The 48,345-nt window shown below is 72.6% G+C and carries 41 protein-coding genes; 28 read left to right on the top strand and 13 right to left on the bottom strand.

Annotated elements, in window-relative coordinates; translation table 11 throughout:
• Window positions 1–75 precede the first annotated feature (75 nt).
• Window positions 76–561, top strand: coding sequence for a GNAT family N-acetyltransferase (locus Cco03nite_RS32415; protein ID WP_203697263.1), 486 nt, complete (start codon window positions 76–78; stop codon window positions 559–561).
• 480 nt (window positions 562–1,041) lie between these two features.
• On the opposite strand, the gene Cco03nite_RS32420 is transcribed toward Cco03nite_RS32415, so the two are convergent.
• Complete coding sequence (locus tag Cco03nite_RS32420) at window positions 1,042–2,001, bottom strand: hypothetical protein (RefSeq protein ID WP_203697265.1); 960 nt, start codon at window positions 1,999–2,001, stop codon at window positions 1,042–1,044.
• A gap of 159 nt (window positions 2,002–2,160) precedes the next feature.
• On the opposite strand from Cco03nite_RS32420, the gene Cco03nite_RS32425 reads away from it, so the two are divergent.
• The 3 genes from Cco03nite_RS32425 (at window position 2,161) to Cco03nite_RS32435 (ending at window position 4,909) form a co-directional block, all read left to right on the top strand.
• A complete protein-coding gene (locus tag Cco03nite_RS32425; protein ID WP_203697266.1) occupies window positions 2,161–2,898 on the top strand; it encodes a hypothetical protein in 738 nt (245 codons plus the stop codon).
• Window positions 2,899–3,231: 333 nt separating this feature from the next.
• Window positions 3,232–4,422 (top strand): RCC1 domain-containing protein, encoded by a 1,191-nt coding sequence (locus tag Cco03nite_RS32430; protein ID WP_203697268.1) that lies wholly within the window; start codon window positions 3,232–3,234, stop codon window positions 4,420–4,422.
• 28 nt (window positions 4,423–4,450) lie between these two features.
• On the top strand, window positions 4,451–4,909 hold the full coding sequence (locus Cco03nite_RS32435; protein ID WP_203697270.1) for a hypothetical protein: 459 nt from the start codon (window positions 4,451–4,453) through the stop codon (window positions 4,907–4,909).
• 22 nt (window positions 4,910–4,931) lie between these two features.
• Here Cco03nite_RS32435 and Cco03nite_RS32440 read toward each other — a convergent pair whose 3' ends face one another.
• Window positions 4,932–5,426 carry a DUF309 domain-containing protein gene (locus Cco03nite_RS32440; RefSeq protein ID WP_203697272.1) on the bottom strand — a complete coding sequence of 165 codons (495 nt, stop codon included), beginning with the start codon at window positions 5,424–5,426 and terminating at the stop codon, window positions 4,932–4,934.
• Window positions 5,427–5,511: 85 nt separating this feature from the next.
• Here Cco03nite_RS32440 and Cco03nite_RS32445 point away from each other — a divergent pair, with 85 nt between their 5' ends.
• The gene (locus Cco03nite_RS32445) at window positions 5,512–5,835 is read left to right on the top strand and encodes a peptidylprolyl isomerase (protein ID WP_203697274.1); all 324 of its coding nucleotides are present in this window, start codon (window positions 5,512–5,514) and stop codon (window positions 5,833–5,835) included.
• 46 nt (window positions 5,836–5,881) lie between these two features.
• On the opposite strand, the gene Cco03nite_RS32450 is transcribed toward Cco03nite_RS32445, so the two are convergent.
• Both Cco03nite_RS32450 and Cco03nite_RS32455 read right to left on the bottom strand, forming a co-directional pair.
• A complete protein-coding gene (locus tag Cco03nite_RS32450; protein ID WP_203697275.1) occupies window positions 5,882–7,135 on the bottom strand; it encodes an aminotransferase class I/II-fold pyridoxal phosphate-dependent enzyme in 1,254 nt (417 codons plus the stop codon).
• A gap of 43 nt (window positions 7,136–7,178) precedes the next feature.
• Window positions 7,179–10,226 carry a putative bifunctional diguanylate cyclase/phosphodiesterase gene (locus tag Cco03nite_RS32455; protein ID WP_203697277.1) on the bottom strand — a complete coding sequence of 1,016 codons (3,048 nt, stop codon included), beginning with the start codon at window positions 10,224–10,226 and terminating at the stop codon, window positions 7,179–7,181.
• Between the two features lie 258 nt (window positions 10,227–10,484).
• Between Cco03nite_RS32455 and Cco03nite_RS32460 the strand changes: the two genes are divergently transcribed.
• A complete protein-coding gene (locus tag Cco03nite_RS32460; protein WP_239167839.1) occupies window positions 10,485–11,237 on the top strand; it encodes a hypothetical protein in 753 nt (250 codons plus the stop codon).
• A 138-nt stretch (window positions 11,238–11,375) separates the two neighbouring features.
• Here Cco03nite_RS32460 and Cco03nite_RS32465 read toward each other — a convergent pair whose 3' ends face one another.
• Window positions 11,376–12,974: a sodium:solute symporter family protein gene (locus Cco03nite_RS32465; RefSeq protein WP_203697333.1), complete on the bottom strand. Its 1,599-nt coding sequence runs from the start codon at window positions 12,972–12,974 to the stop codon at window positions 11,376–11,378.
• Window positions 12,975–13,027: 53 nt separating this feature from the next.
• Entirely contained in the window at window positions 13,028–13,237 is a 210-nt protein-coding gene (locus Cco03nite_RS42610; protein WP_239167841.1) for a DUF3311 domain-containing protein, read from the bottom strand.
• Window positions 13,238–13,467: 230 nt separating this feature from the next.
• Between Cco03nite_RS42610 and Cco03nite_RS32475 the strand changes: the two genes are divergently transcribed.
• The 7 genes from Cco03nite_RS32475 to Cco03nite_RS32505 all read left to right on the top strand — a co-directional run bounded on the left by Cco03nite_RS32475 (window position 13,468) and on the right by Cco03nite_RS32505 (window position 21,075).
• Window positions 13,468–14,655, top strand: coding sequence for an acyl-CoA dehydrogenase family protein (locus Cco03nite_RS32475; protein WP_239167842.1), 1,188 nt, complete (start codon window positions 13,468–13,470; stop codon window positions 14,653–14,655).
• The gene (locus Cco03nite_RS32480; protein WP_203697281.1) at window positions 14,652–15,755 is read left to right on the top strand and encodes an acyl-CoA dehydrogenase family protein; all 1,104 of its coding nucleotides are present in this window, start codon (window positions 14,652–14,654) and stop codon (window positions 15,753–15,755) included. The genes Cco03nite_RS32475 and Cco03nite_RS32480 overlap by 4 nt, the downstream gene beginning before the upstream one ends.
• A 301-nt stretch (window positions 15,756–16,056) precedes the next feature.
• Entirely contained in the window at window positions 16,057–16,893 is an 837-nt protein-coding gene (locus tag Cco03nite_RS32485; RefSeq protein ID WP_203697283.1) for an ABC transporter ATP-binding protein, read from the top strand.
• Complete coding sequence (locus tag Cco03nite_RS32490; RefSeq protein WP_203697285.1) at window positions 16,890–17,615, top strand: ABC transporter ATP-binding protein; 726 nt, start codon at window positions 16,890–16,892, stop codon at window positions 17,613–17,615. The genes Cco03nite_RS32485 and Cco03nite_RS32490 overlap by 4 nt, the downstream gene beginning before the upstream one ends.
• A 34-nt stretch (window positions 17,616–17,649) precedes the next feature.
• The gene (locus Cco03nite_RS32495; RefSeq protein WP_203697288.1) at window positions 17,650–18,528 is read left to right on the top strand and encodes a branched-chain amino acid ABC transporter permease; all 879 of its coding nucleotides are present in this window, start codon (window positions 17,650–17,652) and stop codon (window positions 18,526–18,528) included.
• Window positions 18,529–18,595: 67 nt separating this feature from the next.
• Window positions 18,596–19,708, top strand: coding sequence for a branched-chain amino acid ABC transporter permease (locus tag Cco03nite_RS32500; RefSeq protein ID WP_203697290.1), 1,113 nt, complete (start codon window positions 18,596–18,598; stop codon window positions 19,706–19,708).
• An 89-nt stretch (window positions 19,709–19,797) separates the two neighbouring features.
• Complete coding sequence (locus Cco03nite_RS32505) at window positions 19,798–21,075, top strand: ABC transporter substrate-binding protein (RefSeq protein ID WP_203697291.1); 1,278 nt, start codon at window positions 19,798–19,800, stop codon at window positions 21,073–21,075.
• A gap of 132 nt (window positions 21,076–21,207) precedes the next feature.
• Here the strand turns inward: Cco03nite_RS32505 and Cco03nite_RS32510 are convergent, their stop codons facing one another.
• Entirely contained in the window at window positions 21,208–22,428 is a 1,221-nt protein-coding gene (locus Cco03nite_RS32510; RefSeq protein WP_203697293.1) for an acetyl-CoA C-acetyltransferase, read from the bottom strand.
• Window positions 22,429–22,677: 249 nt separating this feature from the next.
• Between Cco03nite_RS32510 and Cco03nite_RS32515 the strand changes: the two genes are divergently transcribed.
• The 3 genes from Cco03nite_RS32515 to Cco03nite_RS32525 all read left to right on the top strand — a co-directional run bounded on the left by Cco03nite_RS32515 (window position 22,678) and on the right by Cco03nite_RS32525 (window position 27,078).
• Window positions 22,678–23,391, top strand: a complete 714-nt coding sequence (locus Cco03nite_RS32515; protein ID WP_203697337.1) for an SDR family oxidoreductase — start codon at window positions 22,678–22,680, stop codon at window positions 23,389–23,391.
• Window positions 23,392–23,596: 205 nt separating this feature from the next.
• Window positions 23,597–24,217, top strand: a complete 621-nt coding sequence (locus Cco03nite_RS32520; protein WP_203697295.1) for a TetR/AcrR family transcriptional regulator — start codon at window positions 23,597–23,599, stop codon at window positions 24,215–24,217.
• 71 nt (window positions 24,218–24,288) lie between these two features.
• Complete coding sequence (locus Cco03nite_RS32525) at window positions 24,289–27,078, top strand: helix-turn-helix transcriptional regulator (RefSeq protein WP_239167843.1); 2,790 nt, start codon at window positions 24,289–24,291, stop codon at window positions 27,076–27,078.
• 81 nt (window positions 27,079–27,159) lie between these two features.
• Here the strand turns inward: Cco03nite_RS32525 and Cco03nite_RS32530 are convergent, their stop codons facing one another.
• From Cco03nite_RS32530 to Cco03nite_RS32540, 3 genes are all read right to left on the bottom strand, one after another.
• Window positions 27,160–28,311: a Zn-dependent alcohol dehydrogenase gene (locus Cco03nite_RS32530; protein ID WP_203697299.1), complete on the bottom strand. Its 1,152-nt coding sequence runs from the start codon at window positions 28,309–28,311 to the stop codon at window positions 27,160–27,162.
• Window positions 28,308–29,768: an aldehyde dehydrogenase family protein gene (locus Cco03nite_RS32535; RefSeq protein WP_203697301.1), complete on the bottom strand. Its 1,461-nt coding sequence runs from the start codon at window positions 29,766–29,768 to the stop codon at window positions 28,308–28,310. The genes Cco03nite_RS32530 and Cco03nite_RS32535 overlap by 4 nt, the downstream gene beginning before the upstream one ends.
• A gap of 195 nt (window positions 29,769–29,963) precedes the next feature.
• A complete protein-coding gene (locus Cco03nite_RS32540) occupies window positions 29,964–30,650 on the bottom strand; it encodes a TetR/AcrR family transcriptional regulator (protein WP_203697303.1) in 687 nt (228 codons plus the stop codon).
• Window positions 30,651–30,737: 87 nt separating this feature from the next.
• Here Cco03nite_RS32540 and Cco03nite_RS32545 point away from each other — a divergent pair, with 87 nt between their 5' ends.
• The 10 genes from Cco03nite_RS32545 (at window position 30,738) to Cco03nite_RS32590 (ending at window position 40,095) form a co-directional block, all read left to right on the top strand.
• A complete protein-coding gene (locus Cco03nite_RS32545) occupies window positions 30,738–31,886 on the top strand; it encodes an acyl-CoA dehydrogenase family protein (protein WP_203697305.1) in 1,149 nt (382 codons plus the stop codon).
• Window positions 31,887–31,978: 92 nt separating this feature from the next.
• Window positions 31,979–32,740: a 3-oxoacyl-ACP reductase FabG gene (fabG, locus tag Cco03nite_RS32550; RefSeq protein WP_203697307.1), complete on the top strand. Its 762-nt coding sequence runs from the start codon at window positions 31,979–31,981 to the stop codon at window positions 32,738–32,740.
• Window positions 32,741–32,762: 22 nt separating this feature from the next.
• The gene (locus tag Cco03nite_RS32555; protein ID WP_203697309.1) at window positions 32,763–33,935 is read left to right on the top strand and encodes an acyl-CoA dehydrogenase family protein; all 1,173 of its coding nucleotides are present in this window, start codon (window positions 32,763–32,765) and stop codon (window positions 33,933–33,935) included.
• Window positions 33,932–34,363 carry a MaoC family dehydratase gene (locus Cco03nite_RS32560; RefSeq protein ID WP_203697311.1) on the top strand — a complete coding sequence of 144 codons (432 nt, stop codon included), beginning with the start codon at window positions 33,932–33,934 and terminating at the stop codon, window positions 34,361–34,363. Before Cco03nite_RS32555 ends, Cco03nite_RS32560 begins: the two co-directional genes overlap by 4 nt.
• Window positions 34,360–35,895 carry a long-chain-fatty-acid--CoA ligase gene (locus Cco03nite_RS32565; protein WP_203697313.1) on the top strand — a complete coding sequence of 512 codons (1,536 nt, stop codon included), beginning with the start codon at window positions 34,360–34,362 and terminating at the stop codon, window positions 35,893–35,895. Before Cco03nite_RS32560 ends, Cco03nite_RS32565 begins: the two co-directional genes overlap by 4 nt.
• A 144-nt stretch (window positions 35,896–36,039) precedes the next feature.
• Window positions 36,040–36,567 (top strand): SigE family RNA polymerase sigma factor, encoded by a 528-nt coding sequence (locus tag Cco03nite_RS32570; protein WP_203697315.1) that lies wholly within the window; start codon window positions 36,040–36,042, stop codon window positions 36,565–36,567.
• A 64-nt stretch (window positions 36,568–36,631) separates the two neighbouring features.
• Entirely contained in the window at window positions 36,632–37,870 is a 1,239-nt protein-coding gene (locus tag Cco03nite_RS32575; RefSeq protein WP_203697317.1) for a hypothetical protein, read from the top strand.
• An 85-nt stretch (window positions 37,871–37,955) separates the two neighbouring features.
• Entirely contained in the window at window positions 37,956–38,645 is a 690-nt protein-coding gene (locus tag Cco03nite_RS32580) for an HAD family hydrolase (RefSeq protein WP_203697319.1), read from the top strand.
• Between the two features lie 90 nt (window positions 38,646–38,735).
• The gene (locus Cco03nite_RS32585; RefSeq protein ID WP_203697321.1) at window positions 38,736–39,242 is read left to right on the top strand and encodes a DinB family protein; all 507 of its coding nucleotides are present in this window, start codon (window positions 38,736–38,738) and stop codon (window positions 39,240–39,242) included.
• 70 nt (window positions 39,243–39,312) lie between these two features.
• Complete coding sequence (locus tag Cco03nite_RS32590) at window positions 39,313–40,095, top strand: oxidoreductase (protein WP_203697323.1); 783 nt, start codon at window positions 39,313–39,315, stop codon at window positions 40,093–40,095.
• 110 nt (window positions 40,096–40,205) lie between these two features.
• Here Cco03nite_RS32590 and Cco03nite_RS32595 read toward each other — a convergent pair whose 3' ends face one another.
• Window positions 40,206–41,588, bottom strand: coding sequence for an NAD(P)/FAD-dependent oxidoreductase (locus Cco03nite_RS32595; RefSeq protein WP_203697325.1), 1,383 nt, complete (start codon window positions 41,586–41,588; stop codon window positions 40,206–40,208).
• A 381-nt stretch (window positions 41,589–41,969) separates the two neighbouring features.
• On the opposite strand from Cco03nite_RS32595, the gene Cco03nite_RS32600 reads away from it, so the two are divergent.
• Window positions 41,970–44,156 carry a carbohydrate-binding module family 20 domain-containing protein gene (locus Cco03nite_RS32600; protein ID WP_203697327.1) on the top strand — a complete coding sequence of 729 codons (2,187 nt, stop codon included), beginning with the start codon at window positions 41,970–41,972 and terminating at the stop codon, window positions 44,154–44,156.
• Between the two features lie 200 nt (window positions 44,157–44,356).
• On the opposite strand, the gene Cco03nite_RS32605 is transcribed toward Cco03nite_RS32600, so the two are convergent.
• Together Cco03nite_RS32605 and Cco03nite_RS32610 are read right to left on the bottom strand one after the other, a co-directional pair.
• Window positions 44,357–46,519: a HelD family protein gene (locus Cco03nite_RS32605; protein WP_203697329.1), complete on the bottom strand. Its 2,163-nt coding sequence runs from the start codon at window positions 46,517–46,519 to the stop codon at window positions 44,357–44,359.
• Between the two features lie 114 nt (window positions 46,520–46,633).
• Window positions 46,634–47,338, bottom strand: coding sequence for a DedA family protein (locus Cco03nite_RS32610; RefSeq protein ID WP_239167844.1), 705 nt, complete (start codon window positions 47,336–47,338; stop codon window positions 46,634–46,636).
• 271 nt (window positions 47,339–47,609) lie between these two features.
• Between Cco03nite_RS32610 and Cco03nite_RS32615 the strand changes: the two genes are divergently transcribed.
• The gene (locus tag Cco03nite_RS32615; protein WP_308440672.1) at window positions 47,610–48,245 is read left to right on the top strand and encodes a carbonic anhydrase; all 636 of its coding nucleotides are present in this window, start codon (window positions 47,610–47,612) and stop codon (window positions 48,243–48,245) included.
• The last annotated feature ends 100 nt before the right edge of the window (window positions 48,246–48,345 follow it).

The raw sequence follows: 48,345 nt of genomic DNA on the forward strand, positions 1-48,345 counted from the left end.
CCCGGCGAAGGGCGTACAAGATACGCACGGGTGCCAGGCAAGTCGAATGATCGAGGTAGGCGGTAGGGTCCGGGCATGATCATTCGAGAGGCGAGCGGCCAGGACTGGCCCGCGATCTATCCGTTCTTCACCGAGATCGTCGCGGCGGGGGAGACGTACGCGTTCCCGGAGGGCATGGACGCCGAGCAGGCCCGGCCGTGGTGGATGGAGCAGGCCCCGGGCCGGACCGTGGTGGCCGTGGACGGGGACACCGTGCTCGGATCGGCCAAGATGGGCCCGAACCGGCCGGGCCGGGGCGCGCACATCGCGACCGCCAGCTTCATGGTCGACTCCGCTCACCGGGGCCGCGGCGTGGGCCGGGCGCTCGGCGAGCACGTCCTGGACTGGGCGCGGGCGCAGGGGTACCACGGCATGCAGTTCAACGCGGTGGTGGAGACCAACGGCGCGGCCGTACGGCTGTGGCAGGCGATCGGGTTCGAGATCCTCGCCACCGTGCCCGAGGCGTTCGAGCACCCGAAGCACGGCCGGGTCGGCCTGCACGTCATGTACCAGCGGCTGTAGCCGGACCGCCCACCCGGGCACGATCCGGTGGCGCAGGAAGCGCGAAACGGACGAAACCGCGCGTGCCGGTGCGGTGCCCACGTACGAAATCCGCACTCCAGGGCAAACGCGGAGAGTGGAGCCATGATTACTTTCAGTGAAAAAATCTTGAGTTTGCCCTGGACGACCCCAGGTCAGGCGACGTAGCGTGATCCCCAGTGGCGCGACGCTCGATGAAGGCCCCAGGGGTCCCAGCGGGCCGGCCCGGCCGGAAGACAGGTTCTTCAGGTTGGTGGCGCCGAGCGAAGTGCACAGGGGGATGGGTGGACAGATGCCGTTGGGGGACGGCGTCCACCCGGACAGTGAAAGGCCGGCGGCCGCTAACGGGGGTGAGCGACCGCCGGCCACACTGTCGCCAGACCGAAGGAAGGGCACCTTCACAACGCTAGGCGTTGTAGAAGGTGCCCCTTCTTCACTCTTCCTATGGCGTGAGCTGCGGGTTCAGGCGCCCGGCGAGGGCCGGGGCGCGACCGGGGGCAGCGTGACCTCCGTCGGGAGCCGGGCGGCCGCGGCGAGGCGGCCCGCCCAGTCGGCGCGGATGCGGTCGAGCTGCTCGCGGTGCTCGGCCTCCCAGTCGTCCAGCCGCCACGACAGCACCCGCATCGCCGCCGTGTACGCGGGCATCCGGCACTCGGCGTCGTCGCGGTACAGCGCGGTCAGCTCGGCCTCCGCCCGCACCCACCCCGGCCTGGCCGGGCGACCGTCGATCGGGGCCTCCTCCGGGCGCAGGTCCCAGTTGCGGACCAGGAAGTCGTCCCGGCCGTCCCAGCTGACCCTGTGCCCCCGCCCCGCCATGCACGACGAGTACGGCAGCCCCGCCGCCAGCACCGTCGGGTGCGCCGCGATCCTGTTCAGCAGCCCGGGCAGGTTCACCAGGTCGTAGGCTCCGGCCGGCGGATCGGCGTCGTGGTAGTCGCGGTGCTCGTACCGCTCCCGGCAGGAGTTGCCGGCCGCCACCCAGGCGGTCACGTCGTCGCCCGGTCCCAGGTGCCACTTCTCCGGCGATTCATCGGGCAGCCGGGCGTTGCCCATCGCGTTGCGCACGACCCTGCGGCCGAGGTGGGTGACCGAGTCGAGCACACCCGCCCAGCCGTCGCCGTAGCCGAGGTCGGCGTCGGTGAAGTCCTGGTAGAAGCTGACGTACGGGTGGATCCGCCAGGGCTGGCCGCGCTCGCGCATGCACGCCGCGGTGCCGCCCTCGACCCGGTGGTAGTTGAGCAGCTCGTTCGCGCGCAGCTCGGCCGCCGAGCCGGTGATCCGCATGGTCAGCTCGTCCAGCCGCCGGGCCGTCGCGGCCAGGTCGAACCGCGCCGCCCGGTGCACGGCGTACCCGCCGCCCGCGATCAGCAGCGCCGCGCTGACCACCACGGCGACCAGGCGCTTGCGGGTGAGCCGGACCATCCCGTTCCCTTCGCGACACCGGATGAGACGGGTATGAATGTAGCCGCCGCTACCGGCCGGCGAGGTCCCGTGTGCCACGCAGCGGAGTCTCGCTTCGGCGACGATGTCCGTCGATGGTAGAACCGCAGTCTGTGTTCCGCGCCGGAGTGGGGGATGGTCATGGCCGCGGTGGAGACCGTCACCGAGATCGAGCCGCCCGTCGCGGAAGGCCCGTCCCTGCGCTGGGTGCTGATCGCCGGAGCGCTGCTCGGCACGCCGGCCTTTCTCGGGGACGAGCTGCCCGAGGCCGTTGGGCGTATCGTGCTGACGCTGACCAGCAACGGCTTCGCCTGGGGCGCGGCGGCGTTCGGCACGGGCTACCTGGTCCGCCGGGCCCGCCGCGCCCCTGTCGTCGCGACCGGCCTGCTGCTCGTCGCCACCGCCGTGTACTACCTGCTCATCCTGGTGGTGTCGCGGCGCTGGAGTGGTGGCTACACCGAGGACGGCTCGCCTCACGACCTGTACGGGCTGATCGGCCTGGTTCGTGCGGCGGGCTTCTGGCTGGTGCTCGCCGCCGGCGCGGGGCTGGTCTTCGGCCTGCTCGGCCACGTCGTGCGCAACGCTTCGCCAGGGCGGTCCGCGGCCGCCGCGGGCCTGTCGTACGGCCTGCTGGCCGCGGAAGGCCTGCACGGCCTGGCCACCGCGGCATGGTGGATGATCGACGACCCCTTCGTCCAGGCATACGTCGTCTCGTACGCGGTCCAGGTGCCGCTCGCCCTGGCCGTCGTGACCGTCGCGATGGCCGGCCGCAGCGGGCCCGTCTCCTGGGCGGTCTACACGGCGTCGGCCGTCTGCGCTGCCGGCCTCGGCATCGCCCTCTGGTCCGTCGTCGACTCGATCCGCGTATCCGGCTTCTGACCGGCCCGCCCCCACGCCGACCAACTCCTCGCCCCACCCACCGCTCCCTGACCAGCGCACCGTAGATCTAGAAGAGTTGTTGTCGCTCCAGCGACAACAACTCTTCTAGATCTCGCCTCAGCGAAACCGGCTCCCAAGGTGATCATGGTGCCAGGGTCGGGACACGCCGAAGAACGCGCCCATAAGGTCATGATCAACAGGTGTCGCGCGGCGCCGTGCGCGGCCGATCCGGTGGCTGCCGCGTGTCGTGCTGGGCGGTACCTCGGTCGGCGGTACAAAAGGCACGAATCGCGTTGTGCGGAGTTGGTCCGCGAATGTCCACGGGGGAGTCTCATGCACCTGACGTCTCGGTACCGCAGGGTCATCGGCGGGACGGCGCTCGGCGCGTTGCTGACACTGACCGGTGGTGCGCCGACCGTGGCGGCCCCTGAAGGCAGGGACTCCCCGGTGCTGCGGCCTGCGGTGGCCTGGGGGGACAACGGGGCGGGCCGGCTCGGGGACGGGACCGGGCAGCAGCGCGACACCCCGGTCGCCGTGTCCGGGCTGCTCTCGGTGGCGCAGATCGACGCGGGCACCGCGTACGGGCTCGCGCTGCTGACCAACGGCACCGTGCGGGCCTGGGGCGACAACGCGCGCGGCGCGCTGGGCGACGGCACCGAGACGGACCACGCCACGCCGGGCGTGGTGGCGGGGCTGGCCGGCGTACGGCAGATCGCCGCCGGCGCCGTGCACGCGCTCGCGCTGCTGGCCGACGGCACGGTCGCGGCGTGGGGCGACAACACCAGCGGGCAGCTCGGGCAGGGCGTCTTGGGCGGCGAGCGGCTGCTCCCCGTGCTGGTGCCGGGGCTGCGCAAGGTGCGTGCCGTCGCGGCCCGGGACAGCTACTCGCTGGCGCTGCTGGCCGACGGCACGGTCCTGGCGTGGGGCAACAACAGCGCCGGGGTGCTCGGCAACGGCACCGTCGGCACCGACGACCCCACCCCAGCTCCGGTGGTCGGGCTGAGGAACGTACGCGCGCTCGCCGCGGGCAGCGGCCACGTGCTGGCCCTGCTCCGCGACGGCACGGTGTCGGCATGGGGCGCGAACAACTTCGGCCAGCTCGGCCGGGGCACCGTCAGCGCCGACCCGTCCCCGGTCCCGGCGCCGGTGGCCGGTCTCGCCGGGGTCGAGGCCGTCGCCGCCGGGCTGCTGCACAGCCTGGCACTGCGCAAGGACGGCACCGTACGGTCCTGGGGCGGCAACGAGGACGGCCAGCTCGGCATCGGCTCCTTCGGCGGGGTGCGCGACCGTCCCGTCACCGTGTCCGGGCTGACCCGGGCCCGCGCGGTCGCGGCCGGGTTCAACACCAGTCACGCCCTGTCGCGCGCCGACGACGACATCGTGCTGGCCTGGGGCCGGAACAGCACGGGCCAGCTCGGCGACGGCAGCACCGTGCGCCGCAGCCTTCCGGTCACGGTGCAGACCAGCCTCGACCACGTCGGCACCCTCGCCGCGGGCGACGGATTCGCGCTGGCCGCGGGCTGACCTGCGCCGGGTCGTGCATACTGCCCGGATGCGGTTCACCAAGACGTTCAGCGAGCAGCAGTATGCCCAGGCCCTCGACTCGTGGTCGTGGCTCGGCCTCGACGGCAGGAAGCCGCTGTTCACCTCGCTGTTCGGCGACGTTTTCCTGGCGGGGCAGTACGGCTGCTGGTATCTCGACACCATCGAGGGCGTCCTCACCCGGGTCTGGGCCTCGGCCGACGAGCTGGAGCGCGACCTGTCCACCGAGCAGGGGCAGGACCGCTACCTGCTGGGCGGGCTGGCCGCCCAGGCCGCCGACCGGGGTCTGGAGCTGGGACCCGACCAGGTGTACACGTTCATGCCGCCGCCGGTCATCGGCGGGGGCGTGACCATCGAGTCCGTGGTCGTGGAGAGCTTCACCGTCGCGGTGAACATCGCCGGCCAGATCCACGAGCAGGTCCGCGACCTGCCGCCGGGCACCTCGATCACCGGCATCACGCTCGGCTGACCCGCGCGTCCGGCCGCTTCCGTCACCGCGGGTCGCGCAGGCGGGGGACGAGCGCGTCGGCGCCGAGCCCGGCCAGGCCGTCCTGTTCGATGCGCGCGGCCAGCGCCCGGGACCAGGTCACCAGGCCGGTGGCCGCGACGTCGTGCGGCGGCGCGGCGGCGTACTCCTCGATGCGGTCGGCGGCCCGTCCCAGCAGCCTGGACGCGCCGGTCGCGTTGCCGCGGCGGGCATGGGTGAGGCCCACCGCCAGCTGGGCGAGCCCGCGCCACAGCTCGCGCTCCGGCTCGGGCGCGGCCTTCCACGCGCCTTCCAGCACCTCGTGCGCGTGGAACGCGCGCCCCTCGGCGAGCAGTTCCTGGGCCTGCGCGAGCGCCTCGTCCGGCGGCAGCCGCAGTTCGCCCGGAGTGGTCGGCACGCCCGCCGCGCCTCGGGGCAGCGGTCGGCCCAGCTCGTCACGGGGGCGGGCGTTGCGTGCCCGGCCCGAGCCGTCACGGTCACGATCGGCGGCTGCGCTCATCCGTCCATCCTGCCCCGCGCCGCCGTCTCCGGACACCGGTTCGCGGGGCGGCACGCCTTGCGGTGATCCTTTACGCTCGCCGCTCATGGACACCGACGGCGCGCCGAATCCAGTCGAACCCGCCCGGCCTCGCTCGCCGCGTCTGCTGCTGATCGCGATGTCGGTGCTGCTCGCGGTGGGCGCGGCGGTCGTGGCATGGCAACTGCGGCACCCCGGGCAGGCCGGGCAGCCGGCGGCGCTCCCGTCGGCGGCCCCCGACAGCGCGATGGCGGGCACCTCCACGCCGTTCGGGCTGGTCGTCACCGGTATGGAGATCATCGACAAGGTGGCCGCCGGGGGCGTGTCCGGCACCGAGGGCAGGCCGCGCACCGCCCTGTCCATCCTGTCGGTCACCTTCCGGCCGGCCTGACCGTTGCCGGGCCGCGGCCGATGGATCGCGCGCTCGGCGCAGGTCGTCAGGCGTCGGCGCGGCGCAGGGCGCCGAGCTCGTCCAGCTCGGTCAGCACGCTGTTGAGATGGCCGACCTGCTCGTCGGTATGCAGCGAGGTCAGCTGCACCCGGAAACCGACCTGACCCCGGGGCACCAGCGGGTACGCGGCGAGCGTGACGTACACGCCGCGCCGCCAGAGCAGGCGGGCCACGTCGGCCAGGTCGTGGCCGGGTGACAGCGGCAGCTCGATGACCGGTGTCTGGTCCCGGTTGGGGGTGTGCGCGCCCAGCGACCGCAGGTGCGCGAGCACCCGGGCGGTCAGCCGGTGCAGCGTGTGCCGCAGCTGCTCGCCGCGGGCCTCGTTGACGTCGAACCCGGCCAGCACCGCCGCCAGCGAGTGCACCGGCGACGGTCCGGAGTAGAGGTAGGGCGGCGCGGCCAGCTTCAGCCGCTCCTTCAGCGCGGTCGGCACCGCCACGAACGCCAGCAGCGCCGAGTACGCCTTGGAGAACCCGCCGACGAGCACCACGTCGTCGTACGTCTCCGCGCAGTGCCGCACCACCGCGTTGCCGCGGGTCCCGTACGGCGTGGGCGAGCCGTCGCCGCGTTCGCCGATGACGCCGAAGCCGTGCGCGTCGTCGACGTAGAGCAGCGCGCCCCACTCGCGGCAGATCTTCGCCAGGGCGGGCAGGTCGGGGATGTTGCCGGTCATGCTGTTCACGCCGTCGAGGCAGACCACCCGGGGGTGGGCGGTGTCGGCCGAGCGCAGCAGGCGCACCAGCTCGTCGGGGTCGTCGGCGTGCCAGCGGTGCAGCCGCGCGCCGAGCCCGCGGGCGTACGAGCCGCCGTCGTAGATCGTCTTGTGGGCGCCGGCCTCGACGAACACCGCGCCGCTGCCGGCCAGCGCGGGCAGCACCGACATGTGGATGTGCGTGATCGTGGGGAGCACCAGGGTGTCGGGCGCGCCGAGCAGCTCGGCGAGCCGTTCCTCGATCTGCGGGTAGAGCCGCGGGCTGCCCAGCAGGCGCGACCAGCCCGGATGGGTGCCCCAGCGGCGCACCGCGCGCTCGGCGGCGGTGATGATCTCCTCGTCCAGGTCGAAGCCGAGGTAGTTGCAGGACGCGAAGTCGGTCAGCCAGTCGCCGCCCACCCGGATGCGGCGGCCGTCGACCTCGTCGACGACCGCGTCGTACATCGGGGTCACCGCGCGCAGCCGGTCGAGCTGGTCGACCGACGGCACCTTGTGCGCATCCGGCAGGTGCGGGGACATCTTCGTCATGCCCGCGCCCCGCTTCGCTCGGCTCGGGTCCCGACCTGCTCGCTCATGCGGCCACCTTCTGCTCGGTGATGAGGTTGATGGCCTGCTCGCCGGTGAGCGGGCGGGCGAACAGGAAGCCCTGGCCGTAGCGGCAGCCGATGCGGGAGAGCAGGTCGCGTTCCACGGTGCGCTCGATGCCCTCGGCGATCACCTGCAGGCCGAGCGTGTGCGCCAGCCGCACGATGCCGTCGACGAGCGCGGCCTGCTGCGCCGACGAGGCGATGGTGCTGGTGAACAGCCGGTCGATCTTCACCACGTCCAGCGGCACGTGGCGCAGGTAGCTCAGCGAGGAGTACCCGGTGCCGAAGTCGTCGATGGCCACCCGGATGCCGGTGGTGCGCAGCTCGGTGAGGTCCTCCCAGACCCCGTCGTCGTCGCGCAGCAGCAGGCTCTCGGTGATCTCCAGCATCAGCTGGTGCGGCGGCAGGCCCTCCTCGGCCAGAGTCTCGTGCAGGCTGGCCACGAAGCCCGGGGTGCGGAACTGGCGCGCGGAGACGTTGATGCTGACGTACGGCACCGCGGCCGGCCCGGCCTCGCGCTGCCACCGCGCGGCGGCGGCCACGGCCTGGTGCAGCACCTCGTTGCCGATCCCGACGATCTGCCCGGACTCCTCGGCCACCTCGATGAACTCGCCGGGCAGCAGCCGGCCCCGGGTGGGGTGGTTCCAGCGCACCAGCGCCTCGTACCCGGCGGTGACGCCGGTGCGCAGCTCGACGATGGGCTGGAACTCGACCGTGAACTCCTTCGCGGCGATCGCCCGGTCCAGCTCGGTGCGCAGCTCCAGCCGTTCCACGATCGCCGTGTGCAAATCGGGCTGGTAGCGCCGCCACTGGCCCTTGCCCTCGCCCTTGGCGACGTACAGCGCCAGGTCGGCCTGCCGCAGCAGTTCCGGCGCGCTGCGGGCGTCGGCGCTGGTGGCGATGCCGATGCTGGCGATGCCGGAGACCAGCCGGTCGTCGATGGTGAACGGCTCGGCCAGCGCCTCGACGATCCGGTCGGCGACGTCGTCGATGGTGGCCGCGTCCGGGGCGCCCTCGATCAGGGCGGCGAACTCGTCACCGCCGAGCCGCGCCGCCACGTCGTCGGTGCGCAGTACGGCCGCCAGGCGCTGGCCGACCGCGCGCAGCAGCCGGTCGCCGTGCTCATGGCCGAGGGTGTCGTTGACGACCTTGAAGTCGTCGAGGTCGATGAACAGGACGCCGACGACGCTGCCGTCGGCGTCGGCGCGGGCGATGGCCTGGCCGATGCGCTCGGCGAAGCGCACCCGGTTCGCCAGCCCGGTGAGCGAGTCGTGGTAGGCCAGGTGGGTCAGCTCGGACTCCATCCGGCGCTGGTCGGTGACGTCGCGCAGGGTCACCACCAGGCCGTTGACGGTCGTCTCCTCGCGCAGGTCACGGCAGGAGACCTCGGTCTGCACGGCGGTGCCGTCGGGCCGCAGCACGGTCCAGTCCGCGGTGTCGACCGTCTCGTCCTCCGCCGCCGCCAGCCGGAGCAGGTCCGCGACCAGGGCGTGGTGCGGGCTGTCGACCAGTTCCGAGAGGTTCTTGCCGGGTAGCTCCGTGGTGCCGAAGACCGACGACGCGGAGGGGCTGGCGTACCGGATGCGCCCGCCGTCCGGTTCGAGGATCAGGATCACGTCCGAGGTGTTGTGCACCAGGGTGCGGAAGTACTGCTCGCTGTTGTGCCTGATGATCTCGTTGCTCAGCATGATGCGCTCGATGGCCAGCGCCGCCTGCGAGGCGACCAGCTCCATCGGCAGCTGGAGGTAGCTGAGCGAGTTCTCGTCCGAGGAGATCAGCAGCATGCCGATGTGCGGATCGCCGGTGGGGCGGTCCTCCAGCGCGAGCGGGCAGATCATGGTGATCTCGAAGTCGCCCATCTGGGCCGCGATGTCCGGGGGCAGCGATTTGGTGAAACGCAGCCGGGAGCCCATCGTCGTGTGCGTCGGGTGGAACAGTTCGGGCGCGGTGCCGTCGTTCATCACCATCGCGACGCGGTAGTCGGAGCCGGGCGGCAGCAGCCGCTCCGCCGTGCGCTTGAGGGCCCAGGTGACGCCCTCCACCGTGGTCGCGGACATCAGGGCGGCGTTGCTGGCGCGGATGCCGCTGGTGCGCATGGTGTTGCCGCGATAGCTGTTGACCACGCCGAACAGCCGGATCAGGGCCAGCAGCACCGTGGTCACCACGAACGCGACGATGACCATCGGGTACTTGAGCCGTCCCTGCCCCACGCCCACCACCAGCACCGCGAGCGGGATGAGCACGAAGAGCGTGAGCAGGGCCTGGTGCAGGGTGCGCATCTCGCGCGGTCTGACCACGCGGGGTGTGGTGAGGTCGGCCATCGACGGGTGCAGCGCGGCCGCGCCCCAGCACGCGTAGAAGACGATCCAGCCCAGGTCGACCGGGCCGCCGACGGTCCAGTAGCCGTGCAGCTGGACCAGGCCGTACATGACGTCGGCGGCCAGCAGGCCGACCGCGCCCACGGTCAGCAGCGCCACCGTGGGGCTGAACGGCACCACGGCGATCAGCCGGCCCACCGTGGCCAGGATCAGGATGTCGCCCAGCGGATAGGCCACCGAGACCAGGCGCTGGCTCATGGTCAGGTCCTGGTTGAGGATCTGCGGGCTGATCAGGAAGATCCACGAGAGCAGGCCGAGCCCGGCGGTGACGATCAGGGCGTCCAGCGGCACGGTGCGGTCCCGGCTGGCCGCCCCCGCCTTGGACAGGCCGAGCAGGCCGATGGTGACCGCGGGGTACATCGCCAGGTAGAGCATGTCGGCCGGGGACGGGAACGGGTTCACCTTGCCGAGCACGTCGGTCATGACGTTGTAGAGCGTGTCGCCGGCGGAGAGCAGGAGCAGCCCGGCGATGATCCACAACCAGGGGGACCAGCGGCGGGGGCGGTAGCGGTACAGCCCGTACCCGATGGCGCCGGCGCTGCTGAGGCCGATCGCGCTCCAGAGCAGGATGTGCCAGCCGGGCAGGGCGTAGAACAGCGCCGCCAGGACGGCCATCCAGGCGCCGTACCAGGCCATCACTTTGCGGGCTGACACGCTCCTCCTTCCGGCGGGGCGACATGCGGCCCGAATTAGGTAATTATGACAGCTTTTCGTATACCTTATCGCCTCGCCGCCCTCCGGCGGCCAGAGATATGGCCAGGTCAAACGCCGTCTGCGTAGTTCGTCCCGGCTGCCGAGGGGACGGCTGCCGGGAACGCGAGACCTGGACCACAAAGGGTACAAGTCCGGAACACCGGAAACGCCCTCTCGGTTGAACCCTCCCGTACGCAATCCCAACGAAGGGACCTTCTCGTGGTCAACGTCGACCTGATGGCACGGCACCTGCCCGCACTCAAGCGCGTGTCCTTCCGGGCAGTACTCGCCGCCACCGGCATGGCAGTGCTCACCGGCATCGCCGGTTCGCCCGCCAGCGCCAGTCCCGCGGCTGCCACCGCGCCCGAGGCCAAGGCTGTCGCCAAGGCATTCGCGGCGCCTGCCACCGAGGCCGCCGCCGTGCAGGCCAAGGCCGTCGCTGCGGCTCCCGCCGCGAAGCCGGCGACCAAGGTGCCCGCCGCCAAGAAGGCAGAACAGTCCGCCAAGGCGCCCAGCAGCCAGCAGCTCATGCCGGCTCCGGTCGCGGAATACCAGGAGACTTTCCAGCCCACCGCCGAGCAGAAGCGCAACGCGGAGGTCATCATCGAGACCGGTCAGAAGATGGGCCTGCCGCCGCGCGCGTGGGTGATCGCGGTCGCGACCGCCGCCCAGGAGTCGACCCTGCGCAACCTGGGCGACCTGGGTGACATGAACGACCACGACTCGCTGGGCCTGTTCCAGCAGCGCCCGTCGGCCGGTTGGGGCAGCCCCGCTGAGATCACCGACCCGGTCTACTCCTCGAAGGCCTTCTACAACGGTCTGAAGAACGTCGAGGGCTACGACAAGATGGCGCTGACCGACGCCGCCCAGACGGTGCAGGTCTCGGCCTTCCCGAACCACTACGCCAAGTGGGAGAAGCTGGCCGCGAACCTGGTGCTGGCCAAGTACGGCCAGGGCCCGTACGCCGTCTGACATACCGCAGTACCGCAGTAGCCTCAGGCCGCGCCGTCCCTCGGGACGGCGCGGCCTGGCGCAGCTCAGGGGCTGTTGCTCGTTAAGAAGGGCACCTTCTACATCGCAGAGCGATGTGAAGGTGCCCTTCCTTTCGCTTCAGCGGGCGGCGTGGGCGCCGACGCGGGGGCGGGACGGGCCGTCGAGGAGCGTGTCGGAGTGGCGGGGGGCGGTGGTGCCGGTCGTGGTGGCGTCGGCGTAGTAGTCGGCGGGGTGGGTGGCGTCGACTCCGGCGGGGACGCGTAGGGCGCGGAGCAGGAGGGTGGCGGCGACCACGATGGCGAGGTTGACGGCCAGGGCGATCAGGCCGGTGTAGACGGCGGAGCGGCTGTCGAGGCCGAGCTGGGCGAGCGGGAGGTTGGAGCCGCCGAAGTGGGCCTTGACGATGCGGCCGTCGGGGGCGCGCTGGGGGACCAGGTAGAGCAGGAACAGGCCGGTGGCGAGGCCGCCGAGCAGGCCGGTGGCCAGCGCCCAGCGGTGGAACCAGTTCGTCCACAGGCCGAGCACCACCGCGGGCACCGTCTGCAGCACGATGACGCCGCCGATGAGCTGGAACTCGATGGAGAACTGCGGGTCGAGCAGCAGGATGAAGACCAGCGCGCCGAACTTCGCCAGCAGCGACACCCAGCGGCTGACCCGGGCCTCCTCGCGCGGCGACGCGCCGGGGCGCAGGTACTCGCGGTAGATGGAGCGGGTGAACAGGTTCGCGGCGGCGATCGACATGACCGCGGCCGGGATGAGCGCGGCGACGCCGACTGCGGCGTACGCGATGCCGGCGCACCAGGCCGGGAACACCTCGTGGAACAGCTGCGGCACGACCGTGTTCAGGTCCCCGCCGACGGGGCGCACACCCTGGCCGATCGCGAAGAAGCCGAGCATCGCGACCAGCCCCAGCGCCAGGCAGTAGACGGGCAGCGCGGCGGCGTTGCGCTGCACCGTGGCCCGGTCCCGGGCGGCCAGGATGCCGGTCAGCGCGTGCGGGTACGCGAAGATGGCCAGCGCGGAGCCGAGCACCAGGGTGAGGTAGCCGAGCCAGCCGCCCTCGGGCAGCAGCAGCCCGCTCGCGGGGGAGACGTCGGCGGTGAAGCGCTCGCCGGAGCCGCGGAACGCCGCCGACCAGCCGCCGGACATGGCGACGAGCAGCACGATGGCCAGTACCAGCCAGAGCAGCAGCACGTCCTTGGCGATGGACAGCAGCGCGGGGGCGCGCAGCCCGGACCGGAACGTGCAGAACGACGCGACGAGCACCGCGACGGTCAGCGGCCACTCGCCGGTGACGCCGAGCGTCTTCATCACCGCCTGCAGCGCGACGAGCTGCACCGCGATGTACGGCATGGTGGCCACGATGCCGGTGACCGCGACCAGGGCGGCCAGCCCGCGCGAGCCGAACCGGGCCCGGGTGAACTCGGCCGAGGTGACGAAGCCGTGCGCGTGCGAGACCGACCAGGTGCGGGTGCTGATCAGGTATGCCAGCGGCGCGGTCATGATGGCGAACGGCACCGCGAAGAAGCCGGCCGCGCCGACGCCGTACACCAGGGCGGGCACGGCGATGTACGTGTACGCGGTGTACATGCTGCCGCCGAGCAGGAACCAGGTGACCCAGTTGCCGAACGCGCGCCCGCCGACGCCCCACTCCTCCAGCGAGTGCAGGCTAGGCGGCCGGCGCCAGCGGGCGGCGGCGAAGCCGAGCACCAGCATGGCGCCCAGGAGTACGGCGAAGACGCCGATCTCGACCTGACGTGCCGTCACGGTCACCGCCCCGCCCGGGTCAGCCGGTGCACGAGGGTGGTGACCGCCATGGCCAGCACCGCGCAGCCGATCTGATACCAGTAGAAGAACGGGACGCCCCACAGCTGCGGCTCCAGCCGGTTGTAGAGGCCGACCGGCAGCGGGGCGAGGATCGGGATCAGCAGCAGCCACCGCCATCCCCGCCGTTGCGCACGTACGCCGAGTTCAGGCACCTGACGTCTCCTCTCGCCCCGTCCCGGCGACGATCGGCGGCGCCGGGGAGCACGCTGGGTAATCAGGACACTGTCCGGTCGTAACGCGCCGGAGACATCGGCGAAATCACCGGTCTTGCGGCTCGCGATCATCGCCGGTGGCCGCCCCCTTCCGCGCCGGCCGTCCCGCGCTTATATTGCACTCGCAGTGCATTAAGTTCGCGGCGAAGGGGACCGAGGTGGGAGCGAGCGTGGCGGAGCCGGTGACGGCCGAGAGCCTGCGGGAACGGGTCGACGGCTTCCTGGCCGGGCACGATCCGGCGGGTGACCGGCTGGAGTTCCTGCGCGCCCGGTTCGACGCCGGGCTGGCCTGGGTGCACTACCCGGTCGGGCTGGGCGGACTCGGTGCACCGAGAGTGCTGCAACCGGTGGTGGACCAGCGTTTCGCCGCGGCCGGCGCGCCGGACAACAGCCCGCGTCGCATCGGCATCGGCCTGGGCATGGCCGCCCCGACCATCCTGCGCCACGGCACCGCCGCGCAGCGCGAGCGCTTCCTGCGTCCGCTGTGGACCGCCGAGGAGGTGTGGTGCCAGCTGTTCAGCGAGCCCGGCGCCGGGTCCGATCTGGCCGGCGTCGCCACCCGGGCGGTACGCGACGGCGACGGCTGGCTGGTCGACGGGCAGAAGGTGTGGACGTCCATGGCGCACCAGGCGCGCTGGGGCATCCTGCTCGCCCGCACCGACCCGGCCGCCCCGAAACACGCCGGGCTGACCTACTTCCTGTGCGACATGCACGCCCCCGGCGTCGAGGTGCGCCCGCTGCGGCAGGCCACCGGCGAGGCCGAGTTCAACGAGGTCTTCCTGTCCGGCGTACGCCTGGGCGACGAACTGCGGCTCGGCGCGGTGGGCGAGGGCTGGGCGGTGGCGCGTACCACGCTGATGAACGAGCGGGTCGCCATCGGCGGGGCCGCGCTGCCCCGCGAGGGCGGGATGATCGGCGTGCTGGCCCGCACCTGGCGCCGGCGGCCCGAGCTGCGCAGCCCGGCCCTGCACGACGAGGTGCTGCGGTTGTGGGTACGTGCCGAGGCGCTGCGGCTGACCGGCATCCGGCTGCGCCAGCAGCTGGCCGCGGGCGAGCCCGGCCCGGAGGGCTCGGCGATGAAACTCGCCTTCGCGGCGCTCACCCAGCAGATCTCCGGCACCGAGGTGGAGCTGCTCGGCGCGGAGGGCCTGCGGCACGACCACTGGCGGGCCGACCGCCCCGAGGAGCTGGACCTGATCGGCCGCGGTCCCACCTACCGGTGGCTGCGGGCCAAGGGCAACTCCATCGAGGGCGGCACCTCCGAGGTGCTGCGCAGCATCGTCGCCGAGCGGGTGCTCGGCCTGCCCGCCGAACCCCGCCAGGACACCGGCGTCGCCTGGAAGGACCTGCCCCGATGACCCTCGACCTGCGCTACACCGAAGAGCAGGAGCAGCTGCGTGACTCGGTGCGCGCCATGCTCGCCGACCACGCCGGCTGGGCGCGGGTGCTCGAGGTCGCCGAGAGCCCCGAGCCGGACGACGCCGATCTGTGGCGGCTGCTGTCCGTGGAGACCGGGCTGGCCGCACTCGCCGTGCCCGAGCATCTGGGCGGCGCGGGCGCGACGCTCGCCGAGACCGCGGTGGTGCTGGAGGAACTCGGCCGCGCCGCCGCGCCCGTGCCCTACCTCGGCACCGCCGTCGCCGCGCAGCTCCTGCTGCACCTCGGCGAGAGCGACCTGCTGCGTGAGCTGGCCGGCGGCGGGATCGTCGCACTGGCCCTGCCGTTCGACGTCGGCCCGGCCGGGCAACGGCTGCCGGATGTCGAGGTGTCCACGGCCGCGGACGGCAGTCCGCTGCTCAACGGCACGATCAGCGGCGTCGCCGACGCGTTGCGGGCGACGGTCCTGATCGTGCCCGCCGGCGGGGCGCTGTTCGCGGTCGACGCGGAAGCGCCGGGGCTGCGGCGGACGGCGGTGGTGTCGCTGGACGAGACCCGGCCGCTGTGCGACCTCGCGATGTGGAACGCACCCGCCCGGCTGCTGGCGGCGGGAGACCGGGCCGCGTCGGCGCTGGACTCGGCGCTGGTCGCGGGTGCGGTGCTGCTGGCTTCGGAGCAGCTCGGGCTGGCCCAGTGGTGTCTGGACACGACGGTGGAGCACCTGCGCACCCGGTATCAGTTCGGGCGGCCGGTCGGTTCGTTCCAGGCGCTCAAGCACCGGCTCGCCGACCTGTGGGTGGAGCTGGTCCAGGCGCGAGCGGTGGCGCGGTATGCCGCGGCGGCCGTGGCGCAGGGCGATCCGGACGCGCGGTTGGCGGCGTCGCTGGCCCAGGCGCACAACGGCCCGCTCGCGGTGCGCGCGGCGGAGGAGTGCGTGCAGATGCACGGCGGCATCGGCTTCACCTGGGAGCACCCGGCCCACCTCTATCTGAAACGGGCCAAGAGCGCGTCGGTCGCCTACGGCACGGCCCCCCATCATCGGGCGGCTCTGGCCGCCCTCGCCGACCTCGCGCCGGCCTGACGGTCTGCGGTTTCCAGGAAAGTGCACGAAAGCCCACCGTGATTCCTGCCGTTTCCCCGAAACTGCAGGACGCGGCGCGGAGGTTGCTTCACCGGGCGTGCAAATAAAGATCGACTGGGCGGTGTCCGGAGTGGGCGCCGGGCTTGGCGGTACCCGTGGATCACGTGATTTGAACGGCTTCGCGCAGTGAGGTCACGGGGTCGTAACAAGGGTATTGACGAGCGGTTTCCCAAACCTACACTCCTAGTGTAATAACTTAGCCCTCCCTCATATCGACCCCGACCGACCTGTAGAGGTGACGATGAGACCGCCTTCCGGGCAGACACACGCGGCAGGCCACAGCCTGTTCCTGCGGGGCATCGGGGTGCGCTTCGGCGGGCTGACCGCACTCGACGACGTGTCGCTCGAAGTGGCCCCCGGCCAGGTCGTCGGCGTCATCGGCCCGAACGGGGCGGGCAAGACCACGCTGTTCAACGTGGTCTGCGGGCTGGTCCGGCCGACCTCGGGCACCCTCGAACTCAACGGCGAGCGCCTCACGCCCGCCCCGCATCGGCTGGCTGGGCTCGGCATCGCCCGCACCCTGCAGGGCGTCGGACTGTTCCGCGGGCTGACCGTGCTGGAGAACGTGATGGCGGGCGCGACCTGTACCGCCCGCGCCGGCTTCCTCTCCGGGCTGCTCGGCCTGCCCCGCAGCGACCGCGACGAGCGGCGGCTGCGGGAGGAGGCGATGACGCTGCTGGAGCGCTTCGACGTCGCGGCCTACGCCAAGGCGCTGCCCGGCACCCTGCCGTACGCGGTCGGCAAGCGTGTCGCGCTGGCCCGCGCGCTGGCCGGCCGCCCCCGCCTGCTGCTGCTGGACGAGCCCGCGGGCGGGCTGGGCGCGCAGGACATCGAGGAGCTGGGCGCGCTGATCACCACCCTGCCGGCCGAGGCGGGCTGCTCGGTGATGCTGGTCGAGCACCACATGGACCTCGTCATGGCGGTCTGCGACCGGATCGCGGTGCTCGACTTCGGACGGCTCATCGCCACCGGCACCCCGCAGGAGGTGCGCGACGACCCCGCGGTCGCCGAGGCCTACCTCGGGGCCGAGGCCGACGCGGCCACCCCGACCACCAGCCGCCAGGAGGCTTCGGCATGACCGCTGACGACGTGATCCTGCAGGTGAAGGGCCTGACCGCCGAGTACGGCGCGGCGCCCGTACTGCAGGAGGTCGACCTCACCGTGCGGGCCGGGACCATCGCCGCGGTGCTCGGGGCCAACGGCGCGGGCAAGACCACGCTGCTGCGCACCCTGTCGGGGCTGGTCAAGCCGAGCGGCGGCGAGATCGTCTACAGCGGGCAGCCGCTGCTCGGCGTGCCGGTGGAGCAGCTGGTGCGCCGGGGCATGGCACACGTGCCGGAGGGCCGCGGCGTGGTCGCCGAGCTGACCGTTGATGAGAACCTGCGGCTGGGCGGCCTGTGGCGGCGCGATCGCGGCGACGCGGCGAAGGCGCTGACCGAGGTGTACGAGCTGTTCGAGCCACTGGCGCAGCGCCGCCGCAGTGCCGGGCACCAGCTCTCGGGCGGCGAGCGGCAGATGCTGGCGCTCGGCCGCGCCCTGGTCGCCCGCCCGAAACTGCTGCTGCTCGACGAGCCTTCGCTGGGTCTGGCGCCCCGCGTCATCGCGCAGATCATGGCGCTGCTGCGGCAGCTGCGCGACACCACCGGGCTGACCGTGCTGCTGGTGGAGCAGAACGTCCGCAGCGCGCTGTCGGTCGCCGACGAGGCGGTGGTCATGTCGCTGGGCCGGATCGTCACCGCGACCAGCGCCGACCGGCTGCGCGACGACGAGGAACTGCGTCACGCCTACCTGGGCTTCTGAGCCCGCCCCAACGACCGCAAGAAGGAGGTATCCGTTGGACCGCTTCGTGTTCCTCACGTTCGACGGCCTGTCCAAGGGGGCGGTGCTGGCCGCGTTCGCGCTGGCCCTGGTGCTGATCTGGCGGGCCGCGCGCATCGTCAACTTCGCCCAGGGCGCGATGGCGGTGGCCGCGGCGTACGCCGGTTACAGCGTCACGACGGCGACCGGCTCGTACTGGCTGGGCTTCGCCGCGGCGCTGCTCGGCGGGCTGCTGATCGGCGTGGTCGTCGAGCGGGCGGTGATGCGCTTCGTGGACCACGCCTCGCCGCTGTCCGAGGTGATCGTCGCGCTGGGCCTGGTGCTGGTGCTGCAGGCGGTGCTGGGCATGGTGTACGGCAACGAGTTCCTGCCCGCGGGCACCCCGTTCAGCCGCACCGCGCTGAGCGTCGGCGACGTGCCGCTGCTGTCGCGATACGACCTGTTCGTCTTCGGGGCGGTGCTGCTGGTGCTGGTCGGGCTGGCGCTGCTGTTCACCCGTACCTCCGTCGGCCTGCGCATGCGGGCCTCGGCCTTCGCCCCCGAGGTGTCGCGGCTGCTCGGCGTCAACGTCGGCGGCATGCTGACGCTCGGCTGGGCGCTGGCCTCGGCGGTCGGCGCGCTCGCCGCGCTGCTGGTCATCCCCACGGAGCTGGGCCTGCACCCGCACGCCATGGACCTGGTGTTCGTGTCCGCGTTCACCGCCGCGGTGGTCGGCGGACTCGACAGCCCGCCCGGCGCGGTGGTCGGCGGCCTGACCGTCGGCCTGATCCTCTCGTACGTCAGCGGCTACCTGGGCAGCGACGTCACCCCGATGGCAGTGCTCGTGCTGCTGCTCGCGGTGCTGCTGGTCCGCCCCGGCGGCCTCTTCTCCAGCACCGTGGCGAGGCAGGCATGAGCGAGCGGAGCGAGCGAATCATGTCGGCAGGAACTCGTGCCGCCGACGAGCGCAGTGAGGAGAAGGCATGAGCGAGCAGACTGTGACCCCGGCCGCGCCCGCGACGGCCCCCGCTCCGCGCCGGGCCCTGGCCCTGCCGGGTTTCCTGAGCCGGTCGACGCTGCTGCGCCACCTGCTGCTCACCGTGCTCGCCGGGGTGGTGCTGTACCTGCTCACCCAGCAGCTCGACCCGTTCCGCAACTTCCAGCTGGCCACCGTCGCCGCCTACCTGTGCGCGACGGCGGGGCTGACGTTGCTGGTCGGCATGAACGGGCAGCTGTCGCTGGGGCACGGGGCGCTGATGGCCGTCGGGGCGTACACCGTGGCGCTGACCCAGAACGCGCTCGCCGACCGGGGAATCACCGGCAACCAGGTGCTGCCGCTGTCGCTGGCGCTGGGGGTGCTGGTCACCATGGCCGCCGGTGCGGTCATCGGGCTGGCCGCCGCCCGGCTGCGCGGGCCGTACCTGGCCGGCGTGACCCTGGCCGTGGCGATCGCGGTGCCCGCCGCGACGGTCACCTTCGACGAGGTCTTCAACAGCGAGCAGGGCCTGTCGGTGGCCGTCGAGCCGCCGCCGCTGTCGCTCGGCCGCTACTTCCCGAACGAGCGCTGGCAGGCCTGGGTGGCGCTGTGCGGCGCGCTGCTGACCATGCTGCTGCTGGCCAATCTGGTGCGCAGCCGGGTCGGGCGCAACCTGCGCGCGGTACGCGACGACGAGGTGGCCGCGCGGCTGTCCGGCATCCACGTGGCCCGTACCCAGGTGCTGGCGTTCGTGGTGAGCGCGGCCAGCGCCGGGCTCGGCGGCGGGCTGATGGCGCTGCTGGCGCAGAGCGTCTCGCCGGGCGCGTTCTCGCTGACCCTGTCGCTGTTCCTGCTGATGGCCGTGGTGATCGGCGGCCTGGGCAGCCTGTCGGGCGCGGTGTGGGGAGCGATCCTGCTCGTGGCACTGCCCGACCTCACCCACGACAGCACGCTGCTGGTCTCCCTGTCGCCCGCGGCGGCGCAGCGGCTGGAGGGCAACCTCCCGCTGGCCGTCTTCGGGCTGACCCTGATCGTCGTGATGATCGCCGCCCCGGGCGGTGTGCAGGGCCTGCTGCGCCGGATCGGCGCGAGGGCCCGGCGGCGGGTGCCTGCCCGCTGATCTCACGGCCGCACCACCGTACCAACCGCTCCACCTCTGTTATATCGATAATCATCAATGTAAGCGTGACGGAAGGACCGGTGTCACTGATGAACGCCCTGACCCGACGCGGGCTCTCGCTCGCCACGGCCGCCGTGCTGCTCACGGCTGTCGCAGCCTGCAGTGAGGACGCGAACACCCCGCCGGCCGAAGTGCCCGGCGTGACCGCGAGCGAGATCGTGATCGGCTCGCACATGCCGCTGACCGGTCCCGCCGCGGCCGGATACTCCGAGATCGCCCCGGCGAGCAAGGCGTACTTCGACTACGTCAACGCCAACGGCGGCGTGCACGGCCGCAAGATCACGTACAAGTTCATGGACGACGGCTACAACCCGGCCAACACCCAGACCGTGGTGCGCAAGCTGGTCCTGGAGGACAAGGTCTTCGCCATCCTCAACGGCCTGGGCACCCCGACCCACACCGGCGTGCTGGACTTCCTGAAGACCAACCGGGTGCCGGACCTGTTCGTCGCCTCGGGCAGCCGCAGCTGGAACCAGCCGGACAAGTACCCGGGCACGTTCGGGTTCAACACCGACTACACCGTCGAGGGCAAGATCCTGGCCACCCACATCAAGGCCACCCACGCGGGCAAGAAGGTCTGCTTCATGGGCCAGGACGACGACTTCGGCCGGGACAGCCTGGTCGGCGTCGAGCAGGTGCTCGGCGCGGGCGCCGTGGTCGCCAAGGAGAAGTACGTCACCAGCAACCAGAACGTCGCCCCGCAGATCGGCGCCCTGAAGGCGGCGGGCTGCGAGGTCGTCGTGCTGGCCACCGTGCCGGGCTTCACCGCGCTGTCCATGGGCACCGCCGCCCGACTCGGCTTCAAGCCGTCGTGGGTCGTGTCGAACGTCGGCTCGGACTACCTGACCCTGTCCAAGGTGCTCGGTGAGGGCAAGGTCCTGCTGGAGGGCATGGTCGGCATCTCCAATCTGCCGTCGCCGGTGGACATGAGCGACCCGTGGACCGCCGCCTTCAAGAAGATCCACGACCAGTACAACAGCGGCGCCCCGTTCAACGGCAACACCGTGTACGGCATGTCGGTGGCGTACCTGTTCGTGCAGTCGCTGCAGGCGGCCGGCAAGGACTTGACCCGGGAGGGCCTGCTCGCGGCGATCGAGAAGGGCGGCTTCAAGGGCCCCGGCCTCGCCCCGTTCCGCTACAGCAAGGACAACCACTCCGGCATGGGCGGCGGCAAGCTCACCAAGGTGACCGCCGGCAACCAGGAGTTCTTCGGCCCCGTCTACGAGACCGACTCCGCCGCCGGCCCGGTCAACGAGTACAAGGAAGAACGCCCCGCCCCCGCCCCCAACACCATCCCGGCAGCCTGACCCCCCTTCCGCGTCGATCATGAACTTATGGCACGGCTCGACGGCGTGTCCTTGCCATAACCTCATGATCAACGCCCGGTGAGCACCGGCCCGGCACGCGCGACGCGTGCCGGGCCGGTGGGGTGGGCGGGGTCAGGAGAGGCGTTCGAGGACCATGGCCATGCCCTGGCCGCCGCCTACGCACATGGTCTCCAGGCCGATGGACTTGTCGTGCCAGGCCAGGGAGTTGAGCAGGGTGGTGGTGATGCGGGCGCCGGTCATGCCGAAGGGGTGGCCGACGGCGATCGCGCCGCCGTTGACGTTGAGCTTGTCCCAGTCGATGCCGAGTTCGGCGGCGCTGGGGACGACCTGGGCGGCGAACGCCTCGTTGATCTCGATGAGGTCGACGTCGCGGATGGACATACCGGCACGGGCGAGGGCCTGCTTGGACGCCTCGACCGGGCCGAGGCCCATGATCTCGGGGGACAGGGCGGACAGTCCGGTGGAGACGATCCGGGCCAGCGGGGTGATGCCGAGCTCGGCGGCCCGGGTGTCGGACATGATGACCAGGGCCGCCGCGCCGTCGTTGAGCGGGCAGCAGTTGCCCGCGGTGACGGTGCCGTCGGGGCGGAACACGGGCGCGAGGCCGGCCAGGGCGGAGCGGGTGACCCCGGCGCGCGGGCCGTCGTCGGTGCTGACCACGGTGCCGTCGGGCAGGGTGACCGGGGTGATCTCGCGCGCCCAGAAGCCGTCCTTGATCGCCTGCTCGGCCAGGTTCTGCGAGCGGCAGGCGAACTCGTCCTGCAGCTCGCGGGAGACGCCCTTGAGCTGGGAGACGTTCTCGGCGGTCTGGCCCATCGCGATGTAGACGTCGGGCAGCTCCCCGTCCTCGCGGGGATCGTGCCAGGCCGGTGCGCCGAGGGCGGCCCGGCGTTCGGTACGCGCCAGCGCGGGCGCGTACAGCTCGTTGCGGGTGCCGGGCATGCCGTCGCTGCGGCCGTTGCCGTAGTGCGACACCGACTCGACGCCGACGGAGAGGAACACGTCGCCCTCGCCGGCCCGGATCGCGTGCAGCGCCATCCGGGTCGTCTGCAGCGAGGACGAGCAGTACCGGTTGACGGTGGTCCCGGGCAGGTGGTCGAAGCCCAGCATGGTGGCGACCACCCGGCCGAGGTTGTGGCCCTGGATGCCGGCGGGCTGGCCGCAGCCGAGCACCAGGTCGCCGATCTCGCGGGGGTCCAGGGCGGGCACCTGGCCCAGGGCCGCGCGCACGATGTCGGCGGCCAGGTCGTCGGGGCGTTTCGTGGCCAGCGAGCCCTTGTTGGCGCGGCCGATGGGGGAGCGGGCCGCGGCGACCACCACAGCTTCAGGCACGGTCGGGTCCTTTCGCGAGTACGGCTATCTTTCTGCACTCAAGCTGCATCTTTCGGTACGGCCCTGTCAATGCCGCGCCAGGTGGGGCATGTCACCATGGCCGTGGTCCGTTGACCGTCCGCGTGGCGGTCCCTAATATCAGCACTGCTAGTGCAACTAAGCGTCCTGGATGGAGTCCACGTGACCGCCCTCAACCTCGACGGCGCAGCGGTCGTCGTCACCGGCGCCGGCTCCGGCATCGGCGCCGCGATGGCCCGCCGCTTCACCGCGGCCGGTGCCCGGGTGGTCGTCAACGACCGTGATCCCGCCGCGGCGCAGCGTGTGGCCGCGGAGACCGGCGGGCGGGCCTTCCCCGCCGACGTCACGGACGAGGCGCAGGTAGCCGCGCTGGTGGACTACGCGTGGGAGTCCTTCGGGGCCCTCGATCTGTTCTGCGCCAACGCCGGGGTCGCGCCGCCCGCCGACGGGGCCGGGGCATGGGACCTGGCCTGGCGCGTCAACGTGCAGTCGCACGTGCTGGCCGCGCAGGCGCTGCTGCCGCGCTGGCTGGCCGCCGGAAGCGGCCGCCTGCTGGTGACGGCGTCCGCGGCGGGGCTGCTCACCATGCTCGGCAACGCGCCGTACGCGGTCACCAAGCACGCGGCCGTGGCACACGCGGAGTGGCTGCGGGCCACCTACGCGCATCGCGGGGTCGTCGTGCAGGCGCTGTGCCCGCAGGGTGTGCGCACGCCGATGCTGGAGTCGTCCGGCCCCGGCGGCAGCGTGCTGCTGGACCCGGGCGCGATCAGCGCGGAGGAGTGCGCCGAGGCCGTGGCCGCCGCGCTCGGCGGGGACACCTTCCTGGTGCTGCCGCACGCCGAGGTCGCCGGCTTCTACCAGCGGCGGGCCGCCGACCCGGACCGCTGGCTGCGCGGCATGAACCGGCTGCAGCAAGAGCTCGAACACCGCCTGTCGGCGTCGTGAGGCCGCGGCTGCGGTGCGCTGCGGACATCCGCGCAGCGCGAGCCTGGCCGGGCGTTCGGCGATCCGCCGGGGGCTCGCCTGCCGCCGGTCCGGTGGTGCGGCGCAGACGTGCGGCGGAATCGCCCCCGGGACGGCGCGACTACACTCTGCGTGCACGTTCGGGGAGCACGGCCGGTGGGGCCGTGGCGAGGTTGGCGGGAGTGGCATGAGCAGGACCGGCACCGAGGGCAGGGTCGACGGGCGCACCGCCCGTGCCGAGCGCACCCGGGCCGCCATCGTGGACGCGCACCTCGCGCTCATCACGGAGGGTGACCTGCGGCCGACCGGGGAGCGCATCGCCGAGCGGGCCGGGGTCTCGCTGCGCGCCCTGTGGACCAACTTCTCCGACATGGAGACCCTGTTCGAGGCCAGCGGCGTGCGGGTGCTCGCCCGCCAGGACGCGGCCTACCAGCCCGTGGACCCGTCGCTGCCGCTGCACCGGCGGGTGGAGGAGTACTGCCGCCAGCGGGCCGAGCTGCTGCAGCTGATCGCGCCGATGGCGCGCGCCGCGGCGATGCGCGAGCCGGTCTCGGCGCAGCTGCGCCGCAACCGGCTCAAGCACATCCAGCGGGTACGCGACGAGGTGTCCGTGCTGTTCGCGCCCGAGCTGGAGATGGCCGGCCCGGGACGGGAGCAGCTGCTCGCCGCGCTGATCGCGTCCACCATGTGGCCGGCCTGGTCGATGCTGCTCGACGGGCTCGACCTGGACGTCGACGCGGCCCGCGGCGTCATGGTGCGCACCGTCACCGCGCTGCTGCTCACCGCGATGGCTTCGGGGATGGCATAAGCGGCACGATCCGCGTCTTTCCAAAGCCGTTACTTATAGGTAACACTGTCGGCATGGTAAATGCATCGACAGTGCACATACCAAGGCTGCGCGGCCGTGACCGTGAGCAGCAGGCGATCGCCGAGCTTCAGGCGGGCGCGGCCGGCGGGCTCGGCGCGGCCCTGCTCCTGCACGGCGACCTGGGCGGCGGCAAGACCGCCCTGCTGCGCCATGCGGCGGCCACCGTCCCCGACGGGACCGTGCGCCTGTGGGCCACCGGCTTGGACGAGGAGTCCGACCTGCCGTACGCCGGGCTGCAGAGCCTGCTTCAGCCCGTAGTGGACCGGATCGCGGACCTGCCCGCCCACCAGGCGCGGGCGCTCACCCGCGCGCTGTCCGGCGAGGGCTGCGCCGCGGACGACCGCCTCGCCCTGTCCATGGCGGTGCTCACGCTGCTGGCCGCGCTCGGCCGGGACCACCCCGTGCTGTGCTGCGTCGACGACGCCGACGCGCTGGACCGGTCGTCGCTGGACGCCATCGCCTTCACCGCCCGCCGGATCCACGCGCACCGGGTCACGCTGCTGCTCACCTCCACCGCCGAACTCCCGCTCAACGGCGTGCCCCGCGTCGCGCTGCGCCCGCTGGACCCCGCCTCCGGCCGCGCCATGCTCGCCGACCTCCTGCACGAGTCCGGCCGCGGCGACGACGGCGGTCCGCACCGGACATTCGCCGATTCCGGCATCCGGCCCCGCGTCGGCGACGACGTGCTGGCCGCGCTGGCCGCGCTAGGGGGCGGCAACCCGCGGGCGCTCACCGACCTGGCCGCCTCGCTCAGCGACAGCCAGCTCGCCGGGGAGGCCCCGCTGCCCACCCGGCTGCCCGCGGACAGCGCGCTGCTGCGCACGTACCGGGCGCGGCTCGACCGGCTCGCGCCGGACACCCGCTGGCTGCTCCTGCTCGCCGCGGCCGACGAGGAGACCGACGCGGCGGGCCTGATGCGGGCCGCGCACAGCTCCGGGGTGGACATCGCCGCGCTGACTCCGGCCGAACGCGGCGGCCTGGTCCGGGTCAGCCGGGGCGGCATCGTGTTCCCGCAGCCCATCGCCCGCGCGCTGGCGTACGAGGAAGCTCCCCTGGCCCAGCGCCGCGCCGCGCACCTGCACCTGGCGCAGATCCTCGACGCCGACACCGAACGGCTGCGCCGCGCCGTGCACCTGGCCGCCGCCGCGCACGGCCCCGACGCCGAGCTGGCCGAGGAGCTGGAGGAGGCCGCGGCCGACGGCGGCTACTCGCGCGCCTCCACTGCCCTCGAACACGCCGCGTCGCTGACCACCGAACCCGGGGGAGCGGCCCACCGGCTCGTCACCGCCGCCCGGTACGCCTGGCAGTCCGGCAGCGCCGGCCGGGCCCGCAGCCTGCTGCGCCGTGCCCGCCCCGCGGCCCGGGACCGGGCGGTGTCCGCCGAGAGCGAGGTGCTGTCCGGCGAGATCGAGCTGCGTGCCGGGGCCACCGCGAACGCCGCCGAGTCGCTGCTGACCATCGCCGACCGGCTCGCCGGCACCGAACGCGAGCTGGCCGTGCTGGCGCTGATGCGGGCCGGGGAGGCCGTCTGCTTCTCCGGCGACTACCCCCGCTACGCCGAGGTGGCGAGCCGGGCCGCGGCGCTGCGCCGCCCCGACGACCCGCCGGAGCTGGAGGTGGTGTTCGAGCACATCGCCGGGTTCGGGTACACCTTCGGCGGTCGCCACCACCGCGCGATCGGCCCGCTGCGGCGCGTCGTCGAACTGGGCGAGGTCCTGGACACCGCGGCCCCGCTGACCTGCGCCAGCGCCGCGGCGCTGCTGCTGGCCGACGACGTCGGCGCGCACCGGCTCGCCGCCCGCGCGGTCGAGGTCGCCCGGGACAGCGGCGACGTGTCCGCGCTGCCGCTGGCCCTGGAGATGACCGCGTACGCCGAGTACTGGCTCGGCCGCTACGACGCCGCCGCGGCCACCAGCCTGCACGGGCTGCGCGCCGCGCGGGCCTGCGGGCAGGGCAACTACGCCGGGGACCACCAGGCGATGCTGGCCGTGCTGTGCGCCATCCGGGGCGACCGCGAGCAGGCCCTGCGGCACCTCCGCGAGATCGAGGTCGCGCCCGGCACCGGGCAGGTCAACCGCCCCAAGGCGCTCAGCCAGTGGGCCCTGGCGGTGCTCGACCTGATCGCGGGCCGTCCCGCCGACACGGTCGCCCGCATCGCCGCGATCGCCTGCCCGGTCACCGGCCGCGGCCACATCGTGGTGCAGGCGATGGCCACACCGTGGCTGGTCGAGGCGGCGGTCCGGGCCGACGACCGGGAGCAGGCCGTGGCGGCGCTGGCCGGGTTCGACCTGTGGGCGTCGTCCACGGGTGACCCGGTGCGCCGGGCCCTGTCGGCGCGCTGCCACGCGCTGCTCGCCCCGCGCGGCAGCGCCGAGGCCGAGGAGCACTTCCAGCAGGCGCTCGCCCTGCACCTGGCCGGGGAGGCCGATTTCGAGCAGGCCCGCACCGAGCTGCTGTACGGCCAGGAGCTGCGCCGCGCCCGCCGCCCCCGCGACGCCCGCGAGCACCTGCACCGCGCCCTGGAGACCTTCCTGCAGCTCGACGCCCCCGCCTGGGCCGACCAGGCCCGCGCCGAGCTGCGCGCGGCCGGCGAGGCCGTCGACGCCCCCGCCGTACGCGCCGCCGACGTCCTGACGGCCCAGCAACTCCAGATCGCCCGCCTCGTGTGCGACGGCGCCACGAACCGGGAGGTCGCCGCTCAGCTGTTCCTCAGCCCTCGCACCGTCGACCACCACATGCGCAACATCTTCGCGCGCCTCAACATCCGCTCCCGCATAGAACTCGCCAAAGCCCTGACCTGAGCAAAGAAAGGGCACCTTCTTCAACGCTCCGCGTTGAAGAAGGTGCCCTTATTGACATCGTCCCTGCTTTGAGCAGTGGTTTCAGGGGAGGAGGATGACCGTACGCGCGCCCTCGCCGCGGGACATGCGGGCGAAGGCGTCGGGGGACTCGTCCAGGGTGATCTGGTCGGTGATGAGGGCGGCCGGGTCGAGGCTGCCGTCCAGGACCTGGCGGGCCAGGTCGGGGACGTCGCGGTCGGGATCGGAGTTGCCGTACACCGACGAGCGCAGCGTGCGGGCGGAGTGGAAGATGTCGAGCGCGGCGAGGCTGACCATGTCGTCCTTCGCGCCCATGCCGACCACGGTCACCTGGCCGCCGCGCCGGGTGGCCCGCCACGCGGCCCGGATGGTCGCCGAGCGGCCCACGCACTCGAAGGAGTGGTCGGCCCCGCGGCGCTCGGTCAGGCCGCGGACCTGGGCGCTCAGGTCGTCACCCGATACCAGGAAATGGGTCGCCCCGGCGGACAGCGCGAGGTCGCGTTTGGCGTCGGAGACGTCCACGGCGATCAGCGGGTCGGCTCCGGCGGCGCGGGCGGCCATCACGGTGGACAGGCCGACACCGCCGAGTCCGATCACGACCGCCGATTCGCCGGCCCGGACCGCCGCGGTCCGGTGCACCGCGCCGACGCCGGTCAGCACCGCGCAGCCGAGCAGGGCGGCGGTGGCGAACGGCAGCTCGGCCGGCACCGGGATGACGGCGTGGTCGCCGACGACGACCTCCTCGGCGAGCGCGCCGAGCCCCAGCGTGACGTGCAGCGGCTCGCCGTCGGCGGTCGCGCCCCGGGCGGCCGTCGGCGCGCCGGCGGTCTCGCACAGCCAGGGCTGCCCGTTGCCGCAGAACCAGCACCTGCGGCAGGGCGGGGCCCAGTTCAGCACCACGTGGGCGCCGACGGCGACGCTCGCCTCCGGCCCGGCGGCGGTCACCACGCCTGCCGCCTCATGACCCAGCACCAGGGGGTACGGCGGCGCGAGCGTCCCGTTCACCATCGACAGGTCGGAGTGGCAGACCCCGGCGGCGCGGATGTGCACCCGCACCTCCTTCGGGCCGGGTGCGGGGAGCAGGATCGGCTCGATCTCCAGCGGCGCGCCGGGGCCGCGCCAGAGCAGCGCGCGGACCGGCCGGTCGACGGCGGGCCCGGAGCCGGCCGCGGGGGCGGCGTTCGCGTCGGCAGCCGGCGGTGTCGGAGCGGTCATCGCTGGATCGCCTTCGTCTCGAGGAACTCGTCGAAGCCGTGCCGGCCGAGCTCACGGCCGATGCCGGACTGCTTGAACCCGCCGAACGGGGCCAGCGGATTGAATGCGCCGCCGTTCACGTCGACCGCGCCCGTACGCATCCGCCGCGCCACGGCCAGCGCCCGGTCCTCGTCCCCGGACCAGACCGCGCCGGCCAGGCCGTACCGGGAGTTGTTGGCGATGGCGACGGCCTCGTCGTCGGAGTCGAACGGGATCACCACCAGCACCGGCCCGAAGATCTCCTCCTGCGCGACGACGCTGTCGGGGTCCACGTCGGCCAGCACGGTCGCCGCCACGAAGTGCCCCCGGTCCGGCACGGGCGCGTCGAGCCCGCCCGCGATCAGGCGTGCGCCGCCGGCCAGGCCCTGCTCGATGTAGCCGCGTACCGTCGCACGCTGCGCGGCCGAGGCCAGCGGGCCGAGCCGGGTGCCCTCGTCGAACGGGTCGCCGAGGGTCTGCCCGGCGGCGGCCTCGGCGGCGATCGCCAGGGCCTCGTCGTACCGGGAGCGGTGCACGAGCATGCGGGTCCACGCGGTGCAGGTCTGGCCCGAGTTGAGGAACGCGTTGGCGACGCCGGTCTTCACCGCGCGGCGCAGGTCGGCGTCCTCCAGGATCACGTTGGCGGACTTGCCGCCCAGCTCCAGCGCGACCCGCGCGATCCGGTCGGCGGCCAGGTGCGAGATGCGCGCGCCGACGGCGGTGGAGCCGGTGAACGACACGAGGTCCACGTCGGGGTGTGCCGCGATGGCCGCGCCGACCACCGAGCCGGGGCCGGTGACCAGGTTGGCCACGCCCGGCGGCAGCCCGGCCTCGTCGACCGCGTCGAACAGCAGGTATGCCACCAGCGGCGTCAGGTCGGCGGGCTTGAGCACCACCGTGCAGCCCGCGGCGAGCGCCCCGGCGACCTTCGCCATGATCTGGTGCAGCGGGTAGTTCCACGGGGTGATCGCGCCGACGACACCGACCGGCTCGCCGACGATCAGCGAGTTGCCGACGGTGTGCGTGCTCTCCGGCTGCCCGGCCAGCTCGACGTAGCTCTTCAGCACGGTCAGCGGCAGCCCGGCCTGGACCTTCGTGGCGATCTTCATGGGAGTGCCCAGCTCGCGGGCGACCGTGGTGGCGATGTCGCCCGCGCGGGCGGACAGCGCCGCGTGCAGCCGGTCGAGGTGCGCGGCGCGCTCGGCGGGGGCCAGCGCCGACCACGGGCCGAACACGGCCTTCGCGGCGGCCACGGCGCGGTCCACGTCCACGGCGTCACCGGCGGGCACGTGCGCGATGAGCTGCTCGGTGGTCGGGTCCTCGACGGCGATCACGCCGGTGCCGTGCGGGGCGGTCCAGCTCCCGCCGATGTAGAGCTGGGTGCGGTCCGCGATCGGGGTGGTGCGCCCCGGATGCGTCGCCGCGGCTGCCAGGTCCATGCTGTCCCTTCCCATCAGGCGGCGTCGCCCGCGGCGCGGCACCGGACACCGTCCGCGCGGGGCGGGTGACGGCGTCGTCGTGGGCCGCCGGGCAGGGCCGGTCGGTCCGCACGGACCGTGGACCGCCTCAGGTGCGAGGCGGCCGCGTTCCGGTGGCCGCGTAGCGAGCGGCCGGCACGGGGCCGGGCCGCAAAACTAGCGCTGCAAGTTTCGACTGTAGTACGAGTCGGGCCGCGGCTCCAGAGGCGGGAGCGGGCCGACCGTGGCCTCGTACTCCCGGGCCAGCCCGTCGACCAGCGCGTCCAGGCCGAGCGCGAACGCGCCCTCGTCGACGCTGTGCTGGTGCTCGGCGAGGCGGTGGGCCTGGGACAGGTGCGGGTAGTGGGCGGCGTACAGCTCGGGGTCCTCGACGAAGCCGCGCGCGAACGAGCCGAGTGACGAGCCCGCGACCAGGTATCGCATCACCGCGCCGATGTGCGTGGCGCGGGCCGGCGGCCAGCCCGCCTTGACCAGGCCGCCGTACACGGCGTCGGCCATGTGCAGCGCGGCCGGCCGCCGCCCCGGGCCCTGGGCCAGGTACGGGACGATGTTCGGGTGCGCGGTCAGCGCGTCGCGGTAGGAGTGCCCCCACAGCCGCAGCGCGTCGCGCCAGTCGTGCGTGGTGAAGAACGACACGTCCACGCCCGCGATCACCGCGTCGGCGACCGCGTCCAGGATCGCGTCCTTGGTGGGGAAGTGGTTGTACAGCGACGGCCCGCGTACGCCCAGCTCGGCGGCCAGCCGCCGGGTGGAGAAGGCGGCCAGGCCGTCGGCGTCGATCATCGCGGCGGCGGTCTCCACGATGCGCTGCCGGCTCAACAGGGCCTGGCTGGGCCGGGGCATGTGCGGGTCTCCTTCGCTCGGTGCTGCCGGAAACTCTGCCACAGCGAGGTCTGGACGAGATAAAACTTTCACCGCTAGTTTAAAGCGGTGGACATGACACTGTCGCCGGAACACGCCGCGGTCCGCCGCCTCGCCGCCGAGTTCGTCGATCGCGAGGTCGTGCCGCACGCGGCCGAGTGGGACCGGCGCGAGAGCGTCGAGCGCACCGTGGTCAAGCAGCTCGGCGAGCTGGGCTTCCTCGGCCTGACCGTCGCCGAGGAGCACGGCGGCAGCGGCGGCGACCACCTGGCGTACTGCCTGGTCCTGGAGGAGCTGGGCCGCGGTGACTCGTCGGTGCGCGGGCTGGTGTCGGTGTCGCTGGGGCTGGTCGCGAAGAGCATCGCGCGGCACGGCACCGCCGCGCAGCGGGAGCGGTGGCTGCCCGGCCTGTGCGGCGGGGACCTGCTGGGCTGCTTCGCGCTGACCGAGCCGGGCACCGGGTCCGACGCGGCGTCGCTGACGACGCGGGCGGTCCGCGACGGCGAGGACTGGGTGCTCACTGGCTCGAAGATCTTCATCACCAACGGGACCTGGGCCGATGTCGCGCTGGTCTTCGCCCGTACGGGCGGGGACGGGCCGCGGGGCATCAGCGCGTTCCTGGTGCCGGCGGACACGCCGGGGCTGACCCGGCGGGAGATCCACGGCAAGCTCGGGCTGCGCGGGCAGCCGACGGCGGAGCTCGTGTTCGACGGGGTGCGGGTGCCGGCCGACGCGCTGCTCGGCGAGGAGGGGCGCGGGTTCCATCTCGCCATGTCCACGCTGGACAAGGGGCGGATGTCGGTCGCGGCGGGGTGTGTGGGCATCGCGCAGGGGTGCCTGGACGCGGCCGTCGAGTATGCGAAGACCCGCACCCAGTTCGGCAAGCCGATCGCGGCGTACCAGCTGGTCCAGCAGTTGATCTCGGATGTCGCGGTGGACACCGCGGCGGCCCGGCTGCTGGTGTGGCGGGTCGCCGACCTGATCGACCGCGGGTTGCCGTACGCGACCGAGGCGTCGATGGCGAAGCTGTTCGCCAGCGAGGCGGCCGTGCGCGCCGCGAACAAGGCGCTGCAGGTGTTCGGCGGGTACGGCTACGTCGACGAGTACCCGGTCGGCAAGTACCTGCGCGACGCCCGTGTCACCACCCTCTACGAGGGCACCAGCCAGATCCAGCAGTTGTTGATCGGCCGCGCCCTCACCGGCGTGAACGCGTTCTGAAAGTCCAGCTCAGACAGGTTGAGGCGTTAAGAAGGGCACCTTCCCCTACGTATGGCGATGTGAAGGTGCCCTTCCTTTCCAAGGAGGGGTTTATGAGCAGCAGGTTCGGTGGGCGGGTCGCGATCGTGACCGGCGGGGCACAGGGGATCGGGGCGGCCACGGCGCGGCGGCTGGCCTCGGAGGGGGCGACGGTCGCGGTCGTCGACCTCAGTGCCGAGAGGAGTGAGGCGCTGGCGAAGGAGATCTCGGCGAGTGGGGGCACGGCCGCCGGATACGGGTGCGACGTGACCGACGAGGCGGCGGTGCACGCGATGACCGAGCAGGTGGTGGCGGATCACGGGCGGCTGGACATCCTGGTCAACAACGCGGGGATCACGCGGGACGATCTGCTGTTCAAGATGAGCGCGGCGGACTGGCACGCGGTGCTGAACACGAATCTGACCAGCATGTTCTACTGCTGCCAGGCGGCGCAGAAGCACATGGTGGCGGGGAAGTACGGCAAGATCGTCAATTTGAGCAGCCGGTCGGCGCTGGGGAACCGGGGGCAGGTCAACTACGCGGCGGCGAAGGCGGGCGTGCAGGGGTTGACGGCGACGCTGTCGATCGAGCTGGGGCCGTTCAACATCTGCGTCAACGCGGTCGCGCCGGGGTATGTGGCCACCGCGATGACCGCCGCCACCGCCGAGCGGGTCGGGTCGAACGCTGAGGACCACCAGAAGTGGGCCGCCGAGCACACGCCGCTGCGCCGGGTCGCCCAGCCCGAGGAGATCGCGTCCGTGGTGGCGTTCCTGGCCAGCGACGACGCGTCGTTCGTGACCGGGCAGACCCTGTACGTCAACGGCGGCGCACGCTAACCACCAGCAGAAAGGCACCACAGTGGACTTCTCGCTCGACGACGAGCAGCGGGCGATCCGGGACACCGCGCGGGCGTTCATCCGCAAGGAGGTCGTCCCGCTCGAACACGAGCTGCTGCGCCGTGAACGCGCCGGGCAGCCCGGCATCGAGCGCTCCGAGCTGCGCGAGCTGCAGCTCAAGGCGCGCAAGTTCGGCTTCTGGGGGCTGGCCACGCCGGCCGAGCACGGCGGCATGGACCTGCCCGCGCTCATGCAGTCGCTGATCTGGACCGAGGTCGGGCACACCCTGGTGCCGTTCCGGTTCGGCGGCGAGGCCGACAACATCCTCTTCCACGCCGACAGCGCCCAACAGGACGAGTACCTCAGGCCCACCATCGAGGGCGAGCGCGTCTCCTGCTTCGCCATCACCGAGCCGGGCGCGGGCTCCGACGCCGCGAACATCAAACTCTCCGCCCGCCAGGACGGCGACGACTGGATCCTCAACGGCGAGAAGACGTTCATCACCAACGGCAACGACGCCGACTTCGCCATCGTGGTCGCGGTGACGGACAAGGACAAGGGGGTACGCGGCGGCGGCACTACCGCGTTCCTGGTGGACCGGGAGATGGGCTGGCGGTCGGAGTTCATCGCCACGATGGGCCCCGGCGGTCCGGCGTCACTGGTGTTCGACGACGTGCGGGTGCCGTCGCGCAACATCCTCGGGGAGCTCGGGCAGGGCTTCGAGCTGGGGATGAAGTGGATCGGCAAGGGTCGCTACATCATCCCGTCGCACGCGCTCGGCATCGGCGAGCGGGCCCTGCAGATGGCCGTCGACTACGCCAACACCCGGGTCACCTTCGGCAAGCCGATCGGCGAGAACCAGGCCATCCAGTGGATGATCGCCGACGCGGAGACCGAGCTGGAGGCCGCGCGCTGGCTGGTGCTGCGCGCCGCGTGGACCGTCGACCAGGGCATGGACCCGCGGCACTCGTCGTCGATGGCGAAGCTCTACGGCGCCGGGATGATCAACCGGTTGGTGGACCGGGTCATGCAGATCCACGGCGGCATGGGCTACACCCGCGAGCTGCCGATCGAGCGCTGGTACCGGCAGGTGCGGCTGCTGCGCATCTACGAGGGCACCGACGAGATGCAGCGCCTGATCATCTCGCGGGACCTGCTGCGCGGGTACACGAAGATCGGGGGGCATCTGGCATGAGGGTGTTCGCGTCCGCCCAGGAGTTGGCCGCCGCGGTCGGCCAGTGCATCGGCCCGGGGCCCTGGCAGCGCGTCGACCGGTCGCGGGTGGACGCGTACACCGACGCCACCGGCGGCGTCGACTGCGTCGGCATCGGGGCGGCCACGCCCGGCTGGCTGACCCTGTCGATGCTGCCGCTGCTGGTCCGCGACGTGTACCGGTTCGACAACGTGCGCCTCGGCGTCAACTACGGGGTGAACCGGGTCCGCTTCCCGGCCCCGATCCCGGTCGGGGCGCAGGTGCGCCTCACCGCCCGCATCGCCGAGGTCGAGCCCGTCGACGGCGGCGTGCAACTGGTCGCCCAGCTCACCGTCCGCGCCGACGGCGAGGACAAGCCCTGCTGCGTGGCCGAGACCGTCAGCCGTATCTACTTCGAGGAGGAGCAGTGAGCACGCTTTCCCTGGCCGCCGTCCTGGCCGAGGCCGCGCGCCGCCATCCCGCCAAGACCGCCGTGGTCGACGCGTTCGGCCGGGAGACCTACGCCGACCTGTGGCGGCAGGCCCTCGCCTACGCCGCGGGGCTGCGCGAGCTCGGTGTCCGGCCCGGTGACGCCGTCGCGCTGGTCTGCCCGAACGTCACCGACTTCCCGCGCGCCTACTACGGCATCCTCGCCGCGGGCGGTGTCGTCGTCCCGGTGCACCTGCTGCTCACCCCGGCCGAGGCGGCGTACGTGCTGCGCGACAGCGGGGCGAAGCTCGTCGTCTGCCACAGCGGCATGCTCGCCCTGGGCGCGCCCGCCGCGGCTGAGGCCGCAGTGCCGGTCGTCAGCGTCGGCCCGCGCCCCGACGAGGGCGGCCCGGAACGGCTGGAGCAGGTCAGCTCCCGGGTCCCGGCGCTGCGCTCGTACGAGACCCGCTACCCGAACGACCCGGCGGTGATCTTCTACACCAGCGGGACCACCGGCAAGCCGAAGGGCGCCGTGCTCACCCACCTCAACCTGGTGATGAACGCGACCGTCAACACCTTCGACGCCAACGACGCCAAGCAGTCCGACATCGTCCTCGGCTGCCTGCCGCTGTTCCACACGTTCGGGCAGACCGTCGGCATGAACGGCGCCTTCCGCATCGGGGCCACCCTGGTGCTGCTGGCCCGGTTCACCGGTGAGGCGGCGATCGACCTGATGGTGCGGGAGAAGGTCGACGTCTTCCACGGCGTGCCCACCATGTACATCGGCCTGCTGGAGGCCGCCGCGGGCCGCGCCGAGCTGCCCGCGCTGCGGATCTGCATCTCCGGCGGGGCGTCGCTGCCGGTCGCGGTGCTGGAGCGCTTCAACGCCGCGTTCCGGACCACGGTCTACGAGGGCTACGGGCTGTCGGAGACGTCGCCCAGCGCCACCACCAACCAGCCGCACTTCGGTGTACGCGCCGGCACCGTCGGCCATGCCCTCTGGGGCGTCGAGGTCGAGGTCGCCCGCGCCGAACTCGACGAGCGCGTCGAGCTGCTCGGCCCGGACGAGCTGGGCGAGATCGTCATCCGCGGCCACAACGTGTTCGCCGGCTACCTCGGCAACCCCGCCGCGACCGAGCAGGCCCTGGTCGACGGCTGGTTCCGCACCGGCGACCTGGGCACCAAGGACGCCGAGGGCTTCGTGTCCATCGTGGACCGCAAGAAGGACATCGTCATCCGCGGCGGCTTCAACGTGTACCCCCGCGAGGTCGAAGAGGTCCTGGCCCGGCACCCCGCCGTGGAACTGGTCTCCGTCATCGGCGTGCCCGACGACACCCACGGCGAGGAGATCTGCGCCGTCGTCGTCCTGCGCCCCGACACCGACCCGGTCACCGAGGAAGCCCTCATCACCTGGTCCCGCGACCAGCTCGGCAAGCACAAGTACCCCCGCCAGATCCGCTTCCTCCCCGAACTCCCGATGGGCCCCAGCCACAAGATCCTCAAACGCGAACTCCGCCGCCTCCTCGCCGACTGAGGGCAAAAGGAAGGGCACCTTCTTATCGCTTCGCGATGTAGAAGGTGCCCTTCTTAACTTCTGCCGTAGGTTTTCCAACCCGTGCGCCGTACGCCGCCGTGTAGGTGGGGCGGAAGGTCGGGAAGACGAACGGGGAGGTGACGTGTGACGGACGACGACGGGTTCCGCGAGTTCGTGCACGCGCGGCTCGGCAGGCTGTCGCGCATCGCGTACCTGCTGACCGGCGACCATCACGCGGCCGAGGACCTGCTGCAGAACGCACTGGTCAAGATCGCGTCACGATGGTCGAAGGTGTCGGCGGGCGGCGCGCCGGACGCGTACCTGCGCAAGGTGCTCTACCACGAGCACGTGTCGGCCTGGCGGCGCGGCCGCCACCTGCGCGCCGAGTGGCCGACGGCGGAGCCGCCGGAGGGCGGCGGCGGCCGCGACCTGGCCGCCGACACGGTGCGCCGCCTGCTGCTGGAGCAGGCGCTGGCCAAGCTCACCCGAAAGCAGCGTGCGGTGATCGTGCTGCGCTTCGTCGAGGACCTGTCCGAGGCGGACGCAGCCGCGGCCCTCGGCGTATCCGTGGGCACGGTCAAGAGCCAGACGTCGTACGCCCTCAAGAAGCTGCGCGAACAGGCCCCGGAACTGCACGTGCTGGTCAGGGAGCCGAAGGAGGCATGGGCATGAGCGAGCACAGCGAGCGGATCTGGTGGCCCGGCCATGCCGTCGACGAGCGGAGCGAGGAGAGGGCATGAGCGACCTGAACGAACTGCTGGCCGACATCGGGGACCGCGCACGGATCTACGACGTCACCGAGCGGGCCCTGGTGCTGGGCCGCAGGCGGCGCAACACCCGCCGCCTCGCGGGCGTGGGCGGGATCGCCGCCGTGGTCGCATTGTCGATCACCGGTGCCCTGACGCTGCCCACCCGCCCGGAGTCCGGCCCGGCCGTGCCGCCCTCGCCGACCCCGTCGCCGCCGGCGGTCGCCCTGACCGCTTGCACCGCCGCCGAACTGCCGATGCCGGCGGGCCTGCGCGGGGACGCGTACCACGAGTTCGGCGCCGATCCCAGCGGCCGCTTTCAGGCGACGCGTGCCGCCGACGGCAAGGGCCGCGAGTTCCTGGTCGTCTGGGAGGACGGCAGCCCCAGGGCGGTCAGCGAATGGCCGAAGGGGGCCGTCCGGATCAATGCGGTCAGCTCGACGGGGACCGTGCTGCTGCGGGCCGGGCAGGCGGAGCTGGAGTCGTGGGTCGTGCGTCGTGACGGCACCACGACACGGCTGCTCGGTCCGGGCGCGGTCGGCCTCGGCATCAACTCCGCCGGCGTCATCGTGGGTCAGCTCCGGGGCAACCTGCTGATGACCTGGCCGAACGACACCGCGAAACCGGTGCCGCTGCCCGTGCCTGACGGCATGACCGCGGGCGACCCCGCGGCGATAGCCGACGACGGCACCGTCGTCACACAGCTGTTCGAGGGCCGGTTCGAGCAGACGCCGTTCCGGCGGTCCGGCCCCGGCTGGGCGTACGTCTGGCAGCCCGGCGGCTCGCCGCAGCGGCTCGCGCTGCCCGAGGCCATCGACGGCGTCAAGGTGAAGTCGTCGCGGGTCTTCCAGGTCGCCGACGGCTGGGCCTCGGGTGTGCTGATCACCGGGGAGGGCGAGGACATCCGCCCCTATCCGGCCCGCTGGCGGCTCGGCAGCGGTGAGGTCGAGTGGCTGGCCGTGCCCGATCGGGGGGAGGGCACCGTCAATCCTCAGGGTTGGGCGGTGCTCCGAGCGGCGGACGACACGACGACCCTGGTCCGCGGTGACGTGGCGATCCGGCTGACGGGCCTGCCGGGTCACACGCCACGTCCGTCGAACGTCACGGGGACCGCCCCGCTGATGGTGGGCGTGGTCGGCCCGGATGCCCGCGTCCTGTCCGGGCTCCAGGTGAGCGAGGGCGAGAACCGCGACCTCGTGTATCGGAGACTGCGCTGGACCTGTCACTGACCGGCGCGATCGGGCCGGGCGTCGCCCCTGGTGGGAGCGCCCGGCCCGGTTGACAGGCGCGTCGCGGCTGTGGTCGGGTCGGGGGATGCGACGGCTCGTGCTCTGGGACATCGACCGCACGTTGATCGACGGCGGCAAGGTCGGGCGGGACGTGTTCGTCGCGGCGTACCTGGCGGTGGTGGGCAGCGAGCCGCCGCGGCTGCCGGAGTTCGGCGGGCGTACCGACCACTGGATCTTCACGACGGCGCTGGAGTGGCACGGCCGCGAGGTCAGCGCGGAGATCGTGGCCGAGTTCTTCACGCATCTCGCCGAGCACACCCGGGCGCACCGGCCGCAGCTGGTGGCCCGCGGCGCGGCCCTGGCCGGCGCGGCGCAGGCGCTGGCCGCTCTGGCCGGTGAGACGGGCGTGGTGCAGTCCGTCGTGACCGGCAACATCCGCGCGGCCGCGTACGAGAAGCTGTCCGCGTTCGACCTGCTCGGGCCGATCGACCTGGAGGTCGGCGGTTACGGCAACGACGACGGGGTGCGTGCGGTGCTGGTGCGGCTGGCGCACGAGCGCGCGCAGGCCAAGTACACCGCGGTGCTGCCCGCGCGGCAGGTGGTGGTCATCGGCGACACCCCGCACGACATCGAGGCGGCGCGGGCCAACGGCGCGCTCGCCATCGGCGTGGCGACCGGCTCGTGCACCGCTGACGAGCTGGCCGCGGCGGGCGCGGACGTGGTACTGCCGTCGCTGGCGGACACGGCCGCGGTGTTGCGGGCCGCCCTGGCCTGAGCCGGTCGGCTCGCCGCGGAGCCGCCGTGCCGCTCCGGCGGCGGGCTTATCGGTTCGACAGGGCACCGGCCGGCCAGCATCATCGCAGGCATGACGCGAACCGACGTGCCCGCCACCTGGGACGAACGAGCCACCCTGACCACCTTCCTCGACTACGCCCGCGCGACCGTGCGCGCCAAGTGCGAGGGCATCACCGACTCCGACGCGCGGAGGGCGCCGCTGCCGGATTCCCCGCTGATGACGGTCAAGGGCCTGGTCAGCCACGTGCGCTGGGTGGAGTACTCGTGGTTCCAGGTGGTGCTGCTGGGTGAGGAGGACGCCGGGCCGTGGACCGAGCAGGAGCCGGACCGCGAGTTCACCTACGCCCTCGACGTGCCGATCGAGCAGCTGCTCGCCGAGTACGAGGCGCAGAGCGAGCGCTACCGCGAGCTCGTCGACTCGCTCGACCTGGACACCCTCGCCAAACGCGACCTGCGCCGGGCCGGGCGTCCCGCGACGCTGCGCTGGATCCTGTTCCACCTGGTCGAGGAGATCGCCCGGCACAACGGCCACCTCGACGTGGTACGCGAGCTCGTCGACGGCACCAAGGGCGACTGAGCTGCCCGTTCCCGGGATGGCCGGCCCTCGGCGCGCGTAGCCTGAACCGGAGCGCGTCGGGGGAGGCGTCATGGATCTGCACCTGGGCGGCAAGGTCGCGGTGGTCACCGGGGCCAGCAAGGGCATCGGGCTGGCGGTGGTGAAGTCGCTGGTCGCCGAGGGCGCGAGCGTGGTCGCCGGGGCCCGGGACACCTCCGGCGAGCTGGCCGGGATCGACGGCCCGGTGCGCGCCGTCGACGTCGACCTGACCGACCCGGCCGGCCCGCAGCGCCTGATCGACGAGGCGGTCGCCGCGTACGGCGGGCTGGACGTCCTGGTGAACAACGTGGGCGGGGTGAAGCCCCGGCTGGGCGGCTTCGTCTCGGTCACCGACGAGGACTGGATGTGGTCGCTGACCGTCAACCTGCTGTCCGCGATCCGGACCACCCGGGCGGCGCTGCCGCACCTGCTGGCCCGGGGCGCGGGCAGCATCGTGACGGTGAGCTCGATCAACGCCTTCCTGCCCGATCCCGCGATCATCGACTACACCGCGTCGAAGGCGGCGCTGACGAACTTCTCCAAGGCACTGTCCAAGGAGGTCGGGCCGAAGGGCATCCGGGTGAACACGGTCAGCCCCGGCCCGGTCCGCACGCCGCTGTGGGTGGGCGAAGAAGGTGTCGCCAAGTCGTTCGGCGCGGCGAGCGGGGTGTCGGCGGAGGAGGTGGCCAAGCAGGTCGCCGCGCAGGCGGTGACCGGCCGGTTCACCGAGGCCGAGGAGGTCGCCGACCTGGTGGTGCTGCTGGCCGGCGCGCGGGCGGGCAACGTCACCGGCGCGGACTTCGTCATCGACGGCGGCCTGATCACGACTCTCTGAGCGGCCGGGACCGTGGTCCCGGCCGCCGGGCGGTGCACGTGCCGGCGGCCGGTCGAGCCGTTCGCACCTCGGCTCGGCCGGCCGCCTTCCGCAACCGGATCAGGTGCAGGCTACGCCTGGGGCACCGGCGTCGGCTGCGCGACCAGCGTGGGACGGGACGTGCGGACGCGGCCGGACCACAGCACGCGGGCCAGCACGCCGGGGGAGAACAGCCGCTGCGGCGGGGACATCAGGTTCGCCACGGCCAGGAACGCCAGGCCGACCTCGGGGTGCTTGGCGGCCGCCCGGTGCAGGCGGGCGACGTACGCGTTGAGGAATCGGCCCTTGCGGGTGCGCACGCCCTCGACCTCGGGGTAGCCGAGGTCCGCGCCGACCGCGATGTCCCACGGCACGTCGATGACCTTCGACGCGGCCGCGTAGAAGCGCTTCGGCAGGCCCGCGCCGCCCTGGCGCAGGCAGTCGCGCAGCACCATCGCCTCGGCCGCGGCGACGGTCATGCCCTGGCCGTACGCCGGGTTGAAGCTGCACACCGCGTCGGCGAAGGAGACCAGGCCCTCGGGCAGCCGGGTCAGGTGCTCGTAGCGGCGGCGCACGCTGACCGGCAGCCGCAGCCGCACCGCGGGCCCGGCCGGCTCGCAGGTGCTGAGCAGCTGGTGCAGCTCGTCGCTCGCGAACCGGCGGGCGAACTCCGCGTACGCGTCGGGGTCGGCCGGCAGGGTGCCGCCCTCGCCGACGCCGATCAGCGTCAGCATCCAGCGGTCGCCCTCGACCGGCACCACCACGCCGCCGATCGGCAGCTCGGGCGACGGGCTGATCACGGCCGCGGTGAAGCCGAGCTGACCCGGCGTACGCCGGTAGGCGCGCGAGATGTAGACGGTCTTGGCGTCCACGTGCTCCTCGGCGGGCTTGTCGTAGCCCAGCTCCGCCAGCCAGGTCGGGCCCCGGTTGCCCCGGCCGGTGGCGTCGACCACCAGGTCGGCTTCCAGCCGCAGCTCGGTGTCGCCGCCGACGGGCAGGACGCGCGCGCCGACGACCCGGGTGCGGTCCTCGCTCGCGATCAGGCCGACGGCCTCGTGCCGGGCGAGCAGCTGCACGCCGGGCAGCTCGGTGACCCGGCGGCGCACGTACGCCTCCAGGCCGATGCGGGTCACGCCCAGCCCGGCCAGGCCGGTGTTCTTCGCGGCCAGCCGGTGGCCGTCGTTGATCCAGATGACGTCGCCCTGGACGTCGACGGGGACCGCGCCGGCGGCGGTCATCTCGGCGGCGAAGCCGGGGAAGAGCTCCTCCAGGACCTGGCGGCCGCGGGCGAGCAGGCCGTGCGTGTGGTCGCCCTGCGGCACGCCCTTGCGCCCGGTGACGCCGTCGGTGGGCAGCGCGTCGCGGTCGAAGATGGTGACCTTCGCGTACGACTCGCTCAGCACGCGGGCGGCGAGCAGGCCGCCGATGCTGGCGCCGAGCACGATCGCGTGCCCGGACTTTTCCTTGGCAGACAAGGTTTTCTCCGTCTCGGTGTGAGGTGTGCACACACCGTAAGAAGCGATGACGCAATCATGAAAACGAATATGCCGTCCGGTAGATGACAATGTGTGCCCGCTCACGCGCTCTGCGTGGGTGCTGTCGGGACTCCGACGGCGTACGCCTGGAAGAATCTTTGAAAGATTTTTCAGTGCTGCGGCCGCGATCGATGGCCTCGGCGTGCGCCGATGCGTCCGGTCGATGATCGACGCTGCAAACGGAACCCTCATGATCTCCGATTTGTACGGTAAATCCGGCGCATCGATGCTCTTCACGCCGCGTCAACGCGGGGCTAACATCCGTGAAACCTTGCGCAAGAGTTTCCATCCCCCGACCCTCCCTGACCCAGGAGGAGACTCGTGTCCACCCGCACCCGCCCCCTCGCCGCAGCCCTCGCCTCGGTGCTGCTGGCCGCCGCGCTCACCGCGGTCGCGCTGCTGCGACCCGCCGCCCCCGACCTCGTCCCGGCGAAAGCGGACGCCAACCCGGGCAACCGCGACGTCATCGTGCACCTGTTCCAGTGGCCCTGGGCCTCGATCGCCAACGAGTGCGCCACCGTGCTCGGCCCGAAGGGCTTCGGCGCGGTGCAGGTGTCCCCGCCGCAGGAGCACGTCGTGCTCAGCGGCCAGTCCTACCCGTGGTGGCAGGACTACCAGCCGGTCAGCTACCAGCTCGTCAGCCGCCGCGGCGACCGTGCCGCCTTCGCGAACATGGTCACCACCTGCCACAACGCCGGCGTGAAGATCTACGTCGACGCGGTGGTCAACCACATGGCCGGCGGCGCGTCCACCGGCACCGGCTCGAACGGCTCCACCTACTCGCACTACAGCTACCCCGGCATCTACCAGAACCAGGACTTCCACCACTGCGGGCGCAACGGCAACGACGACATCGTGGCCTGGGGCGACCGGTGGGAGGTGCAGAACTGCGAGCTGGTCGACCTGTCCGACCTGGCCACCGAGACCACCTACGTGCGCGGCAGGCTCACCGCGTACCTCAACGACCTGGTGTCGCTGGGCGTGGACGGGTTCCGGGTCGACGCGGCCAAGCACATGCCGTTCGCCGACCTGCAGGCGATCCTCGGCGGCGTCAGCGGCTCGCCGTACGTCTTCCACGAGGTGATCGAGGACAGCGCGTTCCCGCCGGGGGAGTACGCCGGGATCGGGGACGTGACCGAGTTCCGGTACGGCGACGTCGTCGGCAACGCGTTCCGTGACGCGAACCTGTCCAACCTGAACAACCTCGCCGCGCAGATGGCCCTCGGCTCCGGTGACGCGGTGAACTTCATCGACAACCACGACACGCAGCGCAACGGGCGGGCGCGGCTGACGTACAAGAGCGGGCAGACCCACGCGCTGGCGGCGGCGTTCAGCCTGGTCTACCCGTACGGCACGCCGCAGCTGATGAGCAGTTTCACGTTCAGCAACAACGAGGCCGGGCCGCCCGCCGCCGGCAACGGCGTCACCAACCAGGTGACCTGCGGCTCGGGCTGGGAGTGCGAGCACCGCAAGACCGTGGTCGCGAACCTCGTCGGCTTCCACAACGCCGTCACCGGCACCGGGGTCGCCAACTGGACCTCGCCGTCGTCGTCGCGGATCGCGTTCGGCCGGGGCAACGTCGGGTTCGCCGCGTTCAACCGCGACGGCGCCGCGTGGAGCACCACCTTCAGCACCGGGCTGCCCGCGGGTGTGTACTGCAACGTCGCCACCGGCGACTTCACCGCCGGGACCTGCACCGGCGGCACCGTCACCGTGAACGGCTCCGGCCAGGCCACGGCCACCGTCGCCGCCAACGGCGCGCTGGCGATCTACACCGGGGCGCTGGTCGGCACGGTGCCGTCGGGCACGCCGTCGCCGACGCCCAGCGGCACCGCCTGCACGAGCGTGGCGGTCACCTTCGAGTCCAACACCACCACGACCACCGGCCAGAACGTCTTCATCGCCGGCAGCATCGCCCAGCTCGGCTCCTGGAACACCGCCAACGCGGTCGCCATGTCCGGCACCGCGTACCCGGTCTGGCGGGCCACGGTGAACCTGCCCGCGGGCGCGGCGTTCGAGTACAAGTACATCAAGAAGGACGCCTCGGGCACCGTCACCTGGGAGAGCATCGCCAACCGCAGCCGCACCGTGCCCACCGGCACCTGCGCGGTGACCTGGGCCGAAACCTGGAACGTGGCGGGCGGCACCACCCCGTCGCCCACGGCGTCCCCGTCGGCCTCGCCGAGCCCGTCGCCCACCGGCTCGTCCTGCGCCTCGATCGCCGCCGCGTTCTCCGTCAACGCGACCACGACCTGGGGCCAGAACGTCTACGTCGTCGGCTCCATCCCGGCGCTCGGCAACTGGAACACGGCCAACGCGATCGCCCTGTCCAGCGCGACCTACCCGGTCTGGACCGCCACCATCACCCTGCCGACGAACACGACCTTCGCCTACAAGTACCTCAAGAAGGACGCCGCCGGCACCGTCACCTGGGAAAGCGACCCCAACCGCTCCCGCACCACCCCCACCACCCCCTGCACCGCCTCCTATCCCGACACCTGGCGCTGACAGGGTCGGGGCAAAGGAAGGGCACCTTCTTAACGCTCCGCGTTAAAGAAGGTGCCCTTCTTAACATCCCACCCGCGCTGAGCTGCGACGATGCGCCGCGCAGCCGGTGCGGCAGCCTGACCTGCGGCGCAGGCCGGAAAAGGTTAAGAAGGGCACCTTCTACAACGCGGAGCGTTGTGAAGGTGCCCTTCCTTCGTCCTTCAGCGCCAGGGGCGGGTGGCGAGGGTGGTGAGGCGCTGGGTGGCGCGGGAGAGGGCCACGTACAGGGTGCGGCGGCCGGCGTCGGTGCCGGCGTCGATGAGGCCGGGTTCGACGAGGACGACGGCGTCGTACTCCATGCCCTTGGCGGCCAGCGCGGTGACGACGCGCAGGCGTTCGATGTCCCACTCGGACAGGCGGGCGGTGATGCGGTCGCGGATGCGGGCGTCGGGGGTGATCACACCGACGGTGCCCTCGACCTCGGTGAGCAGCGCCGCGACCGCGTCGCGGACCGCGTCGTCGAGGTTCGCGCGGTCGACGATCCGGTGCACGGGGTCGACGCCGGTGGTGCGTACGGCCTTGGGCAGCGGCAGGTCCGGGGACACCCTGCGGATGACCTCGGCGGCGACCTCGAAGATCTCCGTCGAGTTGCGGTAGTTGGTGGTGAGCTGGTGCGGGTGGCGCCGACGGCTGCCCAGCGCCTCGTCCCGGGCGCGGGCCACCTCGCCCGCGCTGCCGATCCACGCCGACTGCGCGGGATCGCCGACGACGGTCCAGCTCGCCGCGTGGCCGCGCCGGCCGATCATGCGCCACTGCATCGGCGTGACGTCCTGCGCCTCGTCGACGACGACGTGTGCGTAGTCGCGGTAGTCGTTCTCCCGAGGGGCGGCGGCCGACGCGGCGCGCGAGCGCTCGTACGCCGTCGCCACCTCGCGCACCCCGCCCACCGTGTACGCCTCGCGCCGGCGTACCCGCGGCTTGGGCTTCTCGCCGATCAGTTCCCGCAGCTCGTCGAGCAGCGGCACGTCGTCGATGCTGGGGCCCTGCTCGCGCAGCGGTGCCAGCGCCCGCACCAGCGTGCGCTGCTCCTCGTTCGACAGCGAGCCCTCGGCGTACCGGCGCAGCCGCTGCGGGTCGGCCAGCCAGCCCAGCACCTGCTCGGGGCGCACCAGCGGCCACCATGCCTTGAGGAAGGCGCGGAAGCCCTCGTGCTCGGTCAGCTCCTCGTCGAACCGGGCCTGCTCCAGCCGCGGCTGCTTGGCCTTCATCTGCTCCCAGAGCAGGTCCAGCACCGCGCCGAACGCCTTCGCACGGATCTCGTTGCGCCGGTTACCGCGCCCGATCCGCCGCCGGATGTCCTCGCCCTGCCGCCAGTTCAGCTCCAGCCACTCGCCGCGGTAACGCAGGCGCAGGCCGTCGGGGCAGCCGGGCGGGGCGTCCTCGGCGGCACGGCGCAGCACCCGCCGCATGCGCGTCGAGCCCTTGATCGCGCGGACCGCGGCGGTCTCCTCGCGGGTGGCGCTGAACCCGGGCACGAGCTGCCCGAGCGACTTCAGCGTCGCGGTGTCCTCGCCGAGCGAGGGCAGCACGGTCTCGATGTACTCGACGAACACCGGGGACGGGCCGACGATCAGCACGCCGCCACCGGCGAACCGGGCCCGGTCGGAGTACAGCAGGTAGGCCGCGCGGTGCAGGGCCACTGCGGTCTTGCCGGTGCCCGGACCGCCCTCGACCACGGTCACCCCGGACGCGGGGGAGCGGATCGCCAGGTCCTGCTCGTGCTGGATGGTCGCCACGATGTCGCGCATGCCGGTGCCCTTGGCCCGGCTCAGCGCCGCCAGCAGCGCGCCGTCGCCGACCACCCGCATGCCCTCGGGCGCGGCCGACGGGTCGAGCAGGTCGTCCTCCAGGCCGGTCACCTTCTCGCCGAACGACGAGATCATCCGGCGGCGGATCACGCCCAGCGGCTGGGCCGCGGTCGCGCGGTAGAAGGCCGCCGCGGCCGGCGCGCGCCAGTCGATGAGCAGCGGCTCCGCCTCCTCGGTACGCACGCCGAGCCGGCCGATGTAGCGGGGGCGCTCGTCCCAGCCCGCCGCCTCGGGGTCGGCCGCGGCCTCGTCCGGCTCGACGCGGCTGGGGTGCATGTCGAGGCGGCCGAAGACCAGGCCCTCGTGCTCGGCGTCGAACGCGTGCCGCCGCCGCGCCGCGTGGAAGACCATCGCGTCGCGCTCGACCAGCGACCCGTACGTGCCGACCCGTGCGAGTTGATAGCCGTCGGCCTCGGCCTTCGCGGCGTCGGCGCGCAGTCGGGCCAGCCGCGCGTAGACACGGTCCACGTGCTGCTGCTCGATGGCGATCTCGTCGTGCAGGGTGTTGTCAGACATGCGTCTCCTGGGCCGGGTATGGCGATGGTGCCCCGATAGGGTACGGGCTGCCTCCGACCGGAAGATCGATCACCGGGCCGATGTGACGCGCGGCCCCACCGGATAGGCTGGAGGTCAGCCGACCCGCTCCTTCGCGGCGGCTCCCGCGTCGGTCGGGTGGTCGACCTCGTCGGCGCCCAGCACCTCGACCGTCTCGTCCGCGGCGGCTTCCACCAGCGACTTCTTGGCCCGGTGCTTGAACCACCACGTGGTGCCCAGGCCGAAGACCACGGCCAGGATCAGCGCCGCCCACGAGAAGCGCTTCAGCCACGCCTCCGCCACCGCGCCCAGCGCGTAGATCGCGAACGTGGTGCCGAACGCCCAGACCAGCCCGCCACCCGCGTTGGCCAGCAGGAACTTGCGGTACGGCACCTTCAGCGCACCGGCCATCGGGCCCGCCAGAATGCGCAGCAGCGCGATGAAGCGGCCGAAGAACACCGCCCAGGTGCCCCAGCGCCCGAACATCGCCTCGGCCCGCACGATCTGCTCCGGGCCCAGGTGCTTCGGGAAGCGGCGGCCCAGGCGCTCCAGCAGCGGGCGGCCGCCGCGCTTGCCGATCGCGTACCCGATGGAGTCGCCGACGATCGCGCCGATCGCGGCGCCGACGGCCACGCCCCACGGTGAGATGTGATCCGTGGTGGCCGCGAGCAGCGAGGCGCTGACCAGCACGATCTCGCCGGGTAACGGGATGCCCATGCTCTCGGTCCCGATGACCAGGCCGACGAGGAGGTAGATGGCGACCGCCGGAAGCGTCTCCAGCCATGCTCCGACGAACTCCACCGGCCACCCCTTCTCCGAGCGTCATCGCCCGTAGTGACCTCACGGGACGCTCGAAAGATACCCGACCGGGGACCCCGTCGCACCCGGCTGAACTCCCTAAGGGGCCGCCGGAGGTGTCGGATCACGGGCTCAGACGCGCCGCGTGTCGCGGCTCGCCGCGCCGGGTTCGCGGCCGGTCGGGGTGCGTGTTTCGCGCTCAAGTCCGTGAGAAGGGTCGCACTACTTCCGAGTAACCTTCCCGTGGCGGGGCTTCACCAGCGACCCTTGAATCATGACGCAGTCGAGGACCGCGCCGTCGGATCGTGATGTGACGATGCCCGGCGAACGCCGGGGGCCAGCAGAGGCGCTGGCGGACCTGATGACCGGCAACCGCCGCTTCGCGGCCGGACGCCCCCGATACGGCCACCATGTCGGCGAGGCGGCCGCGCAGTCCAGCGGCCAGGAGCCGTACGCGGTGGTGCTGGGCTGCATCGACTCGCGGGTGCCGCTGGAAGCCGTGTTCGACCAGAACTTCGGTGACATCTGCGTGGTCCGCTCCGGCGCGCACGTGCTGGACCGCTCCGTGGTCGGCTCGGTCGAGTTCGCCGTCGCCGAGCTGCACGCCTCGCTGGTGATGGTGCTCGGGCACGAGCGCTGCGGCGCGGTGGCCGCGACCGTCGACGCGCTGCGCACCGGCAGCCGGCCCGACGGGTTCATGGGTTACCTGGTGGACCAGATCGCACCGGCGGTCACCGAGGCGGGCCTCAACGACCCGCAGGTGAACCAGAAGGCGCTGCGCCGCCACGTCAGCCGTACCGTCGAGCAGCTCAGCCTCGCCGAACGGCTCGCCACCGCCACCGCGGCCGGCCGCGCCCAGATCGTCGGCGCCGTCTACGACCTCGACACCGGCGTCGTCGAACTCCTCTGACCCCCCACCCGCCGGGCGCGCCGCCGCGCCCCGGCCCCGCCACCTGGCGCAACTCTTAAAGACGTGCGGCCTCAGAGAGTCTCTGAGGCCGCACGTCTTT

The organism is Catellatospora coxensis, assembly GCF_016862635.1.
Lineage (GTDB): Bacteria > Actinomycetota > Actinomycetes > Mycobacteriales > Micromonosporaceae > Catellatospora > Catellatospora coxensis.

What these genes read in the sequence shown, in the direction of transcription:
- Cco03nite_RS32415 (WP_203697263.1), top strand. Translation starts at nt 76, where the DNA reads ATGATCATTCGAGAGGCGAGCGGCCAGGACTGGCCCGCGATCTATCCG.
- Cco03nite_RS32420 (WP_203697265.1), bottom strand. Translation starts at nt 2,001, where the DNA reads ATGGTCCGGCTCACCCGCAAGCGCCTGGTCGCCGTGGTGGTCAGCGCG.
- Cco03nite_RS32425 (WP_203697266.1), top strand. Translation starts at nt 2,161, where the DNA reads ATGGCCGCGGTGGAGACCGTCACCGAGATCGAGCCGCCCGTCGCGGAA.
- Cco03nite_RS32430 (WP_203697268.1), top strand. Translation starts at nt 3,232, where the DNA reads ATGCACCTGACGTCTCGGTACCGCAGGGTCATCGGCGGGACGGCGCTC.
- Cco03nite_RS32435 (WP_203697270.1), top strand. Translation starts at nt 4,451, where the DNA reads ATGCGGTTCACCAAGACGTTCAGCGAGCAGCAGTATGCCCAGGCCCTC.
- Cco03nite_RS32440 (WP_203697272.1), bottom strand. Translation starts at nt 5,426, where the DNA reads ATGAGCGCAGCCGCCGATCGTGACCGTGACGGCTCGGGCCGGGCACGC.
- Cco03nite_RS32445 (WP_203697274.1), top strand. Translation starts at nt 5,512, where the DNA reads ATGGACACCGACGGCGCGCCGAATCCAGTCGAACCCGCCCGGCCTCGC.
- Cco03nite_RS32450 (WP_203697275.1), bottom strand. Translation starts at nt 7,135, where the DNA reads ATGACGAAGATGTCCCCGCACCTGCCGGATGCGCACAAGGTGCCGTCG.
- Cco03nite_RS32465 (WP_203697333.1), bottom strand. Translation starts at nt 12,974, where the DNA reads ATGCTGGTGCTCGGCTTCGCCGCCGCCCGCTGGCGCCGGCCGCCTAGC.
- Cco03nite_RS32480 (WP_203697281.1), top strand. Translation starts at nt 14,652, where the DNA reads ATGACCCTCGACCTGCGCTACACCGAAGAGCAGGAGCAGCTGCGTGAC.
- Cco03nite_RS32485 (WP_203697283.1), top strand. Translation starts at nt 16,057, where the DNA reads ATGAGACCGCCTTCCGGGCAGACACACGCGGCAGGCCACAGCCTGTTC.
- Cco03nite_RS32490 (WP_203697285.1), top strand. Translation starts at nt 16,890, where the DNA reads ATGACCGCTGACGACGTGATCCTGCAGGTGAAGGGCCTGACCGCCGAG.
- Cco03nite_RS32500 (WP_203697290.1), top strand. Translation starts at nt 18,596, where the DNA reads ATGAGCGAGCAGACTGTGACCCCGGCCGCGCCCGCGACGGCCCCCGCT.
- Cco03nite_RS32505 (WP_203697291.1), top strand. Translation starts at nt 19,798, where the DNA reads ATGAACGCCCTGACCCGACGCGGGCTCTCGCTCGCCACGGCCGCCGTG.
- Cco03nite_RS32515 (WP_203697337.1), top strand. Translation starts at nt 22,678, where the DNA reads ATGGCCCGCCGCTTCACCGCGGCCGGTGCCCGGGTGGTCGTCAACGAC.
- Cco03nite_RS32520 (WP_203697295.1), top strand. Translation starts at nt 23,597, where the DNA reads ATGAGCAGGACCGGCACCGAGGGCAGGGTCGACGGGCGCACCGCCCGT.
- Cco03nite_RS32530 (WP_203697299.1), bottom strand. Translation starts at nt 28,311, where the DNA reads ATGACCGCTCCGACACCGCCGGCTGCCGACGCGAACGCCGCCCCCGCG.
- Cco03nite_RS32535 (WP_203697301.1), bottom strand. Translation starts at nt 29,768, where the DNA reads ATGGACCTGGCAGCCGCGGCGACGCATCCGGGGCGCACCACCCCGATC.
- Cco03nite_RS32540 (WP_203697303.1), bottom strand. Translation starts at nt 30,650, where the DNA reads ATGCCCCGGCCCAGCCAGGCCCTGTTGAGCCGGCAGCGCATCGTGGAG.
- fabG (WP_203697307.1), top strand. Translation starts at nt 31,979, where the DNA reads ATGAGCAGCAGGTTCGGTGGGCGGGTCGCGATCGTGACCGGCGGGGCA.
- Cco03nite_RS32560 (WP_203697311.1), top strand. Translation starts at nt 33,932, where the DNA reads ATGAGGGTGTTCGCGTCCGCCCAGGAGTTGGCCGCCGCGGTCGGCCAG.
- Cco03nite_RS32575 (WP_203697317.1), top strand. Translation starts at nt 36,632, where the DNA reads ATGAGCGACCTGAACGAACTGCTGGCCGACATCGGGGACCGCGCACGG.
- Cco03nite_RS32580 (WP_203697319.1), top strand. Translation starts at nt 37,956, where the DNA reads ATGCGACGGCTCGTGCTCTGGGACATCGACCGCACGTTGATCGACGGC.
- Cco03nite_RS32585 (WP_203697321.1), top strand. Translation starts at nt 38,736, where the DNA reads ATGACGCGAACCGACGTGCCCGCCACCTGGGACGAACGAGCCACCCTG.
- Cco03nite_RS32590 (WP_203697323.1), top strand. Translation starts at nt 39,313, where the DNA reads ATGGATCTGCACCTGGGCGGCAAGGTCGCGGTGGTCACCGGGGCCAGC.
- Cco03nite_RS32605 (WP_203697329.1), bottom strand. Translation starts at nt 46,519, where the DNA reads ATGTCTGACAACACCCTGCACGACGAGATCGCCATCGAGCAGCAGCAC.
- Cco03nite_RS32615 (WP_308440672.1), top strand. Translation starts at nt 47,610, where the DNA reads ATGACGCAGTCGAGGACCGCGCCGTCGGATCGTGATGTGACGATGCCC.